At 66.6% G+C, this 56,169-nt stretch carries 50 protein-coding genes, 3 tRNA genes and 3 rRNA genes (2 of these 56 running past the window's edge); 24 read left to right on the top strand and 32 right to left on the bottom strand.

The genetic code is table 11. The annotated features are described in order from the left end of the window. The 3 genes from ACOZ4N_RS16585 to ACOZ4N_RS16575 form a co-directional block, all read left to right on the top strand. Positions 1-188: the final stretch of a CheR family methyltransferase gene (locus tag ACOZ4N_RS16585; RefSeq protein ID WP_424017470.1), read on the top strand. 631 nt of this gene lie to the left of the window's left edge; only the last 188 of its 819 coding nucleotides appear in the window; the start codon falls outside the window, past its left edge; its stop codon occupies positions 186-188. Further along, a complete protein-coding gene (locus ACOZ4N_RS16580) occupies positions 188-1,435 on the top strand; it encodes a HEAT repeat domain-containing protein (RefSeq protein WP_424017469.1) in 1,248 nt (415 codons plus the stop codon). Before ACOZ4N_RS16585 ends, ACOZ4N_RS16580 begins: the two co-directional genes overlap by 1 nt. A 78-nt stretch (positions 1,436-1,513) precedes the next feature. Continuing rightward, positions 1,514-2,380, top strand: a complete 867-nt coding sequence (locus ACOZ4N_RS16575; RefSeq protein WP_424017468.1) for a CheF family chemotaxis protein — start codon at positions 1,514-1,516, stop codon at positions 2,378-2,380. Between the two features lies 1 nt (position 2,381). Here the strand turns inward: ACOZ4N_RS16575 and ACOZ4N_RS16570 are convergent, their stop codons facing one another. The 3 genes from ACOZ4N_RS16570 to ACOZ4N_RS16560 all read right to left on the bottom strand — a co-directional run bounded on the left by ACOZ4N_RS16570 (position 2,382) and on the right by ACOZ4N_RS16560 (position 4,216). Beyond that, positions 2,382-3,251, bottom strand: a complete 870-nt coding sequence (locus ACOZ4N_RS16570) for a CheF family chemotaxis protein (RefSeq protein ID WP_424017467.1) — start codon at positions 3,249-3,251, stop codon at positions 2,382-2,384. Between the two features lie 136 nt (positions 3,252-3,387). Next, the gene (locus ACOZ4N_RS16565; protein WP_424017466.1) at positions 3,388-3,819 is read right to left on the bottom strand and encodes a DUF7112 family protein; all 432 of its coding nucleotides are present in this window, start codon (positions 3,817-3,819) and stop codon (positions 3,388-3,390) included. Between the two features lies 1 nt (position 3,820). Beyond that, the gene (locus ACOZ4N_RS16560) at positions 3,821-4,216 is read right to left on the bottom strand and encodes a 30S ribosomal protein S6e (RefSeq protein ID WP_424017465.1); all 396 of its coding nucleotides are present in this window, start codon (positions 4,214-4,216) and stop codon (positions 3,821-3,823) included. Between the two features lie 170 nt (positions 4,217-4,386). On the opposite strand from ACOZ4N_RS16560, the gene ACOZ4N_RS16555 reads away from it, so the two are divergent. The 5 genes from ACOZ4N_RS16555 (at position 4,387) to ACOZ4N_RS16535 (ending at position 11,953) form a co-directional block, all read left to right on the top strand. Beyond that, positions 4,387-6,180: an alpha/beta hydrolase family protein gene (locus ACOZ4N_RS16555; protein WP_424017464.1), complete on the top strand. Its 1,794-nt coding sequence runs from the start codon at positions 4,387-4,389 to the stop codon at positions 6,178-6,180. A gap of 49 nt (positions 6,181-6,229) precedes the next feature. After that, positions 6,230-6,511, top strand: a complete 282-nt coding sequence (locus ACOZ4N_RS16550) for a hypothetical protein (protein WP_424017463.1) — start codon at positions 6,230-6,232, stop codon at positions 6,509-6,511. Positions 6,512-6,727: 216 nt separating this feature from the next. Next, the gene (locus ACOZ4N_RS16545) at positions 6,728-8,590 is read left to right on the top strand and encodes an ABC1 kinase family protein (protein WP_424017462.1); all 1,863 of its coding nucleotides are present in this window, start codon (positions 6,728-6,730) and stop codon (positions 8,588-8,590) included. Between the two features lie 84 nt (positions 8,591-8,674). Further along, positions 8,675-9,907 (top strand): MBL fold metallo-hydrolase, encoded by a 1,233-nt coding sequence (locus tag ACOZ4N_RS16540; RefSeq protein WP_424017461.1) that lies wholly within the window; start codon positions 8,675-8,677, stop codon positions 9,905-9,907. A 213-nt stretch (positions 9,908-10,120) separates the two neighbouring features. After that, positions 10,121-11,953 carry a CocE/NonD family hydrolase gene (locus ACOZ4N_RS16535; RefSeq protein ID WP_424017460.1) on the top strand — a complete coding sequence of 611 codons (1,833 nt, stop codon included), beginning with the start codon at positions 10,121-10,123 and terminating at the stop codon, positions 11,951-11,953. Positions 11,954-12,286: 333 nt separating this feature from the next. On the opposite strand, the gene ACOZ4N_RS16530 is transcribed toward ACOZ4N_RS16535, so the two are convergent. After that, the gene (locus ACOZ4N_RS16530; protein ID WP_424017459.1) at positions 12,287-13,267 is read right to left on the bottom strand and encodes a glycosyltransferase family 2 protein; all 981 of its coding nucleotides are present in this window, start codon (positions 13,265-13,267) and stop codon (positions 12,287-12,289) included. 443 nt (positions 13,268-13,710) lie between these two features. Here ACOZ4N_RS16530 and ACOZ4N_RS16525 point away from each other — a divergent pair, with 443 nt between their 5' ends. Further along, a complete protein-coding gene (locus ACOZ4N_RS16525) occupies positions 13,711-14,445 on the top strand; it encodes a hypothetical protein (RefSeq protein ID WP_424017458.1) in 735 nt (244 codons plus the stop codon). A 317-nt stretch (positions 14,446-14,762) separates the two neighbouring features. Next, positions 14,763-15,143 (top strand): hypothetical protein, encoded by a 381-nt coding sequence (locus ACOZ4N_RS16520; protein WP_424017457.1) that lies wholly within the window; start codon positions 14,763-14,765, stop codon positions 15,141-15,143. Positions 15,144-15,291: 148 nt separating this feature from the next. Here ACOZ4N_RS16520 and ACOZ4N_RS16515 read toward each other — a convergent pair whose 3' ends face one another. Next, positions 15,292-15,519: a hypothetical protein gene (locus ACOZ4N_RS16515; protein WP_424017456.1), complete on the bottom strand. Its 228-nt coding sequence runs from the start codon at positions 15,517-15,519 to the stop codon at positions 15,292-15,294. A 143-nt stretch (positions 15,520-15,662) separates the two neighbouring features. On the opposite strand from ACOZ4N_RS16515, the gene ACOZ4N_RS16510 reads away from it, so the two are divergent. The 4 genes from ACOZ4N_RS16510 to ACOZ4N_RS16495 all read left to right on the top strand — a co-directional run bounded on the left by ACOZ4N_RS16510 (position 15,663) and on the right by ACOZ4N_RS16495 (position 18,433). Continuing rightward, on the top strand, positions 15,663-15,974 hold the full coding sequence (locus tag ACOZ4N_RS16510) for a cupin domain-containing protein (protein ID WP_424017455.1): 312 nt from the start codon (positions 15,663-15,665) through the stop codon (positions 15,972-15,974). Positions 15,975-16,014: 40 nt separating this feature from the next. Next, positions 16,015-17,442, top strand: a complete 1,428-nt coding sequence (locus ACOZ4N_RS16505) for an FAD-dependent oxidoreductase (RefSeq protein WP_424017454.1) — start codon at positions 16,015-16,017, stop codon at positions 17,440-17,442. 26 nt (positions 17,443-17,468) lie between these two features. Then, complete coding sequence (locus ACOZ4N_RS16500) at positions 17,469-17,711, top strand: glutaredoxin family protein (RefSeq protein ID WP_424017453.1); 243 nt, start codon at positions 17,469-17,471, stop codon at positions 17,709-17,711. A gap of 92 nt (positions 17,712-17,803) precedes the next feature. Continuing rightward, entirely contained in the window at positions 17,804-18,433 is a 630-nt protein-coding gene (locus ACOZ4N_RS16495; protein ID WP_424017452.1) for a DUF302 domain-containing protein, read from the top strand. A gap of 34 nt (positions 18,434-18,467) precedes the next feature. On the opposite strand, the gene ACOZ4N_RS16490 is transcribed toward ACOZ4N_RS16495, so the two are convergent. From ACOZ4N_RS16490 to ACOZ4N_RS16480, 3 genes are all read right to left on the bottom strand, one after another. Continuing rightward, positions 18,468-19,424: an oxidoreductase gene (locus ACOZ4N_RS16490; protein WP_424017451.1), complete on the bottom strand. Its 957-nt coding sequence runs from the start codon at positions 19,422-19,424 to the stop codon at positions 18,468-18,470. Between the two features lie 30 nt (positions 19,425-19,454). Continuing rightward, positions 19,455-19,751: a CPCC family cysteine-rich protein gene (locus ACOZ4N_RS16485; protein WP_424017450.1), complete on the bottom strand. Its 297-nt coding sequence runs from the start codon at positions 19,749-19,751 to the stop codon at positions 19,455-19,457. Between the two features lie 71 nt (positions 19,752-19,822). Beyond that, positions 19,823-20,107, bottom strand: a complete 285-nt coding sequence (locus ACOZ4N_RS16480; protein WP_092691405.1) for a DUF6360 family protein — start codon at positions 20,105-20,107, stop codon at positions 19,823-19,825. A 209-nt stretch (positions 20,108-20,316) separates the two neighbouring features. Here ACOZ4N_RS16480 and ACOZ4N_RS16475 point away from each other — a divergent pair, with 209 nt between their 5' ends. Further along, entirely contained in the window at positions 20,317-20,751 is a 435-nt protein-coding gene (locus ACOZ4N_RS16475; protein WP_424017449.1) for a universal stress protein, read from the top strand. An 81-nt stretch (positions 20,752-20,832) separates the two neighbouring features. On the opposite strand, the gene ACOZ4N_RS16470 is transcribed toward ACOZ4N_RS16475, so the two are convergent. Beyond that, positions 20,833-22,596 carry a nitrite/sulfite reductase gene (locus ACOZ4N_RS16470; protein ID WP_424017448.1) on the bottom strand — a complete coding sequence of 588 codons (1,764 nt, stop codon included), beginning with the start codon at positions 22,594-22,596 and terminating at the stop codon, positions 20,833-20,835. Positions 22,597-22,683: 87 nt separating this feature from the next. Beyond that, positions 22,684-23,022, bottom strand: coding sequence for a hypothetical protein (locus ACOZ4N_RS16465; RefSeq protein WP_424017447.1), 339 nt, complete (start codon positions 23,020-23,022; stop codon positions 22,684-22,686). Between the two features lie 331 nt (positions 23,023-23,353). Between ACOZ4N_RS16465 and ACOZ4N_RS16460 the strand changes: the two genes are divergently transcribed. From ACOZ4N_RS16460 to ACOZ4N_RS16445, 4 genes are all read left to right on the top strand, one after another. Then, positions 23,354-23,494, top strand: coding sequence for a hypothetical protein (locus ACOZ4N_RS16460; protein WP_175452826.1), 141 nt, complete (start codon positions 23,354-23,356; stop codon positions 23,492-23,494). 56 nt (positions 23,495-23,550) lie between these two features. Then, on the top strand, positions 23,551-24,219 hold the full coding sequence (locus tag ACOZ4N_RS16455) for a DUF7119 family protein (protein ID WP_424017446.1): 669 nt from the start codon (positions 23,551-23,553) through the stop codon (positions 24,217-24,219). Positions 24,220-24,274: 55 nt separating this feature from the next. Beyond that, a tRNA-Lys gene (locus ACOZ4N_RS16450) sits at positions 24,275-24,386 on the top strand. Between the two features lie 417 nt (positions 24,387-24,803). Further along, on the top strand, positions 24,804-25,010 hold the full coding sequence (locus ACOZ4N_RS16445) for a hypothetical protein (RefSeq protein WP_424017445.1): 207 nt from the start codon (positions 24,804-24,806) through the stop codon (positions 25,008-25,010). Between the two features lie 84 nt (positions 25,011-25,094). Here the strand turns inward: ACOZ4N_RS16445 and ACOZ4N_RS16440 are convergent, their stop codons facing one another. The 14 genes from ACOZ4N_RS16440 to ACOZ4N_RS16375 all read right to left on the bottom strand — a co-directional run bounded on the left by ACOZ4N_RS16440 (position 25,095) and on the right by ACOZ4N_RS16375 (position 39,233). Next, entirely contained in the window at positions 25,095-25,916 is an 822-nt protein-coding gene (locus ACOZ4N_RS16440) for a hypothetical protein (protein ID WP_424017444.1), read from the bottom strand. Between the two features lie 71 nt (positions 25,917-25,987). Then, positions 25,988-26,233, bottom strand: a complete 246-nt coding sequence (locus ACOZ4N_RS16435; RefSeq protein WP_424017443.1) for a UPF0058 family protein — start codon at positions 26,231-26,233, stop codon at positions 25,988-25,990. A gap of 98 nt (positions 26,234-26,331) precedes the next feature. Continuing rightward, positions 26,332-27,639: a DUF7405 family protein gene (locus ACOZ4N_RS16430; protein WP_424017442.1), complete on the bottom strand. Its 1,308-nt coding sequence runs from the start codon at positions 27,637-27,639 to the stop codon at positions 26,332-26,334. Beyond that, positions 27,639-28,685 (bottom strand): DUF7350 domain-containing protein, encoded by a 1,047-nt coding sequence (locus tag ACOZ4N_RS16425; protein ID WP_424017441.1) that lies wholly within the window; start codon positions 28,683-28,685, stop codon positions 27,639-27,641. The genes ACOZ4N_RS16430 and ACOZ4N_RS16425 overlap by 1 nt, the downstream gene beginning before the upstream one ends. Positions 28,686-28,738: 53 nt before the next feature. Continuing rightward, entirely contained in the window at positions 28,739-29,671 is a 933-nt protein-coding gene (locus ACOZ4N_RS16420; protein ID WP_424017440.1) for a DUF7282 domain-containing protein, read from the bottom strand. 1 nt (position 29,672) lies between these two features. Next, complete coding sequence (locus ACOZ4N_RS16415) at positions 29,673-30,740, bottom strand: DUF7350 domain-containing protein (protein WP_424017439.1); 1,068 nt, start codon at positions 30,738-30,740, stop codon at positions 29,673-29,675. Positions 30,741-30,790: 50 nt separating this feature from the next. Then, positions 30,791-31,333: a DUF6789 family protein gene (locus ACOZ4N_RS16410; protein ID WP_424017438.1), complete on the bottom strand. Its 543-nt coding sequence runs from the start codon at positions 31,331-31,333 to the stop codon at positions 30,791-30,793. A 216-nt stretch (positions 31,334-31,549) separates the two neighbouring features. Then, positions 31,550-31,625 (bottom strand) — tRNA-Cys (locus tag ACOZ4N_RS16405). Positions 31,626-31,666: 41 nt separating this feature from the next. Then, a complete protein-coding gene (locus tag ACOZ4N_RS16400) occupies positions 31,667-32,869 on the bottom strand; it encodes an acyl-CoA dehydrogenase family protein (RefSeq protein WP_424017437.1) in 1,203 nt (400 codons plus the stop codon). Between the two features lie 150 nt (positions 32,870-33,019). Beyond that, positions 33,020-33,141, bottom strand: a 5S ribosomal RNA gene (rrf, locus tag ACOZ4N_RS16395). A gap of 112 nt (positions 33,142-33,253) precedes the next feature. After that, positions 33,254-36,170: ribosomal RNA gene (locus ACOZ4N_RS16390) — 23S ribosomal RNA — on the bottom strand. A gap of 343 nt (positions 36,171-36,513) precedes the next feature. Next, positions 36,514-36,585: transfer RNA gene (locus ACOZ4N_RS16385), tRNA-Ala, on the bottom strand. 109 nt (positions 36,586-36,694) lie between these two features. Next, positions 36,695-38,167, bottom strand: a 16S ribosomal RNA gene (locus ACOZ4N_RS16380). Together the 16S, 23S and 5S rRNA genes with 1 tRNA gene alongside form the textbook arrangement of a ribosomal RNA operon. A gap of 754 nt (positions 38,168-38,921) precedes the next feature. Next, positions 38,922-39,233 carry a non-histone chromosomal MC1 family protein gene (locus ACOZ4N_RS16375; protein ID WP_424017436.1) on the bottom strand — a complete coding sequence of 104 codons (312 nt, stop codon included), beginning with the start codon at positions 39,231-39,233 and terminating at the stop codon, positions 38,922-38,924. Positions 39,234-39,515: 282 nt separating this feature from the next. Between ACOZ4N_RS16375 and ACOZ4N_RS16370 the strand changes: the two genes are divergently transcribed. The 4 genes from ACOZ4N_RS16370 (at position 39,516) to ACOZ4N_RS16355 (ending at position 44,595) form a co-directional block, all read left to right on the top strand. Next, positions 39,516-39,713, top strand: a complete 198-nt coding sequence (locus ACOZ4N_RS16370; protein WP_049995293.1) for a hypothetical protein — start codon at positions 39,516-39,518, stop codon at positions 39,711-39,713. Positions 39,714-39,764: 51 nt separating this feature from the next. Beyond that, entirely contained in the window at positions 39,765-40,817 is a 1,053-nt protein-coding gene (locus ACOZ4N_RS16365; RefSeq protein ID WP_424017435.1) for a quinone-dependent dihydroorotate dehydrogenase, read from the top strand. Between the two features lie 62 nt (positions 40,818-40,879). After that, the gene (locus ACOZ4N_RS16360; RefSeq protein WP_424017434.1) at positions 40,880-42,682 is read left to right on the top strand and encodes a histidine kinase N-terminal 7TM domain-containing protein; all 1,803 of its coding nucleotides are present in this window, start codon (positions 40,880-40,882) and stop codon (positions 42,680-42,682) included. A 62-nt stretch (positions 42,683-42,744) separates the two neighbouring features. Then, on the top strand, positions 42,745-44,595 hold the full coding sequence (locus ACOZ4N_RS16355) for a sensor histidine kinase (RefSeq protein ID WP_424017433.1): 1,851 nt from the start codon (positions 42,745-42,747) through the stop codon (positions 44,593-44,595). A 129-nt stretch (positions 44,596-44,724) separates the two neighbouring features. Here ACOZ4N_RS16355 and pheT read toward each other — a convergent pair whose 3' ends face one another. Then, on the bottom strand, positions 44,725-46,470 hold the full coding sequence (pheT, locus tag ACOZ4N_RS16350) for a phenylalanine--tRNA ligase subunit beta (RefSeq protein ID WP_424017432.1): 1,746 nt from the start codon (positions 46,468-46,470) through the stop codon (positions 44,725-44,727). Continuing rightward, entirely contained in the window at positions 46,470-47,981 is a 1,512-nt protein-coding gene (locus ACOZ4N_RS16345) for a phenylalanine--tRNA ligase subunit alpha (RefSeq protein ID WP_424017431.1), read from the bottom strand. The genes pheT and ACOZ4N_RS16345 overlap by 1 nt, the downstream gene beginning before the upstream one ends. 319 nt (positions 47,982-48,300) lie before the next feature. Between ACOZ4N_RS16345 and ACOZ4N_RS16340 the strand changes: the two genes are divergently transcribed. Next, on the top strand, positions 48,301-48,726 hold the full coding sequence (locus tag ACOZ4N_RS16340) for a hypothetical protein (protein ID WP_424017430.1): 426 nt from the start codon (positions 48,301-48,303) through the stop codon (positions 48,724-48,726). A gap of 3 nt (positions 48,727-48,729) precedes the next feature. On the opposite strand, the gene ACOZ4N_RS16335 is transcribed toward ACOZ4N_RS16340, so the two are convergent. From ACOZ4N_RS16335 to ACOZ4N_RS16310, 6 genes are all read right to left on the bottom strand, one after another. After that, positions 48,730-50,505: a tryptophan--tRNA ligase gene (locus ACOZ4N_RS16335; RefSeq protein WP_424017429.1), complete on the bottom strand. Its 1,776-nt coding sequence runs from the start codon at positions 50,503-50,505 to the stop codon at positions 48,730-48,732. A 191-nt stretch (positions 50,506-50,696) separates the two neighbouring features. Continuing rightward, positions 50,697-51,719 (bottom strand): tRNA-intron lyase, encoded by a 1,023-nt coding sequence (gene endA, locus ACOZ4N_RS16330; protein WP_424017428.1) that lies wholly within the window; start codon positions 51,717-51,719, stop codon positions 50,697-50,699. A 51-nt stretch (positions 51,720-51,770) separates the two neighbouring features. Next, positions 51,771-52,514 carry a DUF91 domain-containing protein gene (locus tag ACOZ4N_RS16325; RefSeq protein ID WP_424017427.1) on the bottom strand — a complete coding sequence of 248 codons (744 nt, stop codon included), beginning with the start codon at positions 52,512-52,514 and terminating at the stop codon, positions 51,771-51,773. A 194-nt stretch (positions 52,515-52,708) separates the two neighbouring features. Then, positions 52,709-52,951 carry a hypothetical protein gene (locus ACOZ4N_RS16320; protein ID WP_424017426.1) on the bottom strand — a complete coding sequence of 81 codons (243 nt, stop codon included), beginning with the start codon at positions 52,949-52,951 and terminating at the stop codon, positions 52,709-52,711. Between the two features lie 214 nt (positions 52,952-53,165). Beyond that, positions 53,166-55,526: a DEAD/DEAH box helicase gene (locus ACOZ4N_RS16315; protein ID WP_424019967.1), complete on the bottom strand. Its 2,361-nt coding sequence runs from the start codon at positions 55,524-55,526 to the stop codon at positions 53,166-53,168. Positions 55,527-55,609: 83 nt separating this feature from the next. Then, positions 55,610-56,169, bottom strand: the 3' portion of a protein-coding gene (locus ACOZ4N_RS16310) for a hypothetical protein (protein WP_424017424.1). 169 nt of this gene lie beyond the right edge of the window; the window shows 560 of its 729 coding nt (coding positions 170-729); its start codon lies beyond the right edge, outside the window — the gene reads right to left on this strand; the stop codon is at positions 55,610-55,612.

The following is a 56,169-nucleotide window of genomic DNA, read 5'->3' as shown; positions in this document are numbered from 1 at the left end:
TGGTGCTCTGTCGGAACCTGTTGATCTACATCGATTCGGAGTACAAGGTCCCCATCTTCGAGACCATCGAGGGGTCGCTCCGGGGCGACGGCTACCTCGTCATCGGCATGACCGAGACGCTCCCACACGAGTGTCGGGACACGTTCGAACCGTTCGACAAACGCCACCGTATCTACCGCAAGGCATAATGTCACTCTACCAGCTCGAACGCGAGGGTGAGGTCGAGGAACTCAAGTCCGTCATCCGGACCAGCGACAACCCGGAGTTGCAGGCTCGCGCCGCCGAGATTCTGGGCGATTTCGACGAGGCGACGCTGGACGGTCACGACGTGGTGACGCCGCTCGTCGATCTGGCCCAGTCGGCCGACGACGACCGCGTGACCGCCGCCGCCATCGACGCGCTGAACCAGCTCGGAACCGACGCGATGGAGGAGTTGATCGCCGAGATGGCCGGCCTGGATCTGAACGAGGACCAGCAGGCCGACTGGGCCAAGGCCAAGGCCTTCGCCAAAGCGCTCACCGCCGACGTGCCCGAGCTCCGGATGGCCGCCGCCAACGCACTGGGCGAACTCGGGAAGACCGACGTGTTGCCCAAACTGCTCGACTCGCTCGACGATTCGGACCCCCGCGTCCGGGCGCGGGTCGCTCGCGCCTGCGGCCGGCTGGAGGACGCCCGCGCGACCGACGCCCTGATCGAACGCCTCTCGGACCCGAAAGCCGAGGTTCGCCGGGAGGCCGCCGAGGCGCTGGGGGCCATCGGCAACCGACAGGCCCTGACCGCACTACTCGAGATGTTCGACGACGAGCGCGCGCCCATCCGCCGGATCGCCGTCGGGGCGATGGGGAACTTCGGCAACTCCCGCCCGGTCGAGGGACTGGTGGGTGCCCTCAGCGACGACGACGCCTCGGTCCGCCGGACGGCGGTGTACTCGATCATCGAACTCCTCTCTAACGTGCCGACCGACCAGAGCCACGAGATCCGCGAGACCGTCGTCGAACAGCTCAACCGGACCGACGATCAGAGCGTCCTCGTGCCGATGATCGACATCTTGGAGGAGAGTACCCAGAACCGCCAGCGCCGCAACACCGCCTGGCTCCTGGGTCGGGTCGCCGACCAGGACAGCGCCGGCTACGGCCGGATCGTCGAGGCGCTGGTCGATATCCTGGACGACGAGGACCAGATGACGGCCCAGTTCGCCTCGACGAGCCTCGCCGAGATCGGCGGGGAACAGGTCGAGAGTCGTCTGCTCGAGGTCGTCGACGACACGGGCTACGACGAGAACGTCCGCGCACAGGCGGTGTTCACGCTCGGGAAGGTCGGCGGCGAGCGCACGCGCGAGCGCCTCGACGACCTCATCGACCAGACCGAGAGCGAACAGCTCAGGAAGAAGGCCTTCTCGGCCATCTCGAAGCTGGGTGGACGGGGGGTCCAGTGAGCCGCGTATCGGCAGTTCGTACGGCAGGAAGGTTAATACACGGCGAGAGCGAAAAATCCGACAGATCGATCAGGACGCATGAGCGAGGGTGAACAGAAGCTAGCCGACGACCAGGGGAAGTTCGCCCGGGTCGTCAAGGACGGTCGAAAGCTCAACGACATCGAGTGGCAGAGCGGCCGCATCATCCTCTCGAACAAGCGGATCGTCCTCGTCAGCAACGACGGTAAACGAACCATCCCGCTCTCGAACGTCGACGGCCTCAAGGGCCGAGTCGACGTCAACCAGACCATCGCCCGGGTGTCTGGCTACGTCTCCCTGCAGGTCGGCAAGGACGTGACGCTGGTCGCCCCCAACGACACCGAGGCGTTCAAGAACAAGCTCTACGGCGCACTGCTCAACCAGCAGGTCATCCTCGCGAAACACCCGGCCGTCGAGGGCGGCGTCGTCCAGGACACCCAGTGGAAGAAAGGGCGACTCAAGATCGGGGACGAGCGCGTCGAACTCGCCATCTCCGACGGCCAGTTCGTCGAGATCCCCCTCGACGACATCGGCGGCGTCGACGAGGGGAATCGGACGGTCATGGACGACGAACGCCTCGTGCTGGAGGTCGAACACACCGAGGACGACGGGACGAGCGTCCAGACCCACATCTCCGGGACGCGTCGCCACACCGTCTTCCTCAGGAGCCTGCTCCGGGAGGGCGAACAGCGCGCGGAGGTCAACGCCGACCTCAGCGAACGGGAACACGAGGTGTTGATGGCGCTGTACTCGGGCGTCTCGCCGTTCGAGATCCCCAACTTCGTCGGCATGGACGTGGAGAAAGTCGAGGAGGTGTACGACCGGCTGATCGAACTCGAGATCCTGGAGGAGGTGCGGGTTCGCAAAGAGGTCCGGCTGAAAGCCCGCGGTCGGCACATCGCCAGCGACGTGATGGACGACCGGTAGGTCAGGTGTTGACGTCTTCGAGTTTGTCGCTGACCACGATGCGACCCTTGGCGGTGAGTTCCGTCTCGTCCTGGCCGTCGGCGATCAACCCCTTGTTACGGAGGTCACCCAGCAGCATCTCGACCTGACTGGGTTCGACGTCGACGACCTTGGCCAGCGAGACGCCGGGACCGGTCGAGTAGACCGCGACCAGCAGTTCGGTCTCGTCTTCGGACAGGGAGATGTCCTTGAGGTCGGCGACGATGTCGCTGTACTCCAGCCGGAGGTACCGACCGAGAATGGACATCTTCCGCCCGGAGTCGATAGCCGCGAGCGAGGTCATCGCCTGCCCGTCCTGCATGTGCCGGACCGACAGCACTTCCCGCGGTTTCCCGTCGATCTCGCGCTGACTGCGCTCGAAACTCGTCACCGTCGAGAGATCGACGGTGAACGTCGAGTCGGGGCCCTTGAACCGGACCATCTGCGGTTTGAGGTAGAGTTTCGCCGGGTGGAACGCGGCGTCGGTGACGCGGCCACCGAGCCGCGCGGGGTGTTTGACCGTCATCGTCGTCCCGTTGAGCAGGGCCTTGAACAGCACCGTCGAGAACTTCTCGATCTTGTCGTCGCCGGCCTCGACGGCCGCGACGTGGCGGTGGTCGCCCTTCCGGAACGCGATGGTCACCGTCGAGTCGAAGAACTTCCCCAGATCCTGTGGAACGTGGCCGACGGCCACGTCGAAGATCGAGGACAGCGGGATCGTGGTCTTGCCGGCGTCGGCGGCCAGCACCAGCCGTTTCTGGCTGAGGAGGATACGCCCCGTCGCCGGTTCGGCGCGCTCGGAGGCGCTGGCGTTGAATTTGCCCACGAAGTCCGCGATCACTGATTCCGACATGCTAGGGGGAGAGTGGCGTCAGTACGCGTGGCCGCGTCTTGAGAGTTTCGCGCACGGCTGCCCGTACACTTGCCAGTGCGTAGACAGTCAAAACGTTTGTGCGCGTATCGACTCCGGAGCCGTCGGGCACTCGCAGTCACTCGGTCAGATCGTCGGCGATCGAGGAGAGACTGTCGCTCGGTTGCTCGGTCGCCTCGTAGACGGTCCGTTCACCCGGGGCGCGGAGGCCGTACTTGAACCCCTCGGTGACCACGTCCAGCAGGACGGAGCCGCCGACGGTCACGTCGGCGTCCGCGACCCACGTTTCGAGGCGGTTCTGGCCGTCACCAGGGTCTCGCGCCAGCGTCGGCGTGTCGTAGGCCCCGGTGATCTCGGGGTCGCCCTGCAGGCTCGTCTCGATGCGAGCGTGACAGGTCCGGCCGCCGAGGACGACGCGGACGACCTCGTCGGTCGGAACCGTCGCGTCGTCGGGGACGACGACTTTCGGGCGGTCGGTCCGGCCGACGCGTTCGAGACTGGCCCGGTGTGTCGCGACGGCGTCGTGATCGCTCGGGAGGCGGTCGGACACGCTACTCGTCGTCCTCGCCCTCGCCCAGCAGGTCGGCCACGTCGGTCGAACCGCGTTCGGTGATCTTGGCGTTGATCTGGCGGACTTCGTCGCTGATCTCCCGTCCGCGGACGGTCACGCGCTTGCGCTCGCCGTCGCGGGTCGGCTCGAAGCCGGTGCCGCCGTCCGAGAGCAGGGACGTGAGGTTCGGTCCGCGCACGTCCGACCGCATCGGTCGGCCCGCGTTGTCCGAACCACCCGTGAGTTCGAGCGTGTAGCCGTCGAGGCCGACGGCCGTGCCGTCGACTTCGTCGCCGAGTTCACGGCCCATGAAGCGGTTCGCGTCCTGTCCGTCCACGTCGATCTGATGAGTGTCGCCGCTCTCGGGGTCCGCGACGACGACGGTGAAATCTGCCATTGGTGCCCGAATCCAGACCGTGCCGAATAAAAAGCCCGTCGGAACGCACCTGCCCCAGCCTCGCCCACCGGAACCGACAGGTCACGACTGTGCCATTACATCCGATGTGCCTCGATAGTTCTTTATGAACAATGGAAACAGTTTTGTCCCTTTGTTTCCCGCTACCACCCATGGTAGACGTAAAGATAGACAGACGGGTCGGACTGCTCGTGCTGTCACTGGTCCTGGTGTTCGGCGGCGGCGCACTGGGCTACTGGGGGCACACTGCGGGCGGTTCGGTCTCGGTACAGGACGTACAGTTCGAGGGGACGAACGGCACGACGATGTCGGGGCACCTCTACGTCCCCGAGGGAGTCTCGGCGGAGAACCCCGCGCCGGGCGTGCTGGCCGTCCACGGCTACATCAACACGAAGCAGGTCCAGGCACCGTTCGCGACCGAGTACGCCAGACGCGGGTACGTGGTGCTGGCGCTGGACCAGACGGGCCACGGCGGCTCGGAGCCGCCGGCGTTCGCCAACGCCTTCGGCGGCCCCGACGGGTTGGCCTACCTGCAATCACGGTCGATGGTCGCGAACGACTCCATCGCGCTGAGCGGCCACTCGATGGGTGGCTGGGCCATCACCGCCGCGGCGGCCGTCCACCCGCGGAAGTACGACGCGGCCATCTACCAGGGGTCCGGCCCGGGGCCGATCCCCGGCTTCCCGATCCCGAACGCGACCGCGCCCAACGGGAGCGCGACCTTCCCGCGGAACGTCGGCGTCGTCTTCGCCGAGTACGACGAGTTCCACTGGCTGATGTGGGGCGCGCCCTCGGCCGACAGCGCGGCGGTCCGGAGCGCGACCAAGACGAAAGCCGTCTTCGGCGCCGAGAGCGCCGTCGAGGAGGGGCAGATCTACGGGAGCGTCGAGTCGGGATCGGCCCGGAAGCTGACCACGCCGGCGACGACCCACCCCGGCACCCACCTCTCCGGAGCGGCGGTTGCGGACTCCGTCGAGTGGCTCCAGCGAACCGTCCCGACCGAGACCGACCTGTCCCCGACGAATCAGGTCTGGTACTGGAAGGAAGTCGGGACCCTGCTGGCCCTGTTCGGGGCCGTCCTGTTCGTGTTCCCGGCGGGGAGTCTCCTGCTCGACCGTGATCCGTTCGCGGCGGCGGTCGGCGCCGTGCCCGACGCCGTCACCGAACGGGGCGGCTGGTGGTACGCCAACGCCGCCGTCGCCGCGATTCTCCCGGCGCTGACCTACTACCCCGCGATGATCCTGGGCGATCAGATGCTGTCGGCCAACGCCATCTTCCCACAGACGATCACCAACGGCGTGGCGATCTGGGCGCTGGTGAACACGCTGCTGACCGTTGCCCTCGTAGGTATCTGGCACGTTCGGCGGGACGGCGACGGCGACGCGCTGACCCAGTTGGGGCTGGGGACCGGCGAGCGCGGTGGCGCGGTCGTCCGTGCGCTGGGCGTGGCCGTCGCGGTCGTCGGCGCGGTGTACCTGTCGCTGGTCGTCGTGGCCACGCTGTTCAACGTCGACTACCGGTTCTGGTTCGTCGCGCTGAAACTGCTCCAGCCGTGGCACGTCGGGGCCTTCCTGGTCTACCTGCCGGTGTTCGGCGCGTTCTTCGTGGCGCTGGGCGCCCTCCTGCACGGCCGCCTCCGGACGCCGGCGACCACCACGTCGCTCCGGCGCGCGATGGCGACCAACACCGTCATCGTCGTCGGCGGGTTCGTCCTGCTCGTGGCGGCCCAGTACGTGCCGCTCCTGCTGGGCCACGCGCTCGCGGCCCCACCGCTGGCGCTGTACGCCATCGTCTCGCTATCCTTCCTGCCCGTGTTGACCGCGGCGGCAGTGATCTCGACGTACTTCTACCACCGGACCGGGCGGGTCTGGACTGGGGCGTTCGTCAACGCCGTGTTGATCACGTGGTTCCTCGTCGCGAGTACGGCGACGCAGGCCCCGATCTGACCCGAGACGGCTTCGAGAACGTCAAGTGTGTCCGGTCCGGATTCCGCGTGTGGACCGAGATTCGCTGGAACGTGAACTGGGAACGGTCTTCGGGGGGACCGAGCAGGCGCGACGCGTCGTGGCGCGGCAGGCCCGCGACCTGGCCGACGCCGGGAAGATCGAGGCCGAACTGGGCTTCGAGTTGACCGTCGACGCCGTCATCGACAACCTCGAAGACGCGCCCGACGACTACGGCCTGGCCGAGCGCTGGAACTGGTGGCTCGACTCGCTGGAACTCTCACACGGCGGGTACAACCGATTTCGGGTTCGTCCGGACGCTGTGGAGGAGTAGGGAGGTTCGACCCCTAGGGAGAACCTCCGGAATGCGAGCGGTGACAATGGAACCGCGAGCAGGGCGACGCGACCGCAGGGAGCGTCGCCGAACACGCGAACGGCGACCAGAGGGAGCGTCGCCGGACGTGCGAGCGGTGACGACGGAGCCGCGAGCAGGGCGACGCGAACGGCCGACCACCACGGCCTTGAGTGGGGGACTCCTACCGACGACAACATGGCCGATCCGGACGCGGAGGTGACACCGGACGCGTCGGCGCGACGCCGAACAGCCGCGGAACCCGACGCCACGGCGGCCGGCGACCGGGAGTCTGCCACCGGCGACGACGGCCGGGCGGCCGGCGCGGGGACCGACGACAGCTGGCTCCGCCTCCGCGTCGCCTGGCGACTCCTCGTCGTCGTCCGGCAGTTCCTCCCGCTCGTCCTCGCCTACGCCCGTGACCGCCGGCGCTTCCTGCTGTTCGGGCGCGGTCGGGAGGTCGATCCCGAGACGCAGGTCGACCGCGCCGAGGAACTGCTGGACACGCTGGTGGCGCTCGGCCCGACGTTCATCAAGGTCGGCCAGATCCTCTCGACCCGGCCCGACGTACTCCCCGGCCCGTACATCGTCGTCCTCCAGCGGCTACAGGACCGCGTGCCCCCGGCCGCGTGGGACGAGATCGAACCCATCGTCGAGGCCGAACTCGGGCCCGTCGACGAGGCCTTCGACACCTTCGACACCGAACCCATCAGCGGCGCGAGTCTCGGCCAGGTGTACACCGCGCGACTGGACGGCCAGCGCGTCGCGGTGAAGGTCCTGCGGCCGAACATCCGCCGGCGCGTCGCCGCCGACCTCCGGGTGATCGAGACGCTCACGCCGCTGTTGATCCGGGGGGCCGAGCCGGGACAGGCGTTCACCCTCGAAAATCTCGCCGACGAGTTCTCGACGACCATCCGCGAGGAGATGGACTACGTCCACGAGGCCCGGATGCTTCGAACGGTGCGGGCGAACTTCGCGGACGACGACCGCGTGCGGGTCCCCGAGCCAATCGACTCCCACTCCGGGCCCCGCGTCCTGACCATGGAGTACGTCGAGGGGACGAAGATCACCGACGTGGAGCGCCTGGACGCAATGGGGATCGACCGGCAGGCCCTGGTGGAGCGACTCTTTCGGGCCTACATCGAGATGGTCCTGGAACAGGGAGTGTTCCACGCCGACCCTCACCCGGGGAACCTGGCGGTGCAGGGCGACGGCACCATCGTCTTCTACGACTTCGGGATCACCGGCACGGTCGACGAGCGCCTGCAGGAGCAGATCTTCGATTTCTACGTCTCGGTGGCCCGGGACGACGTGGACGGGATCATCGACTCGTTCGTCGCCATGGGCGCGCTCGACCCGACCGCGGATCGCCGGCTCCTGCGGGAGATGTTCGAGATCGTCATCGAGAGCTTCCGTGGCAAAGACATCGACCAGTATCGCGTCCAGCAACTCGTCGCGGACTTCCAGGCCGAACTGTACGAGTTCCCGCTCCGTCTCCCCCAGGACCTGGCGCTGATCGTCCGGATCACGACGGTACTGGAGGGGGTCTGCCGGACGCTCGATCCCGACTTCGACCTGATCGAACTGGTCACCGAGTACGTCCGCTCGGAGGGGTACGCGAGCCAGGGGGCCCGGGAACTGCTCGACCGCGCCGGCGACGAGTTGCGGGCCACGACCGAGGCCCTGCTGGTGACCGGCCCGAAGCTGGAGCGCGCCCTCGACCGCACGAACAGGGGCGATCTCACCGTCAGGACGGCGCTGGGCGACGAGAACGGCCTGTTCGATCAGCTCGCGAAGCAGGCCGTCCTCGGGCTCGGGTTCGTCGCGTCGGTGTTCGCCGCGCTCGTCCTGTTCGTCGCTGGCGACCGGACGGCCGCCACCGTCGCCGGACTCGGCGCTCCGCTCGCGCTCGCGCTCCTCTACCTGTCGCTCCGGCGTCGGTCGGGGATCAGCGCGGAGCCACAGTTCACCCGTCAGAACCTCCGGGCGCGTGAGAGCGCGCGCGAAGACGAGGGGTACGCGACCGCCTACGGAAACGTCGACGGCGACGGTGAGGAGTAGGGCAGATCGACACGCGAGAACCCCACGCAGGCTTCTCGACGTGAACCAACGCAGTCAAACGCCGGGGCGAGTTAGGTGTCGGCAATGAATCTGCGGTTCCTCGGTGGTGCTGGCGAGGTCGGCCGGAGCGCCATCCTCGTCAACGACCGACTCCTGCTGGATTTCGGGACGAAAACCGGCGATCCCCCCCAGTTTCCCGTGGACTCGCCCGATCCCGACGCCGTCGTCGTCAGCCACGGCCACCTCGACCACGTCGGGTCGATCCCCTCCCTGCTCTCCGGTGACCGCCGACCCCCGATCCACTGGACGCCGCCGACGCGAGAGTTGACGCTGACGCTGGCGCGAGACACGCTGAAACTCCACGGCGGGACGTACGACTGCCCGTTCACCGAGGAGGAGGTCCGCCGGGTCACGCAGGTCTCCGAGACCCACGGTTACCGCGAACCCTTCACGGCCGCAGGGCACGAGATCACGTTCTACAACGCCGGCCACATCCCCGGGAGCGCGCACGTCCTCGTCGACGACGGCGAGACGCGCCTGCTCTACACCGCCGACTTTCACACGTCCCCACAACGGCTGGTGGCAGGCACCACCGCCCGCCCGGATGCGGACGCGGTGATCTGTGAGAGCACCTACAGCGATGTCGAACACGAGGCACGATCCGCGGTCGAGGAGGCGTTCGCCGAGAGCGTCAAAACGACGATCTGGGAGGGCGGCACGGTGGTCGTGCCGGCGTTCGCCATCGGCCGCACCCAGGAGATGCTCATGATCTGTGACGCGTACGACATCCCCTGTTACGTCGACGGGATGGGCACGGACGTGACCGAGATGCTCCTGCGCAACCCCGCGTTCGTCCGGGATGCCGACGCGCTCCGGCGGGCGAAGTCCCACGCTCGCTTCGTCACCGGCCGCGATGGCCAGCGCAAACGGATCGCGGACCAGAACACCGCGATCATCACGACGAGCGGGATGCTCTCCGGCGGACCCGCGATGACCTACATTCCGGAGATTCGGGACCGCCCGGTGAACAAGATCGCCATGACGGGCTACCAGGTCGAGGGCACGCCCGGTCGCGAGTTACTCGAAACCGGGAGCGCGGAGATCGACGGCCGCGTCATGCCCGTCGCCGCGGGGGTCGAACAGTACGACTTCTCCGCCCACGCCGACCGCGAGGGCCTGCTGGCGTTTCTGGACGCGTACCAGGACACGGAGATTCTCGTCAACCACGGCGACCGCTGTGGCGCCTTCGCCGACGAACTCGCGGGTGTCGGGTATCGGGCCTCGGCACCCGATATCGGGGAGACCGTCTCCCTGTAGAATCGGCGATAGCACGGAGACCGGTCTCGCGGGCGAGGTCGACGCCCGACCATCACACCCCTGACACGTACAGTGTTCGCTCGAATAGCGAACAGCAGTTACAGTGTTGGTTATTCACCGGTGGAGTGCTTACCTGCACAGCTTTGTTTTATGTGTGAGCCTTTACAATCGTCCCAAAATTTAAAATGTGTTTTGTGAGTGTACACTGACGGTATGGTAGACGATAGCGAACTGCCGGCAGAGACACGGCGGGACGTGCTGAAGTATCTCGGCGCGGCCGCCGGGTTGGGAGTCGTCGGGAGCCAGACTGCGACGAATCCGTTCGCGCATCCGGTCGCGGCGCTACAGAGCGACGAGGACGCCTTCGAGAGCGACGAGCGGCGGATCGAGTCCTTCGACGGGACGGAACTCGACACGACGTTCTACGAACCGACCGCCGACGGGCCACATCCCGCGATCTTGATGACCCACGGCTGGGGCGGGAACAAGACGGACCTCCAGCCGCTCGCGTCGGTGTACGCGAGCAACGGTTTCGTCGTGCTGGCGTACACGTCCCGCGGGTTCGGACAGGGCGGGGACTCCGGGGGCTCCGGTGGCGAGGTCCACTCGACGAGCGAACTCGAACAGCAGGACGCCAGCGCGTTGATCGACTACCTGGCCCAGCAGGACGCGGTCGTGACCGACGGCGAGAACAACCCCCGGATCGGGATGGACGGCACCTCCTACGGCGGCGGGATCCAGATGCGGACGGCGTCGGTCGACGACCGACTCGACGCCATCGTGCCGCGGGCGACCTGGAACAACCTCGCACAGTCGCTCGCGCCGAACGGCGTGATCAAGCGCGGGTGGATCGAAGCCCTCGAATACGGCGCACAGACCGGCAACATCGCGCCGGAGAACTCCGAGACGACCGCGGGTATCCTCGAACGTGGACGCATGACAGAGGACGACCGCGAGTACTACCGACAGCGTTCTCCGGTCACCTACGACGCGATCGAGGACACGCCGGCGCTTCTGATCCCCGAGTTGACCGACCAGCTGTTCCCGATCAACGAGGGGGTACGCAACTTCCGCAAGCTCCAGACCGACGGGAGTCAGGTGACGCTGTTGCTCGGCCAGGACGGGACACACATCCTCGGCCAGCCCGACAGCTACCCGCCGGGCTCGGAGACGTCCCGGCAGTTCGTCGGACAGATGGCCCTCCAGTGGCAGGAGGCACACCTCAAGGACGGCGATCTCGACGTGTCGACGCTGCACTACTACGACGCATCCGCCGACGCGTTCGAGGCTGCCGAGGAGTTCCCCCCACATCCCGAGCGGTCGACGACCGGGACGGTCTCCGAACCGGTCCAGCTCAGCGGTGCGGACGGCAACGTGGCCAGCGTCGACGTCGAGATCGAGGAGTCGACGGAGATTCTGGGGCTCCCGACACTCACGCTCGACGCCACGCCGACCGGCGACGGCCGGAGCCACCTGTTCGTCGCGCTCCAGCGCGTCCGTGACGGCGAGGCCACGACGATCAAACAGCGGGTGACGCCGCTGGCAGTCACGGAAGCCGGCGAGATCGAACTCGAACTGTTCGGCGTCCACGCGAATCTCGCGGCCGGTGACAGACTCCGGGTGGCGATGAGCGCCCGCGAGGACGCCCTCACGTCGGCGGCGGTCAACGACCTCTTTGGCGGGTCGCTGTACCGGCCTTCGGACGACAACGCAGGGATCGAGATCAGCGGCGACTCCGAGGTGCAACTGTCGGTCCCGGCGAGTCAGGAACTCCCGGCGGCCGGCACTGTCGGCGGCACGGACGGCGGCGAGATGGACGGGACCGAGGGAACGGAGAGTACCGAGGCGATGGGGAGTCCCGAGGGAACGGACGGCGGCGGTGGAATGGATGGAGGCACCACCGGCGACGGGACGACGACCAGCGGGAGCGGCCCCGGCTTCGGAATCCCGGCCGCCGTCGGCGGCGCGAGTGGGCTCGGCTACCTGCTCTCACAGCGGTTGGGTCGCACCGAATCCACGGCGGTCGACTCCGAGGCCGACGACTGAGCGCCCGCTCCGGGACCCAGCGGCACCACCTCAGTGAAGGGGCAGGCGGTCGTCCCACCGCAAGGGCTTCGTCGTCCCGAGCCTCTGGTTACCAGGTCGCGAAGACACCGTGCGGATCACGCGATCTCGGGCGAGCGCCAGGGTGACCCGCGAACCGGGGGCCTCTGTCGAATCAGCGGTCTCTATCCTGACTTCCAGACGGAGGGATTCGTCAACGTGGACGCCGCTATGGCCGGCATCGCTCACAGTGCCCCGAAACCGACCGTCCATCCGAGAGGGAGAGATCGTTCGTAGTCGTCGATACGGCGGCCCGGCCGACGCCTGCCAGCCCAATCAGAGGTACCGTCCTTCCGGGCGGAAGCGGTGGAACAGGAGTCGGTTCGGGAGGTTTACCGAGGCGAGTACCTGATAGTGGTATCCGACACTGTTCGTAACCGTGAACACGACCGCGAGGAGTATCACGAGGACAGTCGTCAGAAGTGTCGGGTTGGTCGTTCCGTCTTCACCGCCGGATACACAGGAGCCGAGGTAGGCGAGAGACATCCTGAATGGACCGGGCGTCGTTTCGTCGGCACCGATTTTCGGGATACGCTGGCCGGGATACTTATTAGCCAGCCAAGCCTCCGACTGACCGTACCGAAAGAATCGGCGCGTGTTGGTCCCCAGGGAGTCCCAGGTTGCTGTCGTGTGTTCGACTACCGCATTCGGGCACGTGTGTCCAGTATAGCCACCCTCGGTCAACCGGAGGCCGATATCCACGTCACCGCCGGAGAAGGGGATTGGGTTTTCGGTGTCGAACCCACCGACCGACAGCGCCGCTGACCGGGAGAGAAGCGCATTGGCGGTCGGTGCCCACTCAACCGTCTGCTCGTGGCTGGCCGCGTCAAACGGAACGGACGCGAGCGCGCGCCCTGCGTCGAACACCGGCGAGCGCTCACCGACGAATTTTACCCGACCGTACAGCGCGCCAAGGTCCTCATCCTCGTTCGCAGCCAGTCCTTCAGCGTACGCGGTAAACACGTCTCTGGCGACCCGGCAGTCGTCGTCGGTAAACAACACCCACTCTGTCCCGCTAGTTTCGAGGATCGCCTGCCGATTCTCGTGTGTCGACCCCGCGGTTTCGACCCACTCGGCGGATTGAACCGCGTCGAACGCGACTTCGTCGAGAGCGCGAGGCCGTTCGGCACTCGCAACCACGACCGAGACCGTGCCGTCGTATGCCGTCGCCGCTGTCTCCACGGACTGGAGAGTCTCGGCGAGGTACTCACGACCGACAGTGGGGATACCAACTGTCAGTTCGGGATGATCGGTCATTTCTCCCCCACCCGGAAAGCCGTCGCTGACTGAGAGTGTCCCGCGCGGCGGTTAGCGGCAGTCAGTGTCGACAGTCCGCACATGAAATCACATCCCATCGTACTGTCCACGTCTCCTAACCCCGAGTTATAATCTTGCTTTTGCATAGGAACGCCGTACGATAGAAAGACCTATTTGATATAAACGGTGTTGAAAAAGAAATTGAGCTAGTCTCAATCGGTGTTCAGACGGAGGAGAGGTGGAGACTCAACCCCAGTTATTAGTAGACGAGACGAGTACGCTGGGTCATGACTGGTGCGGGTGACAGAACAGACGGTTGGGGTGGAGACGGCCTCACCCAGTCACAGGCCAAACGGGCCCAACGACTATTCGGATTCTTTGGCGGGTCGGCAAACCGGGTCGGCTTCTTTGCCGCGTTCGTCGGGGGCGTGACCGAGGACGAGTTGCGCGAGCAGTTCGGTGAGAGAGTCGTCGAGAACACTATCGACAACAACATCGATGACTTCACCGAGGAGGAACTGATCTATTACGACGAGGAAGCGGGCGAGTACGTACCGACTGCGTTCGGGGAGAAACTGGTGGCCCCGTTCCGAGCGTTCGTCCAGGTGGCGGAGTGTCACGGGACAGCACTCCCGTTACTTCGGCACCTCCCCTACTGGGACCAGATTCTCGATGTCGCGGATATCGAGCAGATAAGCCCCGAAGACATCACCGAGTACGAAGGTGCGCAGGATATCGGTGGTCTGTACAGTGACTTCGAGGACATCGTCGAGGAAAACGAGACGGTGAGGGAGGTACTCACGTGGAACGCACACCAGCACGGAATGGAGGACTTCGTCGCACAATTCGCCGAAACGGACACGAACGGGGAACTCGTGTTGAAGCGGAGCGAGCTGGTCGACCAGGCCCCCGAAAACGGCGGGATGAGCGAGGAGACTGCCGAAACGCTCGCCGACGAAGGGGTCGATCTCTACGTCTACGAGGGTGATTATCCCGGCGTCCTCTTCGTTGGAGATACGACGGCGGCCCTGTGGGGATGGGGGCCAAACGACGCCTACTACGACGCCGCTATCTACAATGGCACTGATCTCCACGACTGGGGCGTAGAGGAGTTCGAGACGATCAAAGATCAGGCCGATCCGGACTGGAGTGCCTACGAGTGGCAGGACGGTGGTTGAACCACTACCTCCACACCAATGGCCTTTTACTCACAACAGCGACGTCACTCCCCGAGCCGTCGAGGTCACCAGCGGTGTCTCTCACTACCGACTCGTCTCGGTACCATCTGTCTGAGCAGCGGCGTCCCGGACCGAAAGAGTGTCGACGTTCACTGACCGTGTGACACTACCACCGACGGGATAATCACCCCGGCGACCTGGCAACAGCGCCGACACTGAACACCAGTTGTCAACAAGAGTATATGTTATAGGTGAGTCCAGTACTTGTTATCTCGTGAGGGCGGCACCCGTACGACGGGGCCGGCCGGGAGGCAACCATGCTCGGGGCACTTCCGACGGGGCTCGACTTCTCGTCCTACGGAAGTCTGCTTGCGTCGGCGGGGATCGCCTGTCTCTGTCTCGGCGTTGCCATAGCCGGTGGTGCGTTCGGATTCCCCGCACCGGTGGCCTGCGGTGCGGCGCTCGTCGTGTTCGGAGCGCTATTGACGGTTCGAGGGGGTCTCCTCCTCAGACAGGTCCACAGACGTCAGTCACGACTGACAGAGCAGCGAATAGCGGCTGAGCGGGCCCGGACACGTGCCGAGCGTGCTCGGCAGGAGGCAGCCGAGCAGCGGGCCGCGCTCTACGAGACAACCCGCAAACCGGAGCTGGAGCAGGATGCGCAGGTCCGTGAAACCGACGCCGGGTCCACCGACTGACAGCACCATCGTGAAACAGGGGACGTGGCAATCACGATAGTTCGGTACCGTGCCGGCTCACTCCGAGAAGTATCTTCGACCGCCCGCGCCCGCGAGAAACTGACCGTCGATTGCTCACCCGTATCTGGGTGGAACGGATATGCCACTCTCAGAAGGGGAACGACCGCGACCCCGACCGGTGACGCCGCCAGGACCGACAGAACTCCGCGGTCGGATCGCTGTCGCTCGCCTCGTCGTCGGCCGGGTCACGCTCCGGGTCGGCCTGCTCGTCGTCGATGGTCCTGACGGTGGGAATCTTCGACTGACCGGCCAGCAGGTGGTCGGGCAGGTACGTCGTCGTCGGCACGGTCTCGCGCGTGGTGTCCGAGTCGGTCATACACCCACTCTGCGACTGTACATGCATAAACACGCCAGCGTGTTTTCTCCGCGTGAAACGGGGTATATATAGGCTCTTTCAGCGCGTGAAAGAACGGGGGGCGTGCCGTAACGCCCAACCGACTCTCCGTCGAAGCGGTGTGTATGAAGCGGACGCGTGTCGACTCGGATCGCTGGTTCGACGTGCTGGAGGAAACGGAAACGGCCCAGGCCGCAGTCATGACGCTCTCGCCGGGTCAGTCGACGGGCGGCCCGGACAACTACCACGAGCGAAGCGACCAGTGGCTCTACGTGATCGAGGGCGAGGGTCGCGCCGTCGTCGACGGTGAACCGGTCGCGCTCCAGGCCGGCGACCTCGTCTGTATCGAGGCCGGCGAGACCCACGAGATCGAGAACACCGGCGACCGACCACAGAAGACCCTGTCGCTGTACGTTCCGCCCCGGAGTTACGAGTAGCTCACCTGAAACCTATGTGCTGGCCGGCGAATGTGGGAGTATGCCCGAGCCATTCGTCGTCATCGGTGGGGACGCCGCCGGACTGAGCGCCGCCAGCAAGTGCAAACGCGAGGCCCCCGACCGCGACGTGATCGTCTTCGAGAAGGGGCAGTGGGTCTCCTACGCCCACTGTGGCGAACCCTACTTCGTCAAAGGCGAGGTCGACAAACTTGAGGACCTGCTCTCGCTGACGCCCGCGGAGATCGAGGAGCGCGACATCGACCTCCGGCGGGGCCACGAGGTCGTCGCCGTCGACCCCGACGCCGGGACGGTCACCGTCGAGGGTCCCGGGGGCGAGTTCGAGCAGTCCTACGGTGACCTGCTGGTGGCGACCGGCGCACGGGCGGTGACCGGCCCCATCGAGGGGAGCGAACTGGACGGTGCCTTCCCGCTGCACGGGCTCGACGACGCGGCCGCGATCCGTGCGTTCCTGCTCGACCCCAGCGAGGACGCGCTCGCGGACGTGGGCGGCACGGACTTCGTCGACCGCGAGCGCGTCGAGCGGTTCGGCGGCATGGCCCCACCCGAGACGGCGGCCATCGTCGGGGGCGGCTACGTCGGCGTCGAGATGGCCGAAGCCCTGTCGGCCCACGGCCTCGACGTCCACGTCTTCCAGCGGTCGGGCCACCTCCTCTCGCCGTTCGGCGAGGCCGTCGGCGAGGCGGTCGCCGAGGAACTCCGCGAGCAGGGCGTCACGCTCCATCTGAGCGAGGAGGTCGAACGAGTGGCCGGCGACGGCCGCGTCGAGCGTCTGGAGTGTGCGGGTGGGACCGCCCTCGATGTCGACCTCGCGGTCGTCGGCGTCGGCGTCGCGCCGAACACGGACCTGCTGGACGGAACCGCGGTCGAACTCGGCGAGGGCGGCGCGGTCGCGGTCGACGAGTACGGCGAGACCAGCGTGGACGGAGTCTACGCCGCCGGCGACTGCGCCGAGGACGACCACACCGTCACCGGCGAACCCGCGTGGGTCCCGCTCGGACTGACCGCCAACCGCGCGGGCCGAGCGGTCGGCGCGACCGTGGCGGGCGATCCCACGCCGGTCGGTTCCATCGCGGGCACGGCCGTCGTCAAGGCCTTCGAGCAGGAGTGTGGTCGTGTGGGTCTGCTCGACGACGAGGCCCGCGACGCCGGCTTCGATCCCGTCAGCGAGACGATCACCACGCGCTCGCGGTCGGGCTACTACCCCGGGGCGGCCGAGACGACGGTGACGCTCGTCGCCGACCGGGCGAGCGAGCGCCTGCTCGGGGGCACCATCGTCGGCACCGACCGCGCGGCCGTCCGCATCGACACCGTCGCGACCGCGCTGGAAGCGGACATGACCGTCGCCGAACTCGAACGCGCGGACCTGGCCTACGCCCCGCCCTTTAGCCCCGTCTGGGACCCGATCCTCGTCGCCGCGAAGGTGCTGAACGGGAAGCTGAAAGATTGATGCTCGGGACCGCCCAGGACACGCGTATGACCGAAGTCACCGTCTACTCCCGGGAGAACTGCCACCTCTGTGACGAGGCGAAAGCGACCATCGAGACGGTGGCCGACGAGGTAGCGGTCGAGGTCGAGATCGAGGAGATCGACGTGGACGAGGACCCCGACCTCCGCGAGGCGTACGGCGAACGCGTCCCCTACGTCCTCGTGGACGGGACACCCAAGTTCAAGTTCCGGGTCGACGCGGCCGAACTCCGCCGGGAACTGGAGTCCTGACCGCCCGCCACCCGGCCGCCGTCGCGTTCCACCGTCTCGGCTCCGGGTAGCTGTCGCGTAACTAACTCCGGCGGTGCGGTACCGGCGAGCGGATGGATCGACGAACACTGCTCGCGCTCCTCGGTGTCGGTGCGGTCGGCGGCCTCGCCGGCTGTGGCGGTCCCGAGAGCCAGCCGTCACCGACGGGCACACCGACCGGAACTATGACCCAGGCAGAGACCACCACGGCCGACGAACAGCCAACCGACGAACAGGCCGGCGACGGCCGGATGGACCCCGGCCTCGTGACCGTCACCGTCGACGAGAGCGTCGACGCCACGGTTCGACGGATCGAAAACGACGTGGCGGGGAGTCCGCTGACGCTCCTGGCGGCCGTCGACCACGCCGAGAACGCCGCGTCGGTCGACCGGAGCCTCCCGCCGACTCGCCTCCTGCTGGTCGGCAACCCCGACGTGGGGACGCCGCTGATGCAGGCCGCCCGCTCGGTCGCCATCGACCTCCCGCAGAAACTGCTGGTCTGGGACGACGGCGGCCAGACGAAGGTGACCTACAACGACCCGCAGTATCTCGCCCGCCGCCACGGCATCGAGGGCCAGACCCAGCGGCTGAACCGGATCGGCTCGGTCCTGAACGACCTCGCGACCGGTACTGGACGGTTCGGCGGCACGGAGGGCACCGGGCCCACCGGCACGCCGACCGACACGCCGAGCCCCGGCCAGTGACGGGTCGGAGAGGAGAGGGGCGACCCGAACCGGATCAGTCCGCCGTCGCGGTCGCCTCGGGCAGGTCGTAGGTCACACCCGTCAGGTCCTCGGAGAGGTCCCAGAGTCGGCTGGCGCGTTCGGGGTCGCGGGCGCGCCGGGAGGGCGTGTCTTCGGCGGGTGACCCGCGCATGTTCATGAACCCGCTCGGGCCGATGTACTCGCCGCCCCGGAGGTCGGACGCGGTCGCGGCGTACAGCATCGGGAGCGCGCCGGTCGCGGCGTCCTGTGCGAAGACGGCGTTGGCGACTTTCATCATCGCCAGCCGGAGCGTCGAGCCGGCCTGTTCGGGCCCCCGGCGCTGGAGGTTCGTGTCGGCGTAGCCCGGGTGACAGCCGACGCTCGTGACGCCGTCGACGCCGGCCGCGTCGAGTCGGCGATCCAGCTCGAAGGCAAAGAGGAGGTTAGCCAGCTTGCTCTGGCCGTACGCGTCCCACTTGCCGTAGTCGCGCTCGCTCTGGAGGTCCCCGAAGTCGATCTCGCCGTTCTCGTGGAGGCCACTGGACTGGGTGACGACGCGGCTCTCGCCGTCGGTCTCGCGCAGGGTGTCCAGCAGGTGCCCGGTCAGCGCGAAGTGACCGAGGTGGTTCACGCCGAGTTGCATCTCGAAGCCGTCCTCGGTCTCGCTCCGGGGAATCGCCATCACGCCTGCGTTGTTACAGAGCGCACGCAGGTCGTCGTACTCGTCGGTGACCGTCTCGGCGAAGGCCGCGACGCTGTCGAGGTCGGCGAGGTCCAGTTCCAGCACGGAGAGGTCACCCGGGGGCGCGTCGCGGCGGATCTCCTCGGCCGCGGCCTCGCCGCGCTCGACGCTGCGACAGGCCATGACGACCGTCGCGCCCGCGTCGGCGAAGGCCCGCGTGCCCTCGAAGCCGAGGCCGCTGTTCGCGCCGGTGACGATCACTGTCTCGCCCGACAGGTCGGGCATCTGTGCCGTCGTCCACTCGGACATACCCCCACTACGTGCGCCAGCGACAGAAAACTACTCCTCGTACGGCCAGTTCGGGTCCCGGCGCTCGTCCTCGCGGGGGTCGCGGGTGTCCGGCGCGGCCCCCGGCGTACAGGCCCCGTGTTCCTCGAAGTTCTCCCGGGCCTCGGCCAGCGAGACGTGGTTGGTGTCCCCGACGTAGGCCGGGTTGTGGAACTGGACGGGGTCGTCCATCCAGTCACAGACGGGACAGACCTCGTAGGACCCCGGCTGATCCTCGGGCAGGGACTGGTAGCCACAGCAGGGGCAGAAGCCGAGTTCGCGCGAGGCGGGGTTCCCGTCGGGGTCCATCGACGGTGTGGGATTCGGACCCGTCCCACATAGTAGTGCGGTTCGGTCGACCCCGGACCACCCGGGCCCGCTCACTCCGACTGGGCGGCCTCGACCTTCCCGGCGTACTCCTCGAGTTCGGCGGCGAGTTCCCGCGCCTCGGCCGCCGAGAGCGTGACGTGGTCGGCGTGGGGCTCCACCGAATCGAGTTGCGTGTTGTCCATCTCCAGCTGGAGTTTCACGTGGTCTGGGTCCTGGCGCGGCGCGGTGACGTTCAGGACGGCCAGGGCCTCCTCGTCGAAGCCGTGGCCCTCGACGCGGCCGTCCAGCAGGTCGAACGTGGTGTAGGCGTTGACTTTCAGGAGTCGGTCTACCATACCGGCGGTTGGATCGCCTCGAACTTACAATCCCGCTTTGTGGCACGGAGTCCACCGAGGGCGGCGCTCGGGAGCCCGGACGAGCGAGACGGCGGCACGCGTATGCGGTCGGACCATCTCGGCCCGAGAGGCCATCCACGAGCCGCGACCGGCCCCACAGCGTAGGAATTCCCCGAGGAATTAACTCCCGGCTCGTGGGACTCGTAGATATGTACGACGCGATACTGGTTCCCACCGATGGGAGCGAAGGGACGACGCGAACGCTCGAACACGCGGTCGAGCTGGCGCGAAATCACGACGCGGCGATCCACGCGCTCGCGGTCGTCGACGAGCGCAAGTATCAGGCACTTCCCGAGGAGCGCCGCGACGAGGCCAGCGAGACCATGCAAAAGCGGGCCGAGCGGGCGGTCGGCGAGGTCCGGACCCGCGCCGAGGAGGTCGACGTTCCGGTCACGACGGCGATCCGGGAGGGAATCCCCAGCGAGCGGATCGTCGAATACGCGACACAGAGCGGCGTCGACGTGATCGCCATCGGCACACACGGGCGCAGCGACCACGAACGGTACGCTCGCCTGGGAAGCGTGACTCAGCGCGTCGTCGAGAACGCGAACGTCCCCGTGTTCGTCGTCCACGTCGACGACTGATACCGTCGCACAGAACAGATCGACACGGACGCGAGCCACGGCCTCGCCTTCGACGGTCGTGCCCACCCGAAACGGGGGATATCAGTCGTCGGAGGGGAGCGGCTGGCCGGAGCCGTCCGTCGGCGCGGGCGAGGCGTTCATGTCGTCGTCCTCGGCGTAGGGGTACCACGTCATCTTCGTGTTGTGCATGTACGGGTCCTCGTAGCTGGTCTCCTCGGCCTCCGCGAGGTCCTGCAGTTCGTCCTCGTCGCGGGCCGCGATGAACTCGCGGAAGGTCTCGCCGTCCTCGCGTTCGGCCTCGTAGGTCGCCAGCAGGTTCTGGATGTATCCGGGCACCTCGTCGGCGGCGACGCGCATCTCCACCCAGTCGGCGAAGTGCGGGTCCTCGCCGAGGCCGCCGCCCAGGCCGATGTCGAAGGCCTCGACCGGCTCGCCGTCCTTGCGCGTCTTCATGCCGCGCAGGGACACGTCGGCGATCTGGGGCTGGGCACAGGAGGCCGTACAGCCCGACAGGTGGATGTGGAAGTCCTCGACGCCGTCGGGGAGTTCGACGTTGTCCTTGAGCCAGCGGGCGTACCGGACCTGGCGGTTCTTCGTCTCGGTGATCGACAGCGAACAGAACTCCGAGCCCGTACAGGCGATGGACCCGCGCATGAACGGGTGCGGGTCCGGCGAGTAGTCCTCCAGCAGCGGCTCGTCGAGCAAGGCGTCGAGGTTCTCCTCGGGCACGTCGGTGACGATGACGTTCTGGCGCTGGGTCAGGCGGACCTCGCCGGAGCCGTACTCCTCGGCGAGTTCGGCCAGTTCCAGCGTGTCGTCGGCACCCATCCGGCCGACGAGCACGTCCAGACCGACGTAGTAGTTGCCGTCGGGCTGTTCGTGGACGCCCACGTGGTCGCCGTGGCCGTCGTTCTGGCCGGCGTTGTAGGTGTACTGGTCGCGCATGTCCTCGCCCGCCGTCGGGAGCTCGAAGTCGACGAACTCCTCCTGGAGGACGCGGCGCATCTTCTCGGGGCCCCACTCGTCCATCAGGAACTTGATGCGGGCGTTGAAGCGGTCCTCGCGGTCGCCGTACTCGCGGAACAGGGCGCTCATCCCGGCGGCCACGTCGCTGGCCTGCTCCGGGGGCACCCACACGTCGATGTCGCGGGCGAAGCGCGGTTCCTTGCGGGAGAGCCCGCCGCCGACGCGGACGTTGAAGCCGAGTTCGCCGTCCTTCTTCGCCGGCTCGAAGGCCAGGTCGTTGATGTCGCCCTGGCCACAGCCCTGGTCACAGCCGGTGACCGAGACTTTCCACTTCCGGGGCAGGTTGGCGTAGTCGTCGTTGCCCTTGAACTCCTCGTGGAGGTCCTCCGCGACGGGCCAGGCGTCGATGTGTTCGTGCTTGTCCTTGCCGGCGACCGGACAGCCGACGATGTTCCGCCAGGAGTCACCGCAGGCCTGCTGGGTAGAGAGACCGTTAGATTCCAGTTTCTCGAAGATCTCGGGCACGTCCTCCAGTTTGATCCAGTGGAGCTGGATCGACTGGCGGGTGGTCCAGTCACAGTACGCGTCGCCGAACTCGGGGTTGTCGACGGGGCCGGTCGCGTACTCCTTGGCGACCTCGCCGATGACCTCGAGCTGGCCGGGCTCGATCACGCCGTTCGGTGTCCCGATACGCATCATGAAGTAGCTCTCCTGGCCCGACCGCTGGTGGTACAGGCCCCACCACTTGAACCGCTCGAACCAGGCGTCGTGCTCGTCTTCGGGAATCGCGTCCCAGCCCTCCTCCGCGAACTCCATGAGGTGCTCACGGATCTCGTTTCCGTAGACCTCGGATTTCCAGTTCTCGACCTTGCTCGGCATACGCAAGGGTCTAGCACTACACTCATATAGCGTTCTCCCCACCGACAAACCTCCCCACCTCTTCGTGGTAGCGGATGATGTTGCCGGCTAATCAGGACGGGCGAGTCGCGTTCGTTTCCGCGGTACGTGGACGCTCTCGGGGACGACACCGTAGAACTGGCCGTCTTCGGGGTCGATGACGCGGCCGACGGTGAGCCAGTCGGTGACGCCCTCTGTCCCGCACTGGATACAGCGCCCGGCGAACCGGGCGTCGATGTCGGGGTAGTCGACGCCGACCTCGACGACGCCTTCCGCGAGGAAGTCCGCCATCTCGCAGTCACAGAACTCGTGGCGGGCCAACAGCCACAGATCGGAGACGTTGATCTCCCGGGAGTCGTTGACGCTGATCCAGGCACCGTCGTCGAGTTGGTGGACGTCGGTGGTCATTCGCTCACCCTTCTCGCCCGAGTCACCTGAGTGGTCCGGCGCGGACAATACTCGCCGGGGTCGGGCCGGCCACGGGGGAAACCGGCCCATGTGGTCGCCACAGGAGGGGACTGTGACGCGATACCACGAGGCGTAGTCAGAGAAAGGGGACATCTTTTGCCGGTATTCGGGAGTACGGGTGAGGATTACAGTTGCGGGAGGCCTTATGATAGTAGGGCCATTATAGAGGAGTGATGACTGACAGTGACGGTGCGACCGACGGCGTGGCCCAGCAGGCCCCAGCGGACGTTGCGCCGGAGCTGTACGAACCAGATCAGGAGCTGGATTATCGATGAGCGAACACGCAACAGACCCCGACACGGAGGAGGAAGAGGACGTGCCAACCGACCATCTCGACGACCTAGACGACGGCTGTGGCTGTGCCGAAGTCTGGGAGCACACCAGCGAGCGCCGCGAGGCCGCAGACGACTGACGAATGCCCGGCGACCTACGGGACTCTTTTATCATTCGTCGCCCTAGCACGAATCGATGACCGACGGGCCTGCGGAGGGACCACCAACGGACCGCGAGTCGCCAGTGGGCCGTCCCGTCATCAGAGGCGACCCGACGCTCACTGGCGAGCACGCCGAGCGTGCAGTCGCGTTCGATCCGGACGACCCCGACAGCCTCGCGGAAGCCGCCGAGACCGTCAGCCAGTTCTCACAGAACACCGCCGGTGCCCCCGACAACGTCTACATGCTCCGGGGCGCGGCCGCCTGTGCCGCCCTCGTGCGGGGCGAAGGGTCCTACAAGGCCGCGTCCGAGCGCGCCGGCGGCGACGCCACCGTGGCGTTCATCCGGAAGTGGTCGCGGGTCCACGACCTCCCGCGGTCGATCCGCCGCCACGTCGCAAAAGGCGAGATCGCGCCCACCGCCGCCAAACACATCGCCCGCGTGGCCGGCGAGGCCCGCCTGTTGCTCGCGTGGGCCGCCCTCGACCACGATCTCACCGTGCGCCAGATCCGCTCGGTTGCCAGTACCGTCAACGACGGCCACACCGTCGAGGAAGCCCTGGCCGCCGAGGGCGTCACGCTCGGCGAGATGTCGATGGAGCTCTCCCAGGACGCCTACTGCGAACTCCGCCGGCAGGCCGCGCTGGAGGACGTCGATCCCGGTCGGCTGGTCGGCGAGGCGCTGGAGACCTATCTCGACGAGTGATCCGACTGCAGTGGATCGAAACTGTTTACCACCCGACCGCCTCACCTTCGCACGAGGGCCGGTAGCTCAGTTAGGCAGAGCGTCTGGCTTTTAACGAGTTCGCCCGTTCGATCCGGGCGAATTCGGGAGTGACCAGATGGTCGGGGGTTCAACTCCCTCCCGGCCCGCTTTTGCGAGGCACAGTGTGCCGAGCAAAGCGGCCAGAGGGTGTTGAACCCGGGGAGACGCAGCGCGAGCGGAGTGAGCGACCGTCTCCACTCGGTTCAACTCCCTCCCGGCCCGCTATCGCTGTCGCGAACAATTCGTGAGCGACAGCATTGCGTCCCGGAGGGATTGAATCAGACCGAGGTTCTGCGCGGAGCGCAGGTTCTCGGGCGTGGTTCAACTCCCTCCCGGCCCGTACGTCGCCGCGAACAGCCCGTGAGCGGCGAATACGTCAGGAGGGGTTGAAGTAGAGCAGTCGCGCGCAGCGTAGCGAGCACGTCTCCACTCGGTTCAACTCCCTCCCGGCCCGTACAGTGAACCGATTAGCGAGCCGAAACGAGACCGGGGACTTTACGGGGGTCACCGAGGAGGTGTGGCATATGATAGGCTTCAGTGATAGACTGGAACTGCTGGGACTGCTGGCGGGGGCGTTCCTGGTCCTCGCGGGGCTGGGGACCATCGCGGGGACGCCCTGGACGACGCTCGGCGGGGCCGTCGGCGGCCTGAAAGCCGTCGGCGGGCTGTTGGCTATCGGCGTCGGTGTCGGACTGGGATGGCTCTCGCGGACGGAGGCGGGGCCGGCGTAGACGAGACAGGACAGAGCGTAGCGGTCGGACTCCTGCGGATCGAGACGAGCCGTTCTCCGAAAATCGAGAAGCGACGAGTCGCAGTCAGTCCTTGACGGGGAGGTACGCCGCGCCGAGCAGGATGATGGCGGCGCCGAGGCTGACGTAGACGATGCCCCAGAGACCGTTCTTCCGCTCGGTGAAGTACTCCTGGCGCTCGACGTCTTCGAGGTAGCCATCCACGTTCTCCGAGAGGATCACGGTGCTGTTGTCCGGGAAGTGGGCGACGTACTGGGTCCCACCGAGAGTGAGGTTCCCGCCCTCGGAGAGCGAGATCGTGTTCTCCTGCGGGGAGGTCCAGGTGAGTTCGGCCGCGGACGTGGTCACGTTCGTGACGGTGGCGTTGACCTGCCCGTCTTCCTCGGCGACGTACTCGTACTCGTCACCGACGGCGAAGGTGCGCGTCTCGGGCGCGGGGAGGTACTCGTCGAGCGGTTCGAGGGTCTGGTTCTCGCGGTAGACGACCTGTTCCTCGCCGTCGACGGTGACGGTCTCGTTCTCGACCGCCGAATCGCTGGCCAGGATACCACTGACGTTGAACTCCTCGCGGAGGTCGAACTCCGAGACGCCGGTGCGGTTCTCGATGACGACCGTCCACGACTGGTTGTTGTAGGTCGTCGTGGCGTTGTGCTCCAGCGACGCGGTCGCCTGCGCGGACTGGTTGGTCCAGGCGAGTTCACCGCTACCTTCCGAGACGGAGGCGATGTAGATCCGGTCGCCGATTCTGAGCGTGTCGCCGTCGCCGAGCTCCTGGCCCTGCACGTCGATTTCGGGTCGCTGGGCGTCGACGACGGTGATGTAGCCGAACGACCCCGCCCCGATGGCGAGGAAGAGAACGAAGTATATCGCCGCGGCTCGTCGTTGCATACTTCGAGGCTGGGGAGGACAGCCTTTAATCGTTACTTTTCGCCAGCGAGACCGTCACCGGCCGGTTCCGATCACTTCGACGCCTGTCGCGCCCGGTCGCGCTCGTTCTGTCCCGCGTCAGGCTCGTCGACCGTCGCCGTCGCCAGCGTCGCCGCCAGCGCCATCACGGCCCGCTCGTGGTCCGCCTTCGACGCGTGGGCCGCCATCGGCGACACCGTCTCCGCAGTCGCGTCCACGTCAGTCACGCCCCGCGCCGCCAGCGTCCGCTGTGCCACGGCGAGCAACTGGTGGAGGTACAGGAATTCGTCTTTCCGCATCGATATTGGATAGGGGCTGGACGACCCTAAACCGCACGACGGCAGTGTTACCACCCCGCACGAACGCGGCCCGAAAGACTGGCCACGTGACGAGCGAGTCAGGCCGGTCGCGGCGTCGGGAGCGCGCGGTGGCGCCGCGGCGGCACCAGGAAGTTCCCGCGGTTCTGGACGAAGATGTACTCGAGGATGCCGTTGTTGACCCGCTGTCGGATCGCCGGGTTGTCGGTGAGGTCGTCGCCGTTCATCGCCTCCCGAACGTCCTCGAACGTCGAGAGTCGGCGCTGGAGCGACGGGAAGTGGAGGCTGGCCACGTCGTCGTCGGTCGACTCGACGTGTCGCCGGAGGATGCGGACGTTGCCGTCTTCGTCACGATTCGCGCGGGCGGCCTTCTGTGCGTGCCCGACCCGGCCGTGCTCGCCGATCGACTGCTCGATGGCCTCGGGGTCGAGGAACTGGTCGATGCCGCTGTCGGCGCCGAGGTTGTCCCCGACGCCCTCGACGAGGCCCTGCTCGGCGTGGCCGGGGCTGAACATCTCCATGACGCGTTCCTCGAAGCTCTGTTCCTCGTACCAGTCACCCAGTCGCTGACGGAGGTTCGCGACGTGTTTGGTCGTCCCGTCGGCGAACGGGCCCTCCTGGATCGTGACGTAGTCCTCGGTGGCCTGGTTCCCCGCGAAGCCGGCCTCGAACCCCATAAAAAGCGGCGACTGCTCGGGGACCGGCAGGGAGTCGGGGATGCCGCTGATCGGCTCGCCGCCCTGGGCCTGGCGCTCGGCGGGTAACCCCGCGCCGATGAAGCCCGTCCGGCGGTCGTCGACGGTCAGCGCGTCGCTCAGTTTCGTGTCGACGGCGATCCCGTTGGCCTCGCTCCGGTCGCCGAACATGGCTTCTTCGGCCTCCAGCACCACGTCCGCGCGGTCGCTGGCCAGGTGGAGCAGGGCGTCCTGCGTGTCGAACTCGGGGTTCTCGAACCCCGAGAGCCGCCGGGGTTCGGGCAGGTCCACGCTGTCGGGCAGGGACTTCTCGAACCGGTCGAAGTAGGCTGGCGAGTAGGCGAGCGAGTAGACCAGCCCCTCGTTGCTCCGCTCGTAGGCGCGATCCAGCGTTCGCAGGGCCGCCGCGACGGTCTCGCGGGCGTCCTCGCCGGGCGGCCCGTCGGCGTCGACGGTCAGGTACAGGAACGTCTGGTGGCGGGGCAGGTGGACGTTCCCGTCCGCGTCCACGCGCACGCGGTCGTTCCAGGCGTGCTGGCGCTGTGGGAGTGTCGAGAGATCGGAAACACCCTCCGGGACGGGCTCGCCGGCCCGCGGTGCCCGCCCGAGGCAGGCGCTCAGGGCGGTGGCCCCACCCATCGCGACGGCGGCTTTCATGAACTGCCGGCGGGGTAGCGAGTCGTCGAGGTCCATCAGAGTTGCACCTCCATGTCGGGCATCGTCAGGAAGGCCATCTCGTAGCCCTCGTGGCGAGTCAACTGGGGCGGCGTGTCGACCGTGATCGAGAGGGTGTCGCCGTCGGCCACCTCGGGGACGGCCGCGCCGTAGTGATAGCCCAGGTCGGGGTCGAGCGTCGATTCGAGGGCCAGCGAGTCGCCGGCCAGCGCCCCGGACAGCGTCATCGACGGCAGGACCATCCGGTTGTACGGCGTGTGTGCGAACACCGCCAGGTACTGCCCATCGCCCTCGATGCCCGCGGGCACCGTGTCCTGCACCGTGACGACGAACACGGCGTCGCCGCTCGTGGCCGTTCCGCGGACCTCGCCCGGCAAGTCGGTCTCCGGCGGGACGGTCGCGCTGGGTGCCATCATGTCCATCGGCTCCAGGGCGGCGCGTTTGCCCGCGTCGTCGTACTCCTGATAGGGCAGGTCGTCGCGCGCGCTCTCGCTGTACTCGAACTCGATCTCGGCCGTTTCCGGTTCGGTGAACCGACCCCGGAAGGCACCGGACCGGCGAACGCGGTCCTCCGGCACCGACCCGACGTCGATGCTGGCGGTGTAGGTGCCGTCGCCGGTCCCCTCGAGGTTGTTGCCGTAGTGCAGTCCCATCGGCTGGGACAGCATCGCGTACATGTTGGTCTGGTCGGCCAGCGACCCGTCTTTCGTCAGTTCGACGGTCAGACTGGCGTTGGGCAGGACCGTCTTCGTCTCGGGGTCCCAGACGACGGTCATGAAGTGCATCGCCGTGCTCCCGTCGAGTTTCTTCAGGTTGGTGTCCGACCCCGTGACCTCCCAGAAGCGGTGCGGATAGCTGTACATCGCGGCGATCTCGTACTCGCCGGCGGTCGTCGATCCGACCATCTCCATCCCCTCGGAGTGCGTCGGATAGTAGACCGCATCAGGGCGATTCTCGACCAGCGGCGGCGACCGGACCGACCGCGACTCCGTCTGGAGACAGCCCCCGACGATCCCCGCGCCGACCAGTCCGGCCCCCACCCGGAGGACAGCACGTCTGTTCATCGCCCGGCAGTAGGCATCCGACACAAAAGCGCGTTCCGGTTCACGACACTGCGTCACACGTCCGAGCGACGCGCCAGCCACACGGCGATCACGACGGCCGCGAGTGCGACGCCCCAGATTCCCGGCCCCGCACCGTCCGCCGCGGTTCCGGCGGGCGAACCGGTCGTGGGCGTCCGGCCGACAGTCCTGCTATTCCCGCCCGAATCGGCGAGCGTCGGCGTGTTCACGCGAATCGGGTCGCCCCCGTCGGGGACTCGCTCGTATCGGCTGGCGACCGGTTCGCCCGCGACGCGAATCGCCGGATCGCTCCCCGGTTCGAACCGGCCGCTCCCGTCGTCGGTGTGGACGGCGACCGCGACGACCGCCCGCTCGTCGAGCCCGGTGGTGTTCACGGGCACGCGCACGCCCGTGTGTCGGCCCGCCGAGAGCGTCCGGGACCCGAGTGGCCGGCCGAGCGTCCCGTTCTCGGTCGCGTGGACGACGAGATGCCCCGCTTCGGGGAGCGTCGCCGCGACGACCGTGAGCGTCCCGTTTTCGAGCGGGCCGGCCCCGCTGGTGACGACCGAGGCGGGTTGCTCGCCTCTCGCGACCGGGACGGGCTGGCCGGCCGGACCGCCGAACCAGGTCAGCATTGTGTCCGCGGCCGGATCGAAGTCGTCCCCCGTCTCGGCGTCGGCGTGCAGCACCGCCCACAGCGTCGCGTTCCCGGTCACGTTCGCCCAGAACCCGTCGTCGGCCCGGACGCTGACGCCGCGGTGGCGGCCCGGGTCGAGTGGCCGGACGCCGACGATCCGTCCGGGTTCACCGCCGTCGTCGGCCCGCAGGACCAGGTACCCGTCCGTCGAGAGGAAGGCCTCCTCGACGACGACGGTGCCGTCGGCCGACACCTGCGGGTTGGCTGTCGCGTGATTCCCGTGAGCGACCGCGAGGCCAGCCCCCGCGACGGCGAGGGCGATCAGGCCGACGAGGAAAACACCCGCGCGCATCTCAGATCGACAGCTCCATCGGCGGCATCTCTACGAAGGCGCGTTCGTACCCCTCGTGACGGGCGATCTGTGGCGGCATCGCGACGGTCAGACGGAGGCGGTCGGCGTCATCGAGCGCGGGAGTCGCCGCGCCGTAGTGATACCCCAGATCGGGGTCGAGCGTCCGGACGAGATCGCCGTCGAACGCGCCGACCGACGCGGAGAGCGACATCGCGGGGACGAGCAGTCGGTTGTACGGCGTCCGGGCCGACACCGCCAGATACGGGCCGTCACCCGCGACGCCCGCGGGCGGGTCGGACAGCCGGACGACCTCGAACACCGCGTCGCCACTCCGCGCGGTCCCGAGGTGCGTCCCCGGCATGGCCCCGACATCGGGCGCTCGACCGAGCGGGAACGTGGCGTCCATCGGCGCGACGGCCCCGGGCTCGCCGGCCCCGGAGATCGAGCGGGTACCGATCCGGCGGCGGTCCCGGGCGGTGAACCGGAACGGGATCTCGACCGTCGTCGGCTCGTCGAACTGGCCGTGGAACGCGCCAGTTCGACGGATCGAGAGGGCACCCACGTCGATCCGGGCGCGGTAGTCGCCGTCGGCCGGGAGCGTGAAGTTGCCCCCGTAGTGGACGCCCATCCGCTGAGAGAGCATCGGATAGATGACCTCCTCCGAGACCAGTCGCCCGTCCCGTTCGAGTTCGAGCGAGAGCCCCGTCTCCGGGATCGCCACCTCCGTCTCGGGGCCCCAGACGGTCGCCATCAGGTGGACACGGTAGCCGTCGCCACTTCCCTTCGGGACGAGCGACCGCTGATCGTTCGTCACCGTCCAGAACCGGTGGGGGACCGTGTACAGCAGCGCCACCCGGTAGGGCCCGGCGGTCGCCGTCCCCAGCCGTCCCATCCGCTCGACGAACGGCTGGACGTACACGCCGCCGTCGCCTGATCCGGTTGGAGTCGAAAGAGGTGCCGTCCCGGCTCCCCCATCGGTCGGCGTTCCCGCGGTTCGCGGCCGGTTACAGCCCGCGAGGCCGACACCGCCACTGCCGGCGAGGAGGGCGAGCAGGCGTCGCCTGTGCATTCGAAACCGAGTTCGGGCGGCGAGGAGTTAGAGGTTCCCCTGTCGCCCGCTCAGACCAGCGTCTCGGGCCGATCCGAGAGGTAGTCGAAGACAGCGCCGAGGCTGAACCCGTACGCGAGGTGGCTCACCAGCGTCAACACGGCGTAGAGCGCGAGCGTGAGCGTCCCGCCGCCGACGCCCTGGGAGAACGCCAGCACGAACCCCGTCCAGAGGACGAACCCGTAGGGCAACCCCTTCGTGGCGAACCGCTCGCCAGGGAGGTACGCCGCCGTCGCGGCGAACAGCAGCGGCCAGGTGACCATCCCGCCGCCGAGAAAGACCAGGAAGCCGACCGCGACGGCGTTCGCCGGGAAGATCACGTCCAGCCCGGTCAGGTCCGCCAGGATACCGAACGAGGTCATGTCGAACGCGCCCAGCGACGACGCCACGAACAGCCCGATGCTCATCGCGGCCGTCCCGACCAGCCCACCCAGGGCCCCGATCAGCCCGTCCGTGACGATGCCAGCGAGGTGATCGAAATCCGGCTCCGCGACCTCACCCTCGACCGCCGGCTCGAACTCCTCGGCGCTCGTTTGTGTGTCACTGTCAGCCATGATAAAGACACACGTGCCCGAGCGACAAAAGCAATGCGCACACGTTCGCTTGCGCGTTCATATTGGCACTCCGGACCGATTGGGTCTGGTCGCTCGCGAGTCGTTCACAACAAGACGCCACGGGCCGGATATTGCACCACGGTCGCGGCACGGCCGCTCCCTGGTTCAAATCACGGCCGATGGGTCTGGTCGCTCACGAATTGTTCGCGACACAGAAGCCAAGGGCCGGATTTGAACCGGCGATGATCCGCTCTGCAGGCGGACGCGTTCGGCCAGACTCTGCCACCTTGGCGCAGTCGTTAGTAGTCGAGAACCGCGTTTAAGCGTAGCGGTCTAATACGACCGCGGCAGCCCCAGGGTGTGCTCGGCGATGTGATTGCGCATCATCTGTGACGACCCCGGCGCGACCGTGCCGAGGCGACTGCCTTTCCACATCTCGACGATCATGTAGTCACGGCTGAACCCGTTCCCACCGTGGGTCTGCAGCGCCACGTCCGTCGCCTCGTGACCCGCCTCCGACGCCCGCAGTTTCGCCATGTTCGAGACCTCCGCCGTCTTCTTCATGTCTTCGGTGCCCTCCGTCTCGTCCATCAGCCACGACGCCTTCTGCACCAGTAGCTTCGCCGCCTCGACCTTCGAGTACGCGTCCGCGAGCGGATGCTGAATCGCCTGGTGGGCCCCGATCGGTTCGTCGAACACCACACGGTCGTTCGCGTACTCGACCGCCCGCTCGATGGCGTTCCGCCCCACACCGATGGCCCCCGCCGCACCGACCAACCGTTCGGGATTGACCGTGTCGAACAACTGGTACAGCCCCATGTCCCGCGTCCCGATGATGTCGTCCTCGGTCGCCTCGTACCCGTCGAAGGAGAGTTCGTACTGGTTCTCCGGGGTCGGAATCCCCACGTCAAGCTCCCTGCGCTCGATGTTCTCGTCCTGTGGATCGGCCAAAAACAGCGTGATCCCCTGCGTCCGCTTTGCCACCTCGTCTTTGGGCGTCGTGCGCGCCACCAACAGCATCTTGTCCGCCTTGTCGACCCCGCTGATCCACTGCTTGCTCCCGTCGATCAGGAAAGTCCCATCGTCCTGTTCCTCGGCGAACGTATCCAGGTTCGGCGCGTTGTGCCCCGCGTTCGGCTCCGTCAACGCCATACAGAAGTTCAGGTCGCCGTCCACCAGCGGCTCCAGGAGTTCTTCTTTCTGTGTCTCAGAACCGTGGTTCGTCAGTGTCACCGCACCGAAAACGACGTTCACCACGAACAGCATCTCCGCACCCATGCTCCCGTGGGCCACTAACTCCTCGACGATGGTCGTCAACTCCCGAATGCCCATACCCTCGCCGCCGTATTCTTCTGGCACCGTGACCCCGAGAAAGCCCGCGTCGGCACAGTCCTGCCAGAACTCCGTCGGCTCCATACCGTCCGACACGTCCCGCCAGTAGTCGTCGCCGTACCCGCTGGCCACATCACGCGCCGTCTCCCGCATCATCCGGTGTGTCTCCGACTCCGCGAACCCTGATTCGTCAGTGAATGACATGCACCCTACGAGGGGCTACCGGCAAATAAAGATGTGAACTTTCAACGACCAGACGGTTGTCGACCGTTCGAAAGCGAGCGTCAGCCGTCGCTGGGTGGTTCGAAATAGAAAGACCCGCACCAGCGCGCTGCTGGTGCGGGTCGAAATGAGTGGAGGCGGCGAACCGGGTCTCCCAGAGGCTCGCGCACTCAAGTAGGCCCCGGAACGCTGGCGGGCTTAACTTCCGTGTTCGGGATGGGTACGGGTGTAACCCCGCCGCTGTGGCCGCCTTAACGCCGACTCGCGGAATCGAACCGCGATTCTCCAGTGTCGGTGGTGTGACTGTGTGTACGTGCGATCCAGTTAGCGCCTGGACTCGTGTGGAATCGAGTCTCAATGCGGTATGATTGGTGGCTTCGATCAGTTAGTGCTCGCGGGCTAAACACCTCGTCACCTCGGTGCGTACACCCCGAGTCTATCGATCTCGTCTTCTACGAGTGATCTCGGCGGTACCTCTTTTCCAGGTGGGTTTCGAGCTTAGATGCGTTCAGCTCTTACCCCGTGTCGCGTGGCTGCCCGGCACGTGCCCTCTCGGACAACCGGTACACCAGTGGCGACCATCCGTAGTTCCTCTCGTACTATACGGACGTTCCCGTCAGGTACCATGACACCCCCAATAGATAGCAGCCGACCTGTCTCACGACGGTCTAAACCCAGCTCACGACCTCCTTTAATAGGCGAACAACCTCACCCTTGCCCGCTGCTGCACGGGCAGGATGGAGGGAACCGACATCGAGGTAGCAAGCCACGCGGTCGATATGTGCTCTTGCGCGTGACGACTCTGTTATCCCTAGGGTAGCTTTTCTGTCATCAATGGCCCGCATCGGGCGGGCGCATTGGTTCGCTAGACCACGCTTTCGCGTCAGCGTCCCTCGTTGGGCAGGACACTGTCAAGCCATCTTTTGCTCTTGCGCTCTTCGCCGCGTCTCCGACACGGCTGAGATGGCCTTAGGGCGCGCTCGATATTCTTTCAAGCGCGTACCGCCCCAGTCAAACTGCCCGGCTATTGGTGTCCTCCTCCCGGAGTGAGGGTCACAGTCACTAACGGGTAGTGTTTCATGTGTGCCTGGGTGGCCCGCTAGCGCGGGTACCTCTGTAACGGCTCCTACCTACTCTGCACATTAGCGACCATGTCCCAGCAACAGCCTGCAGTAAAGCTCCATAGGGTCTTCGCTTCCCCTTGGGGGTCTCCAGACTCCGCACTGGAACGTACAGTTCACCGGGCCCAACGTTGGGACAGTGGCGCTCTCGTTAATCCATTCATGCAAGCCGCTACTGAAGCGGCAAGGTACTACGCTACCTTAAGAGGGTCATAGTTACCCCCGCCGTTGACGGGTCCTTCGTCCTATTGTACTAGGTGTTCAGATACCCGCACTGGGCAGGATTCAGTGACCGTACGAGTCCTTGCGGATTTGCGGTCACCTATGTTGTTACTAGACAGTCGGAGCGCCCGAGTCACTGAGACCTGCCTCTTTCCGAGGCAGGCATCCCTTATCGCGAACTTACGGGACTAACTTGCCGAATTCCCTAACGTCGGTTGTCCCCGACAGGCCTTGGCTTTCGCCGCCACGAGCACCTGTGTCGGATCTCGGTACGGATTCTCTGCTCCCTTTTCACGGGCCCCAGGTTGAACCGGCTTGCGCTATCCCGCCGTTCGTCCGCTTCGTGCCATTACGGCTTCCACGGATTTGGACGGTTCGTCCGGGCGAAGGCCCGGACCGGTCGACCCCGAGGCGTCGGTTTCACTGCAGAGAAGCACTGGAATATTAACCAGTTTCCCTTTTGTCCGTCGCGAGTTACGAACGGACTTAGGACCGGCTAACCCTCGGTTGACGAACAGTGCCGAGGAACCCTTGCTCGTAAGGCCGTCGGGATTCTTACCCGACTATCGCTGCTACTATGGCCAGGATTTTCGTCACTGATCGGTCCACAGGAGTTCTCACCCCTGCTTCCACCCAATCAGAGCGCCGACCTACGCGGTCGCCCGGTAAAGGGCGCGGCCAGGTCTCGGTGGTGGACTTGAGCCCCGATCATTTTGGGCGCCCCGAACCTCGGCCGGTAAGCTGTTACGCTTTTCTTAGAGGGTAGCTGCTTCTAAGCTCACCTCCCGGCTGTTTAGGGCTCGGGACAACCTTCGATCGCACTTAGTCCACACTTTGGGACCTTAACCCAGCTCTGGGTTGTCTCCCTCACGGTGCACAGGCTTACCCCGCACACCGGACTCCCCGCGTCGACAGCGTCCGTAGGTTTGGAGTTTGACAGTGGAGCCGACTCCTCTCGGAGGCGGACACCACAATCGGTCGCTCTACCCCACGGACTACCTCGGCGGAGGTCATGCTTCGACATGTTTCGGTCGGAACCAGCTGTTTCCGGATTCGATGGGCCTTTCACCCCTACACGTAGGTCACGGGAGGGTATTGTAGGACACCATCCCTAACAGGCTTCCACGTGCCTTTCGGCACGCTTCACCTTGCCCACGCGTAGATCATCCGGTTTCGGGTCGTACCCGTTTGACTCCCCGCGCTTGAACACGGCGGCCCTGGTGCAAAGCACTGCGGCCATGTCGGTTTCCCTGTGCCTTCCCCGATGACCGGGTTAGACTCGCCAAACAAGTACACTCCCTGGCTCGTTTTTCAAAACGTACGACGGAACACCGGCTTCCTGTGGGTCCTACTGGAGGGTCGCCCCTCGGTCGTTTGCCACAGGACCTTTCGTGCCCCGTCGCTCCATCGCCAACTGATTTCAAGCCCTATTGCACCTCCCTTCTGAGGGTGCTTTTCAGCGTTCGCTCACGCTACTTGTTCACTGTCGGTCTCAGGTAGTATTTAGCCTTGGCAGTCGATGCCTGCCGTGTTCACGAGGGATTTCCAACCCCCGATACTCTGGAACTGACGCACACCGTACTGGTCTTCACTACGGGGTTGTCACCCTGTGTCACGCTCCGTTCCAGGAGACTTCGTAAAGACGATCCGGTGATGAGTGTCAGCCCGAACACCACATTGCCCGAAGGCTTCGGTTTGGGCTGTGTCGCGTTCACTCGCGGTTACTGACGACATCACATTCGTTTTCTCTTCCTGCCGGTACTGAGATGTTTCAATTCCCGGCGTTCCCCATTGCGCGAAGCAATTGCAGTGAGGATTCCTATTCGGAAATCTCCAGTTCTTCCCCTCCGTGCGGGTCCCTGGAGCTTATCGCAGCTTGGCACGTCCTTCGTCGGCACCTGAGCCGAGCTATCCACCAGCTGGCATAGTAGCCAATCGCTGATGATGACCTGGAATGACTCCAGATCATGTTGGTGACCCGGACTAGGTCCGGGTCGTGTAGTGACTCGGATATGATTCCGAGTCGCGTCCGCCAGACTACGTCTGGCGTGCTGTCAGACTCAGAGAGTCTGACAACGTCTCAAGACTCGATGAACTGCACACGAGTCCAGTGGACGCCTGGATCGCACGTACACACAGTCTCATCTGCAACGCCCGGTGGTTGCCGGTGCGTGCATCAACCCTTCCCACTCGCGTTCACACGGAGTGGTGCATCGGTCTTCCGTACCCGGATCGAACGTCGTGTCCCACTTAAGGGGCACGGTTCGGCTCCGGTACGGGATATGGACCCACTGGGATTTGAACCCAGGGCCTCCGCCTTGCAAAGGCGGCGCTCTGCCGCTGAGCTATGGGCCCTTCCCTGCGGACAAATGTCAGCCCTGGCAGTTCATAGGTGCTCGGTCGGTTCGTGGCTCGAACGCGATCCTCCAAAGGTGGGCTGGGTGTGACCCCAGTCCCGGTCTGTAGGAGGTGATCCAGCCGCAGATTCCCCTACGGCTACCTTGTTACGACTTAAGCCCCCTTGCGAAGCCCAGATTCGACCACCGCATGGTGGCCTCATCCGGACCTCACTCGGGTGCTTTGACGGGCGGTGTGTGCAAGGAGCAGGGACGTATTCGCCGCGCGCTAATGACACGCGACTACTACCGAATCCAGCTTCATGCGGACGAGTTTCAGTCCGCAATCCGAACTACGACCGGGTTTAGGAGATTAGCTCTCCCTCTCGGGGTCGCGTCCCACTGTCCCGGCCATTGTAGCCCGCGTGTTGCCCAGCACATTCGGGGCATACTGACCTACCGTTGCCCGTTCCTTCCTCCGCTTTGGCAGCGGCAGTCTCCCTAGTGTACCCAGCCAACACAAGGTTGCTGCTGGCAACTAGGGATGCGGGTCTCGCTCGTTGCCTGACTTAACAGGACGCCTCACGGTACGAGCTGACGGCGGCCATGCACCTCCTCTCAGTGGCTCCAGTAAGGTCATCAACCTGACCTTCACTGCACACTGTCGGTGCTGGTGAGATGTCCGGCGTTGAGTCCAATTAAACCGCAGGCTCCTCCGGTTGTAGTGCTCCCCCGCCAATTCCTTTAAGTTTCATCCTTGCAGACGTACTTCCCAGGCGGCTCGCTTCACGGCTTCCCTACGGCACAGCGCAGGCTCGTAGCCTGCGCCACACCTAGCGAGCATCGTTTACGGCTAGGACTACCCGGGTATCTAATCCGGTTCGAGACCCTAGCTTTCGTCCCTCACCGTCGGGTCCGTTTTCCTGAGGCGCTTTCGCCACCGGTGGTCCGTCCAGGATTACGGGATTTCACTCCTACCCCGGACGTACCCCTCAGGTCTCCCGGCCCCAAGCCGAACAGTTTTCGCCGGACGCCTGCCCGTTAAGCGGGCAGATTTCCCAACGAACTTGCTCGGCCGGCTACGGACGCTTTAGGCCCAATAATAGCGGCCATCACTCGTGCTGCCGGTATTACCGCGGCGGCTGGCACCGGTCTTGCCCAGCACTTGTTCCTGTACCACCTTACGGTACAGAAAAGCGAGGACTGTATGCCCTCGCACTCGGAGTCCCCTTATCGCACTGTCGTGCAGTGTAAAGGTTTCGCGCCTGCTGCGCCCCGTAGGGCCCGGAATCTTGTCTCAGATTCCGTCTCCGGGCTCTTGCTCTCACAACCCGTACCGATTATCGGCACGGTGGGCCGTTACCCCACCGTCTACCTAATCGGCCGCAGCCACATCCTATGGCGCCGGAGCGTTTCCAGCTCTCTGCACTCCAGCATGAGAGCCGTATTGGAGATTAGCCTCAGTTTCCCGAGGTTGTCTCCATCCATAGGGCAGTTTGGCCACGTGTTACTGAGCTATCTGCCACGGGTCTGAACCCGTGCGACTAGCATGGCTAAATCGGACTCCGATAGCAATGGCCTCCGGCAGGATCAACCGGAATGTCTCCTGGCCGAAGCCAGGAGGGTTAGGCGGGACACACTCTCGAAAGAGTGTGACTATCGAAGGTATAACACGTTCGACGACACACGGACCGACCGAGTGTCACCGAACTGCCAGGGCTAACATCAGATCCCATCTATACGGCGGACCGCAGGGGTGGAATCCTCATTCATTGCGGACCTAATTGTACACCGGGACACCGTATAAGGGTGTCGGTGTTCGTTCGGACCGCTGCCGGGCGATGTCGGCCCCGGACCGGCCGTGTCTGCATTCCTTCCGAATGCCCTGTTACACTTAAGGGCATCGGATCGGTCACGCCCGGAATCCGCATCCGGGGCGGCCGTGTGTGTTTGCGAAGATCCCCTTCGTAGACTTAAGGGGATCGATGCAGACCGCCGGGCAGTGGGCTTCGTCCCACCGCCCCGCCTTCGTGTTTCTTCCGATGGGGGTGATTTACTTAAGCCCGTCGAACCGGAGCCGATACGGCAGGCGATTCCATGGGAACTGCTCGCGCGCGCTCGACCCGCTACCGGTCCACATACATGTACCGGATCTGGTAGATGGCTGTAATCGGGTCGGCAGGAACTGTCGCGTGGGCGGAGGCCGGCCGGTCATCCCGCGCGTGGTGCGTTCGGTCTGGCCGGGTGTTTCCACGCAGTCGGCGGTTGGATCGAGAACGGGTTATGTTTGTGGGTACGTGCCCGTGTGCGCGCAGTGAAAATGGACGCAAAGAAACCTCCGTCGAAGCCGCGTACTCAGATCTCCTCGAGGTGTTCGACACCTTGTTTCTCGACGTTGCCTTTCGTGATCTCGTTGGGCATCCAGTCGGGTTTGTCGTCCGGCGCGTCTTCCTCCCAGGCCCACCCCTCGTAGATGTGCACTTTGTGCGTGCCCTTCTCGCGGAGCCGGAGCTCCGTTCGGTCGGCGGCGGACTCACTGCTCGCCGGATCGAGCCGCCGGGCCGCCTTCAGTGCTGCCTGCCGGGGTGTGCCACCGGAGAAGACGCTGGACTCGTCTCCGTTCGACTCTCGAAGCGCGAAGTTACGCTTATCTTGGTCACGTGCCATGGTTTTCGCCTCTCCGTGTCAATTCAGCACATGACCAACCATAAATATACCCCCGGATCCCCCCGCCGTCGGGCGGTGAATTTATATAGTATCCGATAAACCGCTCAGGGGTTTAGGCGAAAATCAACCGGTATCGGGCGGATTTCGCCCGTGCTGGCGCGCGGGCGCGGTCGACGATGGTGTCCTCTCGGCAGTTCGCCGGCCAGCAGGCCCCGTGAGAGACCGACCTCGCACGGTAAGCTTAAGTAACTCCTACGGCGAACCACGACGTACGATAGCGCGATGGTGCGAAAAAAGAAGCTGAGTCCGAGTGGCGCCAAGGACGAGGATGGCGAGTACCACAACGTCCACATCAACCTGCACGAGGACGAGTTGGCGGTCGCCGGCATGGAGATCGGCGACGAGGTGTTCGTTCGGGTACGGGACAACAAGATCATCATCCAGAAGGCCGACCCGGAGGACGTCGAACACGAGTTCTGACGCCCCAACCGTACTGAGCCATCGCCGACCGACCACCCACGAGGAGAGAGTGTGATCTACGAACTCGCGAAACCCCTGTTGTTCAGACTCCCGGCCGAGACTGCCCACCGAAGCGTCCACAGCCTGCTCGGCGTCGTCGACGACACCCCCGTCACCGACGCCATGGCCCGGTACTACACCGTCGAGGACGACCGCCTGACCGTCGAGGCGTTCGACCAGACGTTCCCGAACCCCGTCGGCGTCGCGGCCGGCTTCGACAAGAACGCCGAGATCCCCGGCGCGCTCGCCGCACTGGGCTTTGGCTTCGTCGAGGTCGGCGGCGTCACGGCCGTTCCACAGGAGGGCAACCCTCGCCCCCGGATGTTCCGCCTCCGCGAGGACGAGGGCCTGATCAACCGCATGGGACTCAACAACCACGGGGCGGCCACCGTCGGCGACCGACTGGCGACCACCGACGCCCCCGTTCCCGTCGGCGTCAACGTCGCCAAGTCCGAACACGTCGACCCGGAGGACGCCCCGGCCGACTACCGCGAGACCTACGAACAGGTCGCGTCCGGCGGTGATTTCTTCGTCGTCAACGTCTCCTGTCCCAACTCCCAGGGCTTCGCCGAACTCCAGAACCGCGATTCGATGGAAGCCATCCTCGGTGAACTCCAGGACGCGGGCGCGTCGCCGCTCCTGGTCAAACTCTCGCCGGACCTGCCCGACCCGGCCGTCGAGGACGCCCTCGGTCTGGTCGACGAACTCGATCTCGACGGCGTCGTCGCCACGAACACGACCACGGACAGGCCGGCCTCGTTGCGCAGCCCGAACCGCGCCGAGACGGGCGGCCTCTCCGGGAAACCCATCGAGCGCCGGGCGACGGAGATGGTCCGGTTCGTCGCCGAGCGCACCGACGCCCCGGTCGTCGGCGTCGGCGGCGTGGCGACCGCCGAGGACGCCTACCGGAAGATTCGCGCGGGCGCGAGCGTGGTCCAGCTGTACACCGGCCTCGTCTACCGCGGGCCCGGGATCGCCCGCGACATCAACCGCGGTCTGCTCGACCTGCTCGAACGCGACGGATTCGATTCGGTGCGCGAGGCCGTCGGCGCGGATCTGGACTGACGCCGTATCAGCCGCGGTAACCGGCGGGAATTTTTAACGGATCGTTCGTCTCTAGCAATTCAGTGACCTGGCACGTCTCCGGGTTGACGGCGCCACTCGCGGTCTCGGGAGTGCTGGGGCTGGTCGTCGCCGCCGCCATCTGGCGGGAGCGCCCCAAGGCCGGGTCGACGTGGCTCTCCCTGGCGGCCGTCGCGGTCGCCGCCTGGGCGTTCGGCCAGGTCGTCGTCGTATCGAGTGGGAGCCAGTCGGTCCGTCTGCTGGGGAGTGGACTGACCGTCGCCGCCATGGTGTTTGTCCCGCCGCTGTGGCTGCTGTTCTCGCTGGCGTACACCGGGCACGGTGACCGCGTCAGCACACCAGTGCTCGTCGTGTTGCTCGGGGAACCGACGATACTCAGCGCGCTGGCGCTGTCGGGTAGCCCCCTCATGTTCGCCGAGGGGACGCTCGCGGCCGGTGCACAGGGCGCGACGCTGTTCGTCAAGTACGGTCCCGTGCTCGTCGCCCAGCACGCCTACGGGTACGCACTGCTGTTCGTCGGCGAGTTCCTCCTCTACAGGATGTTCCTGGGGTCGCGCAACGTCTTTCGCAAGCGCACCTTCTTTTTGCTCGCGCTGATCGTCTTCCTCCACGCCTGCCAGTTCCTGAGCGTGGCGGGCCTGAGCCCGACGCCGTACCAGACGCTCACGCCGCTTGGCTTCCTGCTGTTCGGTGCGCTCTCGCTGCTGGCGCTGGTGAGCTACCGGGGGTTCGAGTTCCTCCCGCTCCAGCGGCTCCTCCGACTGTTCAGCCGCCACTCGAAGAACCTCACCCCCATCGCACGTGAGCGTGCCATCGAGGAGATGGCGACCGGTTTCATGGTGATCGATCACGCCGGCCGCATCGTCGACATCAACCCGATGGGCAAACGCATCCTCGCACGCGAGGACGAACGTGTCGTCGGCAAGGAAGTCTCGGCGGTCATCCCCCCGGAGATATTCGTCGACGGCACGCCGGCGTTTTTCGACGTCGAAAGCGACGAGAATGCGGGCGACCCCAGCGGTCGGTACTCCGGCATCTGGGTCGAGACCCCGGCCGGTGAACAGCGCTGTTTCGACGTGCTGGTCACGAGTCTGGGTGACGACGCGGGCTCGGGATCGGTCGCCCTGATCCACGACGTGACCGACCGTGAGCGACGGAAGCGGAAGCTCCGGGAGCAAAACGTAGAACTCAAGCGACAGAACGAACAGCTCGACAACTTCGCCGGCATCGTCTCCCACGACCTGCGCAACCCGTTGACCGTCGCCGACGGCCACCTCGAACTGATCGACCGCGAGACCGACAGCGACCACGTCGACCCCGCCAGGGCCGCCCTGGACCGGATGCGCCAGATCATCGACGACGTGTTGACGCTCGCCCGGAGCGGGCAGTCGGTCAGCGACACCGAGCGGGTCGACCTCGCGGCGGTCGCGACCGAGGCCTGGGAGACCGTCGACACCCGCGACGCGACTCTCACCGTCGACGTCGACGTGACCGTCGAGGGCGACCCGAGCCGCCTGCGCCAGCTGTTCGAGAACCTCTTTCGGAACAGCGTGGAACACGGTGGCCCCGACGTAACCGTCACCGTCGGCACACTCGACGGGGACGGCGGGTTCTACGTCGCCGACGATGGCCCCGGCATCCCACCCGCTAGGCGGACGGAGGTCTTCGACGAGGGGTTCTCGACCGACGAGGACGGCACGGGCTTTGGCCTCGCCATCATCGAGACCATCGTCGAAGCCCACGGCTGGGAGATCACCGTCACCGAGAGCGAAACCGGTGGTGCGCGTTTCGAGATCACCGGCGAGAGCCTCGCCAGCGACCAGAACGCACGGGCCGTCGCCGACTGAGTCAGTATCACGCGAGATAACACGGAAGCGAGGTTTATCCGCCCCGGCGATCCACGTCCAGTATGCCCTGGCAGGTGACGCCGTACACGCTCCTACTGGCGCTGTCGGCGCTACTCGGAGTCGCGGTCACGGCCGTCGTCTGGCGCGAGCGACCGAAAGGCGGGGCGACGTGGCTCTCCCTGGCGGCGTTCGCGGTCACACTCTGGGCGGCCGGCCAGGTGATCGTCGTCTCGACGACGGCCCTGGAGATGCGACTGCTCGGCAACCGCATCACCATGGCGGGCGCCATCGCCATCCCCTCGCTGTTCCTGCTCTTTACCCTCGCGTACACGGGCCGCTCCGACGGGATCGGCAGGCCCCTGAAGGCCCTCGTCGTCCTCGAACCGCTCGTCGTGATCGCCCTGGTACTGGTCGGCCACGACCTCGTCTCGCCGGAGGTGACGCTCGCACTCGGCCGGGGCGAGGCGTTCGGTGCCTTCGGCTACGACCTCATGACGGTCCACTACGTGTTCGGCAACGCCCTGCTGTTCGTCAACGAGGGCCTCCTCTACAAGATGTTCCTGCGCTCGCGCAACGTCTTTCGCAAGCGCACGTTCTTCCTGCTGGCCCTGCTCGGCGTGTTACACGCCACGCATCTCGTGACCGTCCTCGGACTGAGTCCGACGCCGTACTACACGCTCACCCCGCTCGGATTCCTGTTCTTTGGTACCCTCTCGCTCGTGGTGACGGTCAGCTACCGAACCCTCTCCTTTCTCCCGCTCCAGCGCCTCCTGGCGACGGTCGGCCGCCACTCGAAGAACCTCACGCCGCTGGCGCGGGATCAGGCCATCGAGGAGATGGGCACCGGCTTCCTCGTGGTCGACCACCAGGGCCGCATCGTCGACACCAACCCGCTCGGCAAACGGATGATCGGACGGGCCGACAGCCGCGTCGTCGGGAAAGACCTCGAAACGGTGATCGCGCCGGACCTGTTCGTCGACGGCCCGCCCGAGTTCATGACCGTCGACCCCGGCGAGGTGATCAACGGCCGCTACACCGGCCTCTGGATCGAACCCGCCGACGGCGACCCCCGCTGTTTCGACGTACTCGTGAGCGCACTCACCGAGGACGGCGAGATGCAGGGCTACGTCGCGTTGATCCACGACGTGACCGACCGCGAGCGACGCAAGCGCAAACTCGAACAACGCACGGCCGAACTCGAACGACAGAACGACCAGCTCGAGGACTTCGCCGGCATCGTCTCTCACGACTTGCGAAACCCGATGAACGTCATCAGCGGTCGACTCCAGTTGATCGACGCCGGCGACGACCAGGAACACCTCGACGAGGCCCGACAGGCGCTCGACCGGATGGAAGCCATCGTCGACGACGTGTTGACCTTCGCCCGCCTCGGCAAGACCATCGACGACACCGAACCCCTCGACCTCGCGGCGGTCGCCCGGGAGGCGTGGGGCAACGTCGAGACGAAAGACGCGGCCCTCGACGTTCCGGCCGACCTGACCGTCGCCGCGTCCCGCGGTCGCCTCCTCCAGGTGTTCGAGAACCTCTTTCGGAACAGTGTGGAACACGGTGGCCCCGACGTAACCGTCACCGTCGGCGAGTGCGACGGCGGCTTCTTCGTCGCCGACGACGGCCCCGGCATCGACCCCGACCACCGCGAGCAAGTCCTCGAACAGGGGTTCAGCTCCGACCCCGAGGGCACCGGCTTCGGGCTCGCCATCGTCCGCACCATCGTCGAAGCCCACGGCTGGGAGATCACCGTCACCGAGAGCGAGACGGGTGTCACCGCGAGTGAAACGAGTGGTGGCTCGGAAGACGAGCGGAGCGAGTCTTCCGGCGGTGCACGATTCGAGATTACCGGCGACATCCGCGCCAGCGAGCGTGACGCGCGGCCGACGCCGAGTGAGAAGTAGCGGTCCCTAGCGCAGCCCGTCCAGATCGAACTGCGACCACCTTTTTCGTCGTCGGGTTCGCTCGCGATGCTCACGAACCACGCCTCGAAAAAGCTGGACCAAAAACGCCGCTCGCTTCCCTCGCCGTCCCTACCGGAGCCCGTCCAGATCGAACTCGAACGCCGCCACCGGCAGTTCGATGTCGTGTTCGACGATCACTTCGGGGTGGACCTCGCCGATGACCCCGACCTCCTCGCCATCGATCACGACGCTGGCCGTTCGACCGGAAATGAAGGTCGGATGCTCGGTCGCGGGCGTCTCCAGTTCCTTGTCGAACCCGTCCACGAGCGCCCGGAGCGCGGCCTTCGCGTCCTCGTAGGACGCGCCGGCGTGACAGAGCGCCGCGGCGACGGTCCGCCGTTCCGCGACGTTCGTGTTCTCGCGCTCGTCGACGTGCGCCGAGAACCCGACCTCCGCGAGATCTTGTGGGTACGCGCGGTGCGTGTTGTTCTCCAGGACCATCATGATCGAGGGGAGCGCCCACGAGCGCACCATCGTGAAGTCCTCGCTGTAGGGCTGTTCGATGGTGACGGCCTCGCCGCCGCCGAAGGCGTCACTGCCCTGTTGGACTCCGAGGCGCTCGTAGTTCTGTTCCTCGTCGATCAGGTGGAAGTTCAGCAGGTCCTCGAAGCCCTGCCCGACCAGCCGGTCGCGGACGGCGTCTTCCAGCCGGGAGCGCTCGTGTCGGCCGCCGACGGTCGACACGTCGGGGTAGCGCGGTTCGAGTTCGTTGAACCCGTAGGCCCGCCCCACGTCGTCGATCAGGTCCACCGGGTGGAGCACGTCGACCCGGTAGGGCGGGACCTCGACCCGGTAGGCCGCCGCGCCGTCGTCGGTCTCGGCCCGTTCGGCGTCCATCCCGGCCCGCTCGATCAGGTCGACCACGTCCCGTTCGTCCAGGTCGACGCCGAGCATCGTCTCGATGTCGCCGTGAGCGACGGTCTTTTCCTTGGTCACTAGGTCCGGCCGGATCAGTTCGCGCCCGGCGTCGGGCGTCACGGGTGCGTCGTCGGTGTACTCGACGTTGACCTCCTCGACTTTCCCACCGCGGGCGTCGAGGGCGTAACAGACGATGTTCAGCATCTTGTCGACCGTCCACTGGTCGGTGCCGGTCATCTCGATAAAGAGGTCCCGCGAACCGGCCGAGACCTCCGTCCGGCGGCCGTTGACCACCGGCGGGAACGAGAACAGCCCGATCTCGTCGTAGATCGCGGGCATCGACTCGTAGTCGGACACGAGGTCGGCGTACTCCTGGCCGATGTGGTGGACCTCCAGCACTTCCCGCAGCGTCAGCTCCTGATCGCCCTCCAGGGGCACCATCGTCTCGTCGTCCGCGTCGACGCCGGTGTAGGTGATCGACTTCGCGCTGTCGTCGTCTTCCTTCAGCGTCTCGCCTTTCAGCATCGTCAGGTCGTGGACGCCGATGGCCCCCTTCGCGCGCTGGCGACCCATCGTCGCGTGGAGCTTCTCCTGGACCTGGATCAGCGATTCGAGGGCCGCGTCGTCCATGTCCAGCCCACGGACGATGGCACCCGTCACGTAGGGGCGGTCCTCTGGCACGTCCGCGACGCGGATCGTCCACTCGGCGTCGTTCGTGCTGGGGACGTACACCCCGCGGTCGTCGCCGTACTGGTAGCGCAACGAGCGCGCCACGCCCTCGACCGAGAGCCGGTCGAGTCGGTCGGGGGCGAATTCGAGTTCGAACTCGCCGTCGTCGGTCTCGCCCTCGAATTCGAGGCCGAGGCCGAACAGGTCCTCCTTCAACTGTTCGTCGTCTTTCTCGTCGTGGCCGGTCAGGTGGCGCAGTTCGTCCGGGTCGATTTCGACGGTTGGCATCAGTAGGTCACCTCCTCCTCGCGCAGGAATTCGAGATCGACCAGCGTGCCGTGCACGTCGCGGATGTCCTCCGCGCCGGTGGCGAGCATGAACAGTCGCTCCAGCGCCAGGCCCCACGCCATCACGTCGCAGTCGACGCCGAGGGGCTCCAGCATCTCGGGCCGGAAGATCCCCGAGTTGCCGATCTCGATCATCTCGCCCGTCTCGGGGTGGCGGCCAAAGAGCTCGAAGCTCGGTTCGGTGTAGGGGTTGTAGTGGGGCTTGAACTCGATGTCCGTGATCCCGAACTGCTCGTAGAACTCGGTGAACGTGCCCATCAGGTCACGCACGGAGAGGTCCTCGGCCATCACCCAGCCCTCGATCTGGAAGAACTCCAGCAGGTGGGTCGCGTCCAGCGTGTCGTTGCGGTAGGCCTTCTCGATGGAGAAGAAGCGCTGGGGCGGCTCCAGGTCGCCCATCGCCTCGCCCGAGAGGTGTCGGGCGGTGAGCGAGGTTGTGTGGCCCCTGAGTGCGAGGGCCTTCGCGAAGTCCAGCTCCCACGGCGAGTGGTAGCCCTCGCCGTCCGGCCCGACGCCCTCGCGGTGGGCCGACTCGACGGCCTCGGCGAGGTCCGCGGGGAGTTCGTCGATGGATTCGGGCGTGTCGAGGGCGAACCGGTCCCAGTGGTTGCGCGCCGGGTGGTCCTGGGGCATGAACAGGCAGTCGTTGATCCAGAAGTCGGCGTCGACGTGTGGCCCCTGCATCTCCTGGAAGCCCATTCCCACCAGCACGTCAGTGACGCGTTCGGCCATCTCCCGGAGCGCGTGCTTGCGGCCGGGGACGACCCGTTCGGCCTCGGCCTCGACGTTGTACTCGGCGAACTCGACGTTCTCCCATTCGCCGCTGGTGAGCATCTCGGAGGTGACCTGCCCGACGGTCTCGGCCGTCTCGATGCCGGCCATCAACTCGGTGACGCCGTCGTCGGTGAGCGTCACCGAGCGAATCACGTTCTCGGTCTGCTCGATCAGGCCGCGGTTGTCCAGATCCTCCAGTGCCGTCTCGCGGGCGTACGCGCCGGCACCCTCCGCGAGGGCCTCAAGCGCGGTCGCCTCGTCGTCGGCGTCGGGGTCGGCGTCGGGATCGGCGGAGATCTCGCCGCCCTCGATCTCGCCGTACCCTTTCCGGGCGTAGTTCGACAGCGCGATGTCGACGGCGTCGCCCTCCAGCCCGGACGCGCCGATGACCTGACCCATCTGGACGGGTTCCTCGTCGGCCCCCGCGTCGACGGCGGCCTCGTAGAGGCGGAGTTCGGGCAGGCCCGCCTCGACGTAGCGCTCGGCCTCCTCGGTCAGTTCCACGTCGCTGGTGGTGCGTTCGGTCACCTCCAGCAGGCCCGCGTCGTCGAGTTCGAAGGCCGCACGCGTTGCGGTCTCGGGTTTGAGATCGGCGGCCTCGGCGATGCGGTCGATCGTTCGTTGCTCGTCTGCGCTCGCGGCCTCTAGCACCGCGACCTGTGCCTGTGGCAGTTTCATGCGTGGATAGTCGTTGTTACGTACCGCGCGGGTCGGTCAGTTAACGGTTCTCACTCGTGGCTCGCGGGTCACACCGCTTGAAACGCGTCCCGCGTGCGACCGGTTTCGTCCGGCCGGCGAGTCTCCCCGCCGCCCGAACTCCGCCGGACTCAGGCGGCGAAAAAGAAGTCGAACCCCGCTCTCGGGACTCCCTGGCGCACGACCGACTGGCAGTGGGGTTCGGATGCCATGTGCGAGCGATTGTGATGGGGCGGCAAAAACGTACCGTTGTCGCCCGCGAGCGCAAGACCTATGCCGGTATCTGTAGCCACAGTCACACATGGGAGATCGTGATTCACGGGATCGGAACCGAGACACCGTCGTCGACCTGCTGTCCGAGGCCGTCCCCCTCGCGGACCCGACACCGCTGACCGACGTGGCCATCGAACTGCAGGACGGACTGGAGGACTTCGGACTGGGACCGTCTGCCATCGAGCGCGTCCTCGACGGCACGAGCCTCCCGGAGGCCGGCGAACTCGACGTGACGAGGGTCGCGCAACCGGACGCAGGCATCGCCGAAGAACAGGCCGACGCCGTCGTCGACGCCGGCGGGCAGGCGGCAGAGGTGATGATCGAAGGCAGCGGCGAGGCGGCGAGAGTCCTCGTCGACACCGGCGGTGACGTGGTCGAGATCACCACCGAGGGCGGCGAGGTCGCCGCCGAGGCGACCGCGGAGTTGCTCGTCGCCGCGCTCGACGGCGTGTGAGGGTCAGTCGCCGCTCGCTCGCTTCCGATCCGAGTCGAACTCGAAGTCCAGCTCGTCCAGCTTGTCTTCCCACTCCTCGCGTTTCTCCTGGTGGTCTTCGAGGAACTGCTCCATCAGCTCGGCGGCCTGCTCTTTGCACCCGCCACAGAGCCGTTCGCCGCCGACACACTCCTCGTAGACCTCCTTGGCGAACTCGTCGTCGTCGCCCGACAGCAGGTAGGCGTACAGTTCGTAGACGGGACACTCGTCGGCCTTCCCGCCTTTCTCGCGCTGTTCCTCGGCGGTCTCCCGGCCACCCGTCGTCGCCGCCTTCACCTTGTCGTACCCCTCCTCGGGGTCGTCGAGCAGGCTGATGTGACTCGCCGGGATCGACGAGGACATCTTCCCGCCCGTCAGCCCGGTCATGAACCGGTGGTAGATCGAGGACGGCGGGATGAACCCGTACCCGCCGTGGTCGGCCTCGATCTCGCGGGCGAGTTCCTCCGCGTCCGTCTCCGCCATGTCGAACGCGTCGACGTGACCCTCGTACCGGCGCTTCTCGCCGGGAATCGCTTCGACGAGCGCGTCGAAGGCCTCGTCGGTGGCCTGCCGGGCGAAAAATCGGACTCGGGGCCGGAGCGGCTCCTTGCCGGCGGACCGCAGTTTCTCGATGGCTGCGTCGTAGGTCTCGGGGTCTATCGTGTCGAACGGGTACCCCCAGGCCGCGAGGAGGTCGGCGAACGCGTCGTCGCTGTACCGATCCGGGAACCGGAGATCGCCGTCGTCGTCGAAGAAGTACGCCTCGTCGAACAGTCCGGGGTCGCTCTCGAAGCCCGTCGCCCGCTCGCCCCGGAAGTCGGACAGGTTGTCCCGGTAGGCCTCCAGCAGGGCGGCAGCGAGCCCACAGCGGTTGATATCCGTGGGGAGGTCCTGGCTGTCTGCGGCCTCCTCGATGGCACCGTACGCACCTCGCACGAGTCGCCGTTCGGCGTCGTCTCCGAACTCGAAACTGGCGAACGCCTCGGTCACCTTGAAATAACGCATCCGCTCGGCCAAGTCCCGCGCGAACCGCATGTGGGGGTCCTGGTCGGGCCCGACCGGTATCACCGTCGGCTTGGGCTCGTCCAGCTGGGGATAGAGGATGTCGGCCATCTGGGTGACGACCGACTCCATGTGGGACACGTCGGTCTCCCCGTCGAAACCGTAGATGGCCTGGAACTCCGAGAAGTTCGCCTCGATCCCCAGCTCGAAGGCCAGGTCCTGGACCTCGCGGTTGGTGGACTGGCGGTAGAGGTCGCCCTCGTCGGGGTCGAACCCCAGCGCGAGCAGGCTCAGGATGTAGTTGCGCGTGTGTTCGTCGATCTCGTCCCACGAGAGCCCGCGGGCGCTGTGGGCCTCCAGGTCCGCGATCAGGGCGTAGGCGTCCCCGCCCTGCCGTTGATGCCAGATGATCTCGTCGAAGACCATCTTGTGGCCGATGTGGGGGTCGCCCGTGGGCATGAACCCCGAGAGGGCGGCCCAGGGGTCGTCGTTGCGCATGGCGCGGGCGACCGGGCGGTAGTCGCGGTGGCCGAAGATCACGCCCCGGCGCATCAGGTAGTGGGGGTCGGGCACCTCGTCTAAGACTTCCTCGAACTGCTCGATGCCGAACTCCTCGAACAGTTTGCGGTAGTCCGAGACCGTCGAGGACCCCCACGGATCGAGGGCCACGTCGTCGGCGCCCGCCGCGCCCCCATCTGTGAGTACTGGGCTGTCGTCCGCGGTCGGTTCGTCCGTGTCGGTGTCGGGTTCGCGTGTCATCTGTCTCGTATCCGGTGTCTGGCTGTCGGGCACTCGAAAAGCGAAGGGAGCAACGCCACCGCGGTCGCCGTCATCGGGCGGCCGGGGTCGCGAGACTGTCCGCTTCCGAAGTTCGCCAGCGCCAGCGCCAACCCTCGAAAGCGGCCATCTTGGGTGAACGTAACCGCGAGCAGGTGTTTAACCGTTTCCACTCAGGGCGTCAGCCGCTCGGCCGAGAGCCACTCGATCCCCGCGCCCGTGAGCGCGAACACCATCCGCTTGCGGACGCCGCCGGCCAGACGCACGTCCAGCGCGAGGTCCCGCGGCGCGAACCCGTGGCCGTCGGGCACCACCCGGATCAGCAACTCCGAGTGACTGAGTTCCGAGACCGACTCCACGTCCGCGTAAGTCCGGAAGTCCGCGCCGAACTTGTAGCCGGTCTTGGGGACCACGCCGGCCGCCCGGAGCGCGGTGTAGACCCGGAGTCGACGGTCGAACCGGTCGCCCTCGACGGTTCGCCCCCGCTCCAGCACCGCCTGCTCGTCGTCCCCGTCGGTCCCCAGCGCGAGCGCGCCCTGCCGGACGAGGTAGGCGGCCTCTACCAGCGAGAGCTGGAGGGTCTCGACCGTCTCGCCGTCGCGGTCCAGCGGCTGGCCGTAGAACCCCCGTTCGTAGAGGTCTGCGGGCGGGTCCCAGAGCAGTACGCGGTCGTCCAGCAGCGAGCCCGGCGTGTCGGCGGGCGGGTCGTAGTCGGTCGATCCCGACACGTCGGGCCGGTCGGTCTCCAGGTAGGTGATCTCACTCTCCTCGTCGACGACCGCGAGCACCACGTCGCCCAGGTCGGCGGCGGGCACCGTCGCGCGCTCGCTGACGACCCGCACGCGGTAGGCCACCTCGTCGTCCCACGGCCCCTTCCCGCGGGGGTAGACCACCAGATCGGCGGTCCCGTGGTCGGCCACCCAGTCGGCACCGGTCGGCGAGAGGTAGAATCCCCGATCCCGGAGGTCCTTGTACACCAGAAAGTGCAGGTCCGGGCAGGCCGCCGAGGCGAGGAACTCCCGAAAGCCCATGCCGTCGACTGCGTCGAGATCCCCGCGGTAGAGCAGGTGGGCGGCCTCGACCGGCGCGAGGCGTACGCCCTCGCCGTCGGGGTCGCCGTAGCCGCGAGCGTCGTGGAACTGCTCGCGGGCCTGGCGACCGGCACGCACCACGCCCGAAGACAGCGTCGCGTCCATACCGCCACTCGCCCGCGCGTGGACAAAGCACCCACGGTCTCGGCGGCGCAGTCAGGGCTGGGACGCCGCCGCTCGGCCCGCCTCCCCACACCCGCTATCCAGACACCGCCGACCGCCCGCCGTCTCGAACACCGGCAGGCCACAGACACACTCGTCGACGACGGTGCCGGTCGGGATACCCCACCCGGTCTCGCAGTCGGGATAGTGTTCACAGCCAGCGAGCAGACCGCCCCGTCGGAGGATCCGGAGGTCGCCGTCGCAGTTCGGACAGTCCCACTCGCGGTCGAAAGCGCCCCTGACCGCCTTGTCCAGCGACTCACACTCCCTGTCGATGCAGACTTCGAACGCGCGCCCGCGCCGGACGCGCATCCGCGGACACCCGCAGTCACAGTCGGCGGCCTCGGTCAGTATCGTCGCGTCCCGCGGGAATCCGTACGCGGCCCGGCAGTCGAGGCAGGTCACCGTGCCGTCGTCCCGGACGAGGCGGCCGTCACAGTCCGGGCACTCGCCGACCGGGATGCCGACCTCGGAGAGGGAGTAGCTGTCGTCGCCGTACGTCTGGTGGACTTCGACGCGGAGGAACTGATCGCCGTCGGTGGCGGTGAGGACGCCGTCCGCGACGGTCACGGTCTCGGCGCGGGTGAGCCACGCCACCGGCTGGTACCCCTCGCCCTCGTGGACCAGCACGGTGTCGTCGGGCTTGCGGACGACGATCACGTCGCCGCGGCGGTCGTCGGGTTCGGTGTCGTCGCGGACGGTACACTCGCCGGCCAGCACGCGAGTCTCGTCGTGCATACCCCGGGCTGGTCGGGGTCTGGTACATAAACATCCGGAAGCGTCGGTGGGAGAGACGGATCGAGCGCGAGGCCCGATCCGGAGGGTGGGGCGTGGGGGTGGTCCCGTCGGCTTCGGCGTCGGCGGAGACGGGTGGAGGGCGGTGGAGACGGGTGTGGGGACCGTGGGGCAGGCGAGCCCACGCGTCCACGGCGTCAGTCGCGGTTGTAGTCCCGACCCAGGACCGCGCCGGCGAGGTTCGCGACGACGAGCGCCGCGAACAGCGGGAAGTACTCGCCGGCCAGTCCCGACACCATCATCGGGAACAACACGAGCGGGAGGACGACCGCGCTCCAGAAGCCCAGACACCGCACCGGGGCCAGGAGCTTGCGGCCGGCGTCTTTGCGGGCGGTCCAGTCGGCGAAGCCGTCGAACGTGGAGGTCGATTGCGTGGACATCGTGGGTCTCCCTGCACTCACCCCTTGGACGGACACCTCCATATAAGGGGTCGACGCTTGCCGAGAATTCGCCTCGTTTTTGCGAGTTTGCCGTCCTTCAGTCACGTTTTACCGCCCGACGATCTCCGCTCGTGCGGCTCGCTGACGTTTTAGAGCGTGTCGAGAGATCTTTAGAACTTTTATCGGCGTTTTTGCGACAGTTTCGACGATCCGGTCACTCGATGCGGACCGTCCGGGAATCCGAAACCGGCGCGAGCGGGAGGTCCGGGAAATAGACCTCGGCGGTGTAGGTCAGCGTGTCGGCGTCGCCGCCGAACACGCCGACCGGGAGCGTCGTCGTGCCGAGGTAGCCGTCGGTCGCGGTCATCTCGTGGCCGTTGACCGTGACGCGGACGCCCGCCCGCGCGCCGTCGCCCGCGTTGGTGACCGTCACCTCGCACATCTCGTTGCCGCCACTGGCGATGGCGTCGGGGAACTCGCCCCAGTCGAACCGGAGGTCGGGGAGCGACTGGGCGCTCCCGACGACCTGTTTCGCGACGCCCTCGGAGAGGCCGGCCTCGACGAGACCCGACACGCCGGCCTCGCGCACGTCGGCCGGGGACTGGAGCCCCTTCGTGGCCAGCCGGGACGCCCGGCCGGACCCGACGCCGTCGAGCGCGGTCAGCCCGACCGCGTCCGCGCTGACGCCGTGTTCGATGCGGGCCTCGACCCGGGCGGCGAGGTTGGCCGCGGCCGCCGTTCCGAGGTGGTCGAGGAAGGCCCGGAGCGCGGCGAGCAGGCGGAGCGCGTTCTGGCGGATCACCCACGCGTCGCTTCGCAGTTCCGCCGGCGTGGCCGAGTCCATGCTCGAATCCAGGATCGCGAGGACTTTCCGCGGGCCGGGGTCGAGATCGCGCTCGCGGTCGCCCAGCACGGCGCGCACGGCGTCGCGTTCGTCCTTGCGGGCGCTCGCGCTGTCGAATTCGGCGGCCGTCGCGACCGCCCGGAGCACGTCGTCTGTCGTCAGTTCCGTCGCGGCTCCGTCGCCCCCGTCGGCGCGGCGGGCCAGGTCGGCGAACTCCCGGGCGGTGTCCAGGCGGAGGTAGAACTTCGAGGCCAGGCGTCCGAGGCGGGTCGGCGAGAGCGACAGGCCGTCGCGTTCGACGAACCCGCGGTCGACCAGTTGCTCTAGCGTGTCGCTAACGCGGTCGCGCAACTGGCCGTCCGAATCGTAGCGGTCGGGCGCGGACCGTGCCCGCACCGCGTAGAACGTCGTCTCGATCCAGTCCAGCACGTCGTCGATGTCACGAACCGTGCCGAGGACGATCTCGGCGTTGAGGTGGGCGTCCAGATCCGTGGCCAGTCGCGACTCGATCTCCTTGCCGTCCCGGAGCAACTGGCGGTACTTGTCGGCGTCCGAGCGATCACAGACGACCCAGGCGTACCCCTGATCGTCGTAGCCCGGCCGCCCCGCCCGGCCGAGCATCTGGAGCACGTCCAGCGGACTCATGTCGACCTCCCCTTCGAGGGGGTCGTGGAGCTTCGTGTCCCGGATCACGACACAGCGGGCGGGGAGGTTGACCCCCCACGCCAGCGTCGAGGTCGAAAAGAGGAGGCCCAGCGTCCCCTCGCGGAACCAGCGCTCCACGAGATTCTTGTCGTCCTTCGAGAGCCCGGCGTGGTGAAAGCCCACGCCGTCGAGGACGGACTTGCGGAGGGTCTCGTTCTGGAGCTGTTCGGCCTCCTGGTGGAAGTCGTAGTCGCCGCGAGCGCCCATCGGCACGTCCCGTTCGGCCAACTCGTCGCGGGTCTTCTTGGCGGCCTGCACGGTGTCCTGTCGCGAGGAGACGAACACCAGTCCCTGCCCGTCCTCCCGGAGGTGGGGTTCCACGAGATCGAGCGCGCGGTAGAGTCGGCGGTACTTGTCGGCGAAGGCGTTCTCGCCGTGGGTGTAGGTCTTGACGCCGGCCTCCAGCGGGACGGGGCGGTACTCCTCGCCGAAGGCGAAGGTGGTCTCGGCGGGCGCGTCGAGCCACTCGGCCACGTCGTCGACGTTGGGCATCGTCGCCGAGAGCGCGACGATGCGGGGGTCACAGAGCCGTCGGAGCCGCGAGATGGTGACCTCCAGCACCGAGCCACGGCGGTCCGAATCCAGCAGGTGGACCTCGTCGATGATACAGCAGTCCACGTCGGTGACGAAGCCGTAGCGGGGCGAGTCGTGTTTGCGGGTGGCCGAGTCGGCCTTCTCGGGCGTCATCACGAGGATGTCGGCCCGCTCCGCCCGTCTCGGGTTCAGGTCGCGCTCGCCGGTGACGACGTACACGGAGTAGCCCAGGTCCTCGAACCGTTCCCACTCGCTTTCCTTCTCGTTGGTGAGCGCCCGCAGGGGAGCGAGAAAGAGGGCGGTGCCGCCCGCGTCGAGGGCCCGGCAGATGGCGACCTCGGCGAGCGCGGTCTTGCCGCTGGCCGTCGGTGCGCTGACGACGACGTTGTCGTCGCGCTCTAAGAGTGCCGGCAGGGCCTCCGACTGCATCCGGTTGAACGACTCGAACGGGAAGGCGTCGGCGTAGGCCGGCAACACCTCGTCGATAGCCACCTGTGGCTCGTGATCCACGCTCCCTGGCACGACAGCAACCGGGGGTGCCGAGAGTATAGGCGTTTCCGTCCCGGTCGGACCCGCTACTCTGCCCGAAACCGGAGGTCGTCGAACCAGGTCTGGCCGCCCTTGGACTCGTTGCTCCCGATGCCGAAGGCGACGGTGCCCGCCGGGAGCGACGGCGGGTCCGGAAACTCGGCCCGCTGTTCGCCATCGAGCGAGACCGTGACGGCGTCGGGCGTCACGGACACGTCGAGTTGGTGTGCTGCACCCGGTTCGGGCGTGGCACGAACGGACTCGACCTGCTCCGACGGCGAACGGATCTTGATCTTCCGGCCGGTGAACGCCACTTTCACCCGCCACGCGTCGCCGTCGGGATCGCCGAACTCGACCAGGGCGTTGCGGTTGTAGTTGTTCTCCCGTGCCCAGACGTCGAGCGTTATCTGACCCGTCCCGGTCCACCGGAACTGGTCCGCCTGCGGAGCCAGCAGGGTGTTCGCGTACGATCCTGACGCGGTGGCGTGGGCGCTCGGGCCGTCGATGCGCGCCTCGATGTCCCACTGGTCGCGGTCGCCGGCGACGGTCCGGTAGGCCGACAGCGACCGCCCTCCGAAGTCGTCCGTGAACTCGGTCGGCGGTTCGT

It is taken from the genome of Halorientalis pallida, assembly GCF_049605515.1.
In the GTDB taxonomy this organism is placed as follows: Archaea; Halobacteriota; Halobacteria; order Halobacteriales; family Haloarculaceae; genus Halorientalis; species Halorientalis pallida_A.
This window is presented reverse-complemented; position numbering and strand designations above follow the sequence as displayed.

Bases quoted from the DNA above. Each gene is read 5' to 3' on its own strand.
- ACOZ4N_RS16580 (WP_424017469.1), top strand. From the start codon at position 188: ATGTCACTCTACCAGCTCGAACGCGAGGGTGAGGTCGAGGAACTCAAG.
- ACOZ4N_RS16575 (WP_424017468.1), top strand. From the start codon at position 1,514: ATGAGCGAGGGTGAACAGAAGCTAGCCGACGACCAGGGGAAGTTCGCC.
- ACOZ4N_RS16570 (WP_424017467.1), bottom strand. From the start codon at position 3,251: ATGTCGGAATCAGTGATCGCGGACTTCGTGGGCAAATTCAACGCCAGC.
- ACOZ4N_RS16560 (WP_424017465.1), bottom strand. From the start codon at position 4,216: ATGGCAGATTTCACCGTCGTCGTCGCGGACCCCGAGAGCGGCGACACT.
- ACOZ4N_RS16555 (WP_424017464.1), top strand. From the start codon at position 4,387: ATGGTAGACGTAAAGATAGACAGACGGGTCGGACTGCTCGTGCTGTCA.
- ACOZ4N_RS16545 (WP_424017462.1), top strand. From the start codon at position 6,728: ATGGCCGATCCGGACGCGGAGGTGACACCGGACGCGTCGGCGCGACGC.
- ACOZ4N_RS16540 (WP_424017461.1), top strand. From the start codon at position 8,675: ATGAATCTGCGGTTCCTCGGTGGTGCTGGCGAGGTCGGCCGGAGCGCC.
- ACOZ4N_RS16535 (WP_424017460.1), top strand. From the start codon at position 10,121: ATGGTAGACGATAGCGAACTGCCGGCAGAGACACGGCGGGACGTGCTG.
- ACOZ4N_RS16530 (WP_424017459.1), bottom strand. From the start codon at position 13,267: ATGACCGATCATCCCGAACTGACAGTTGGTATCCCCACTGTCGGTCGT.
- ACOZ4N_RS16520 (WP_424017457.1), top strand. From the start codon at position 14,763: ATGCTCGGGGCACTTCCGACGGGGCTCGACTTCTCGTCCTACGGAAGT.
- ACOZ4N_RS16515 (WP_424017456.1), bottom strand. From the start codon at position 15,519: ATGACCGACTCGGACACCACGCGCGAGACCGTGCCGACGACGACGTAC.
- ACOZ4N_RS16510 (WP_424017455.1), top strand. From the start codon at position 15,663: ATGAAGCGGACGCGTGTCGACTCGGATCGCTGGTTCGACGTGCTGGAG.
- ACOZ4N_RS16505 (WP_424017454.1), top strand. From the start codon at position 16,015: ATGCCCGAGCCATTCGTCGTCATCGGTGGGGACGCCGCCGGACTGAGC.
- ACOZ4N_RS16500 (WP_424017453.1), top strand. From the start codon at position 17,469: ATGACCGAAGTCACCGTCTACTCCCGGGAGAACTGCCACCTCTGTGAC.
- ACOZ4N_RS16495 (WP_424017452.1), top strand. From the start codon at position 17,804: ATGGATCGACGAACACTGCTCGCGCTCCTCGGTGTCGGTGCGGTCGGC.
- ACOZ4N_RS16490 (WP_424017451.1), bottom strand. From the start codon at position 19,424: ATGTCCGAGTGGACGACGGCACAGATGCCCGACCTGTCGGGCGAGACA.
- ACOZ4N_RS16485 (WP_424017450.1), bottom strand. From the start codon at position 19,751: ATGGACCCCGACGGGAACCCCGCCTCGCGCGAACTCGGCTTCTGCCCC.
- ACOZ4N_RS16480 (WP_092691405.1), bottom strand. From the start codon at position 20,107: ATGGTAGACCGACTCCTGAAAGTCAACGCCTACACCACGTTCGACCTG.
- ACOZ4N_RS16475 (WP_424017449.1), top strand. From the start codon at position 20,317: ATGTACGACGCGATACTGGTTCCCACCGATGGGAGCGAAGGGACGACG.
- ACOZ4N_RS16470 (WP_424017448.1), bottom strand. From the start codon at position 22,596: ATGCCGAGCAAGGTCGAGAACTGGAAATCCGAGGTCTACGGAAACGAG.
- ACOZ4N_RS16465 (WP_424017447.1), bottom strand. From the start codon at position 23,022: ATGACCACCGACGTCCACCAACTCGACGACGGTGCCTGGATCAGCGTC.
- ACOZ4N_RS16460 (WP_175452826.1), top strand. From the start codon at position 23,354: ATGAGCGAACACGCAACAGACCCCGACACGGAGGAGGAAGAGGACGTG.
- ACOZ4N_RS16455 (WP_424017446.1), top strand. From the start codon at position 23,551: ATGACCGACGGGCCTGCGGAGGGACCACCAACGGACCGCGAGTCGCCA.
- ACOZ4N_RS16445 (WP_424017445.1), top strand. From the start codon at position 24,804: ATGATAGGCTTCAGTGATAGACTGGAACTGCTGGGACTGCTGGCGGGG.
- ACOZ4N_RS16440 (WP_424017444.1), bottom strand. From the start codon at position 25,916: ATGCAACGACGAGCCGCGGCGATATACTTCGTTCTCTTCCTCGCCATC.
- ACOZ4N_RS16435 (WP_424017443.1), bottom strand. From the start codon at position 26,233: ATGCGGAAAGACGAATTCCTGTACCTCCACCAGTTGCTCGCCGTGGCA.
- ACOZ4N_RS16430 (WP_424017442.1), bottom strand. From the start codon at position 27,639: ATGGACCTCGACGACTCGCTACCCCGCCGGCAGTTCATGAAAGCCGCC.
- ACOZ4N_RS16425 (WP_424017441.1), bottom strand. From the start codon at position 28,685: ATGAACAGACGTGCTGTCCTCCGGGTGGGGGCCGGACTGGTCGGCGCG.
- ACOZ4N_RS16420 (WP_424017440.1), bottom strand. From the start codon at position 29,671: ATGCGCGCGGGTGTTTTCCTCGTCGGCCTGATCGCCCTCGCCGTCGCG.
- ACOZ4N_RS16415 (WP_424017439.1), bottom strand. From the start codon at position 30,740: ATGCACAGGCGACGCCTGCTCGCCCTCCTCGCCGGCAGTGGCGGTGTC.
- ACOZ4N_RS16410 (WP_424017438.1), bottom strand. From the start codon at position 31,333: ATGGCTGACAGTGACACACAAACGAGCGCCGAGGAGTTCGAGCCGGCG.
- ACOZ4N_RS16400 (WP_424017437.1), bottom strand. From the start codon at position 32,869: ATGTCATTCACTGACGAATCAGGGTTCGCGGAGTCGGAGACACACCGG.
- ACOZ4N_RS16375 (WP_424017436.1), bottom strand. From the start codon at position 39,233: ATGGCACGTGACCAAGATAAGCGTAACTTCGCGCTTCGAGAGTCGAAC.
- ACOZ4N_RS16370 (WP_049995293.1), top strand. From the start codon at position 39,516: ATGGTGCGAAAAAAGAAGCTGAGTCCGAGTGGCGCCAAGGACGAGGAT.
- ACOZ4N_RS16355 (WP_424017433.1), top strand. From the start codon at position 42,745: ATGCCCTGGCAGGTGACGCCGTACACGCTCCTACTGGCGCTGTCGGCG.
- pheT (WP_424017432.1), bottom strand. From the start codon at position 46,470: ATGCCAACCGTCGAAATCGACCCGGACGAACTGCGCCACCTGACCGGC.
- ACOZ4N_RS16345 (WP_424017431.1), bottom strand. From the start codon at position 47,981: ATGAAACTGCCACAGGCACAGGTCGCGGTGCTAGAGGCCGCGAGCGCA.
- ACOZ4N_RS16340 (WP_424017430.1), top strand. From the start codon at position 48,301: ATGGGAGATCGTGATTCACGGGATCGGAACCGAGACACCGTCGTCGAC.
- ACOZ4N_RS16335 (WP_424017429.1), bottom strand. From the start codon at position 50,505: ATGACACGCGAACCCGACACCGACACGGACGAACCGACCGCGGACGAC.
- endA (WP_424017428.1), bottom strand. From the start codon at position 51,719: ATGGACGCGACGCTGTCTTCGGGCGTGGTGCGTGCCGGTCGCCAGGCC.
- ACOZ4N_RS16325 (WP_424017427.1), bottom strand. From the start codon at position 52,514: ATGCACGACGAGACTCGCGTGCTGGCCGGCGAGTGTACCGTCCGCGAC.
- ACOZ4N_RS16320 (WP_424017426.1), bottom strand. From the start codon at position 52,951: ATGTCCACGCAATCGACCTCCACGTTCGACGGCTTCGCCGACTGGACC.